The sequence below is a fragment of the Serratia sp. PL7 genome (assembly GCF_945957435.1).
Map to the genome: position 1 here is coordinate 2,892,025 of NZ_CAMFLB010000001.1, position 47,706 is coordinate 2,939,730.

A 47,706-nucleotide genomic window follows, 5' to 3' on the forward strand; every position below is an offset into this window, starting at 1 on the left:
GCGAGCAACAGAGCGCGCTGTACGGCTGGGTGTCGGACAATGGCGATCCGGACAACTTCGCCACCCTGCTCGGCTGCGCCGGCGTGCAGAGCGGCGCCAACGTGGCACGCTGGTGCGATAAGGATTATGACCGGCTGATCCAGCAGGCGATCCAGGAGAACCAGCCGCAGGCGCGCGCCAAGCTGTATCAACAGGCGCAGGTGATCTTCGCCAAACAGGCGCCGTGGCTGCCGCTGGCCACCGGCAAAGTGTTCTACGCCACCCGCAGCAACCTGAGCGGCTATGTGGTGGACGTGAACGGCAGCGATTTCGCCAAGGCCAAATTGAACTGATCTTAGGCGCCGCAGCGCGGACTGCGGCGCAACCCGCTTCATCGCTTAATAAGCTGCCAGCCTCTGAACCTATCATTATTAGCTTCATAACTTACGGCGCTCACCTATCACCAGACGCATATCCCACTAAACCAATAGCTTAATAAGCGAGCTGAACCTGGCGTTTTGCCTAAATTGCGCGCACGCGCTTTCCTCCGATGTAACATTTCGTTACCATCGACGCACAGACCCTTTAACATCAAAAGGTAACCCGGTGCAGAACACCTACATGCCGTGGCAAATTCGCCTGCACTGGCTGGTGGCGATCCTGCTGGTCATCACCTGTGTCACCATCGAGCTGCGGGGCTTGGCCGAACCGGGCAGCGCCCCTTGGTACGTGCTGGTTGTCACCCACTTCAGCTGCGGCGTAACGGTATTTGCGCTGATGATCGCCCGCCTGTTCCTGCGCTGGCGCCACCCCTCGCCCGCCATCGCGCCCAAACCACCGAAGTGGCAAACCGGCCTGGCGCACCTGACGCACACCCTGATCTACCTGCTGCTGCTGACGCTGCCGGTGCTGGGGGTCTATTCGCGCTATCTGGGGGGCAAAGAGTGGTATCTATTCGGCCTGCCGATGCCGTTCGCCGACGTGGCCGATCGGCCGCAGGCGCGGGCGATTATCGGCTGGCACAAAACGCTGGCGTCATTCGGCTACTGGCTGATCGGCCTGCATACCGCCGCCGCACTATTCCACCACTATATCGTCAAGGACAATGCGCTGGTGCGTATGCTGCCACTGATGAAAAAGCGCTGACCATCCGGCGCCAGGGATGAATTTTCGGACCACGCCTGCTGACAGGGAATGATATGCAAACCCAATTTTTTCATGTGACCGTCGAGCAATGCGCTTGCCAACAGACGGCGCCCGACAATCTGGTGAGGATCATCGCCTCCGGCCAGACGTTCTTTTTTTATCGCGATGACTTCAGCGACAGCGAAAATCTGCTGGCCAGGCTCGCTGCCGGCGATCGGGTGAAGATCGGCGCCCACCGCCTGCGGGACGGCAGCTACTGGCTGCACTGGCTGCTGCACGGCACGAAAGGCCGGCTGGAGCCTGACAGAACGCTGAAATATAAGCTGAAATACTTCGCCCTGCTGCTGCTGGGCGCGGCGCTGGCCGGCGGTTTCCCGGCGGCCTTTTTCATCATGGACCGGGAAGATTCCTGGCTGACCATCGTCCTGTTCTTTATCGCCATCATCGCCGGCCTTATCGGCATCGGCATGGTGCTGTTCGTCGGTTCGGAGCTCCTGTTGATTGCGCACCGCGGCCGCAGGCGCCTGCTCAGAGCGCTGGATCGCGTGCTGCAGGGGCAAGACGTCACGCCGCCCGGCTCGCTCAGCCTGAAAATCCCCGGCATCAGATACCGGGCCGTCCGCGCAGACGCCGCGCCAGTGCCCGCAATGCCACAAACCGAGCTCCCCCTCCCCGAGGGCGTCGAGGCCTCCAGCATAGAGACGGTCAACGCCCTGAGCTACGAACTCTGCCACTATGAGATCCCGCGGCAGGTGCAGTATTTGGACACCTATGCGTGGCGTCAGAAGGAGACGCACTTCGCGTTGACGACCCGCGCGCTCAACGTCCCCAATACCAAACTGCACCCGGTATTTCGTCGGCAACATCCGCTTTTCATCGCCAAAGGCGATCCGCTGCAGGTGCTGTATTGCGAAAACGACACCGTCCCCGAGTTGCCGACGGTGCGTGGGATCATCAATCATCGCGATCGCCAAACCTATCTCATCGGCGGCAGCCGCTACTTCACCGAAGCCGGCCTTAACCTGTGCGCGCGCGTTGTCTTCATTTTTGGGGCAATCGTGGCGTGTTTTGTGCTCGGCATGACGGTGGTGGATAACGCCGATACCCCGGCGGGCTTTTACCTGGATGCCTGGACCCTGAAGCGCCTCGGCAGTGAATTGCCGCCGATTATTCTGCTGCTGATGCTGATGGTCAGCGGCCTGGCGCTGCTGATCGAGGGTTTCGCCCAGATCTGTCGCCTGTACTCTTTTGACCAGCACCGCACGTTTAAAACGTTTAAATACCTGCGAAATCTGCGTCGCAGGTTGTGGCGGCAGGCTCAGGTGACGGAGCTGAAATGATGACGTTAGCGCTTTATAAAAGACCCCTTATTATCCTGACGCTGTTTTTAGCCAGCGCGCTGGGCGTCTATTTGCTCGCCCCTGAGCAACGCTATGCGCAGTGGCAATGGACTCGGGGCGACCAGGCGTTGCCGACGATAGCCCGTTACGATCTCATCCACAGCTACCCGGCGCCGGACGGCGCCCTGCTGCTCACCAGCAAAAGAAGTGAAGACCGCGCGTACAATAGCTTTTACGGTTGGGCGGCCAACTACCTCAGCCAGGTGCTGTTTGCCGGCCCAAAAGGGTTACAAATGCTGGGGGAACTCGACGACTTGATCCACGATGCGGTTTGCGGCGAGCAGGAGTGCGTGCTTTTTCTCTCTGAGGGCCGCAGGCTGGTTGATGTGCAACGGGGTACCATCGGGGCGCTGATCCCCTGGCCGGAGGGCGACGACAACCGGCCTTCCTTTGTCGGCGGCAAACTGGTGGCGCAACCGGGAAAACGCGCGCTGTATCTCATCAGCACCGAAGGCGTATTCTACAGCCCGGACTTCGGCGCCCATTGGCGGCAGACGCTGGATCTGCCGGCGCTGCTGGACGCGCGGCAACTGCTGGGCTTTGAGCGCGGCGAGGAGGAGTCACCGACGGCTTACGCCTCCGGTAAGCGCAAATCCGTACCCGAGATATTCACCGCCATTGATGGCGACCGCGTGCATTTCTGGATGAACCCGGTGCTCGGATCTGGCGCGTTACACATCGCCGTTAACGGTAAAACCGGCGAGGTGATTGAAATGCATTGGCTGCTGGTGCGCGTGGAGGAAAGCGCGCAAGCCCCGGACGGCGGCATCTACCTGATCGCACAAACGCTGGACAGAGGGCTGTATCAGCTTCTGCGTTATCAATCCGACGGGCAGTTGAAGGTGCTGCTGGAGACCGGCGATAAATCGCTGTATCAGCTCTGGGCGGGCAACGATAAGCTGGTCGCCCAAACGGATAACGGCGATGCGCGTCTTTCGCTGATTTTCGATCTGCGCTCATCCGACGTGCACTACCGACAGCCGTTGGAGTACCGGTACAACGGGCGCGACGACGCGCGCCAAACCGTGATCGAACCAGAAAGCCACTATGACGATGACGGGGAGATCCCGGCGCTGCCCTACTTCGTTCGCTATCGCTCCACCACGCCGTGAACATAAGGAACTTGCCATGCTGTTAGGTTATGGCGCCGGCGCCGCCGGCCTGCTGGCGCTGTTATTGGCCCTGCTGCTCGCCGGCATCCTGCTCGCCTGGTGGGGCTGGCGCTACGCCGCCGCCCGCTGCGGCCGCCCGCGCCCGCCGCTTTCCTGGGGCGGCTATCTGTTGGCCTCGGCGCTGGCGATCTACCCGGTGGCGTTCGCGCTGATGCTGATCGGCATGGCCATCCAGGACATCAAGAGCCAGCGGGCGGAAGATCGTTGGAATCAACGCAGCTACTTGACGCTCGACGAGGCAAAGCCGTTCGGTGAAACGACGCTGCCGAAAGGCAGCTGGGTAAACCGCCAGGAACCACGCCTGCCCGGCACCGAAGACAGCCCCATCACGATGAACGGCGTGACCGCCGTGCGTTTTCCTCAGCCGCAGAGCGTGGCCGGCGTGCCGATCATCGCCTTTGAGGTTTTACCGCCGGTGATGGAGCTGGCGAGCGCGCACACCTTTACCCGCCCGAGCGGCCAAAGGGTGCACTGCGAAGCCGGTTGGCTGGTCACCTTCTTGTTGCCGCCGGATCGGCCGGCCCCGCAGTGGGAGGAGTGGCAGGCCGGGCTGCCAGCGGCGGCGTTTCGGCCCAGCGACTGGATCTTTAGGGAGTGCTTCTCCAGCAGCCCGATCGCGGTGCTGACCTTGCACAACGGCGAAGTCAGGGTGCTGCCCTAAGCCTTACGCCGTGGCGTTGGGCAAACGCACGGTCACGCGGTTATTGGCCGTGGGCAGCTGCAGCGGCGTTTCCTGCCAGCTCACCGCGATAACCAATACCGGCGGGGCCGGCACGCGCGGCTCACGCCCGTCGGGCCCCACGCTGTAGGCATCCCATTCAATCACAAACACCCCGCTGTCTTGCGGCTCGACCCGCTCGACGAAAAAGGTGGTGTCCGAACCACGCCCGCCCGCCGGTTTATGCGCGTAAGAGAGCAGGCTGAACCACTCACCGGCGAAATACAGATGGTACAGACCATCGACGATATGCTCGCCGCGGAACTGGCAACCGCCGACGCTCAAGCCGCAGCCCGCTGGGGATCCCGCCACGCGTTCGAGATCGCGCACGAAGCGATCGGTCGGCCTGTTATCCAGCAACAGCTCATAAGGCGGCGCGTGCAGCAGCGCGGCAGGATCGTCCGCCAGGCGCAGATTCGCCGGCAACATCAAGCGCGCCGCCAGCACGCGGCCGTTGGGCAAGGCGATCTCCAGACGATCGGCCGGATCCTCTGTCCACGGCGGCACCCACAGACCGCGCACAAGGTGCAACGGCGTAGCCTCCGCCTGCCGACACCTCGCCCGCAGCCGCGCCAGCGCCTCGGCGGTACCGACGGCCAGCGCGTCCTGCTCGCGATCGGTCAATGCCGGCAGCGCGTACATCATCCGGGCGGCAGGCTCGTACACCGTCAGCCCCTCACCCTCACGACTGCGGGTCGGGATCAGGCGCAGCTTGCCATCGTCCACGTCCTGCGGTGCCGCACAGGCGCCATGCACAATCGCCCCGTCACGCAGCAGCAGCGTCCAAAAATTGGGGCCGCCCATGCCCAGCTCCCCCACGCCGCCAATCCGCCGATCGCTGTCGCCGGCGTGCGCCATTTCAATCGGCTGCGAATGCCAGTCGGTTTTGCGCCACTCTGCGGCCTCTTCGGGGTCTTGCACGCCTTTAGCGGCGTACTTCACCCATTGCAGCACGGCAAACAGCGCGATGCACAGCACGCCGAAAATCGGGTGATCCTGCCAAATCAACCCCCAACCGACGATCAAAAAGGCCCAGGCGGCCATGGCGATATCCTTTTCCACGAGAAAACCGCCTGATTCTAGCGCAGGAAACGCAAAGGGTTGAAGCCTATGCCATGAATAATTAGCCGTTAAATAGAAAGATAATAATTTCAGCGTTATTTCTGTGACTACAAAGATCACATAAATAACGCTTCAAAGAGTGATTTGAACGTAGAAAAGACAACTCCCTGTATCTCAATGCAATATTCGCAACCCTATTAAAAACCAAAAGATAAAAGGGAAAAAAAACTGCAGTAATTTGTGCATATTCTAAACATTGGCTATGTTTATACATACTCTTTATATGCAGGTAAATAGACTGAAAAACAAAAGAGAAAGGCTCCCAATATAATTAAACAAACCTCGCATACCGCGTGGGTGAAACGCTATTAAGTATAAAAATTCCGAGGATATTTTATCTCCGCGGAACGGATCACTTTGCATTTTATCGGGCCAATAGGCTACACACCGCAATTAATATCATTATTAGCATTCCGGAGAGCGACAATGAAAATCGTTACGGGCATTATCCTTACCTCTGTGGCCGTCTTCAGCGGCGCGGCTTACGCGGCCGATGCGCAGCCTACCACCGGCAGCGCGGCGGTGATGCTGGAACATGTGCATGCCGTGATGGAAAACGGCAGCCCGGCGCCGCAGCACGACGCCGCCTGCAAAAAAGAACTTTCCATGCCGGAATCGAAATATATGGGCATGAAGGTCAAAACCGATTACACCATCAACAGCAGCACCATGATGATGTCGGCCAAGTCGATGTTCCGATCGCCGAACTCTATGAAACCGATGGAGCTGACGGTCGATCTCTCCGCGCTGGGCCTGGCGGATGTGTATGCCTTCGGCGCCTTTAAACCGGCCGCGCTGCCGCAGGCCTATATTTATTTCACCATCGACAAGGATTTTAAAGATCCGGTCAGCACCTTTATGATCATCAACCAAGGCAAGCAATATAACTGCGTCATTTCCAGCTCGAATAAAATGATGAGTAAAGAGATGCGCGGCAAGATGATGATGAAGAAACAGTAACGGAATGAAAAACGGCGCTTCCCTTAACAGGAGGCGCCGTCAGCAAAGCCTTAAATCAGACCCGGATTGTATTTCTGGTTGAACTTCTCTTCCGATTGGAACAGATAAATAATGCCTTCGATAAAGCCGACAATTGCCGGGATCCCCGTCCAGCAGAACAGCAGGTAGAACAGCCCCCACCACTTCATCCCTAAGTAAAACTTGTGAATGCCCAGCCCACCCAGGAAGATGGCCAGCAGGGCCGCCGCGAGCTTGTCTTTTCTGCTCATAGTGCACTTCTCCTTACTTCTCACCGAACCACCGGCATGTCCAAAAAACGGATGCCGCTCCGCAGAGCGCCGCATCGCAGTGCTTGAGGAGAAAACATTCACCCATCAAGGCTCAACAGGGGTAATTATAACAGTGATTAATTAAACGGTTGTTTAACCGACGAAAAGGTAAGCAAAGGGAATCTGAAGGAGAGATGGTGCCGATAATAGGAGTCGAACCTACGACCTTCGCATTACGAATGCGCTGCTCTACCAACTGAGCTATATCGGCATCGAGCCGGGCCTGCGGGGCAAGCCGGAAGTGCGTTGAACAAGGTAGACCCGTGCACGAAATGAGTCAATAGCCGCCGGGGCGTTTGGTTGTTTTGCAAGCAGCCAGACTGCCCCACGTTGCCCCTTCCAAAAAAATCAGGGCACAGCATGCTGCGCCCTGACCTCTTTATGAATGACCGCAATGCGGCCTTAGCTGCGCACCAGATCGTCGCCGTAGCCGATCCACTTGTAGGTGGTCAGCGCATCCAGGCCCATCGGGCCGCGGGCGTGCAGTTTCTGGGTGCTCACCGCCACTTCCGCGCCCAGGCCGAACTGGCCGCCGTCGGTGAAGCGGGTGCTGGCGTTGACGTACACCGCCGAGGAGTCCACCGCGCGCACGAAGTGCTCGGCGCTGCTCAGCGAGCGGGTGAGGATCGCGTCGGAGTGGTTGGTGCCGTGGGTGCGGATGTGGTCGATAGCCTGATCGATATCGTCCACCAGCAATACGTTCAGATCCAGAGACAGCCATTCGTCGTCGTAATCCTCCGCATTCACCGGCACCACCGTCGCCGGGCCGCCCTGCAGCAGCGGCAGCGCGTTTTCCGCCGCGTGCAGCGTCACGCCCGCCGCCGCCATTTTGGCGCTCAGCGCCGGCAGGAACTCGGCGGCGATGCTGCGGTTCACCAGCAGCGTCTCCAGCGAGTTACAGGCGCTCGGGCGCTGGATCTTGGCGTTTTCAATCACCGTCAGCGCCTTGTCGAAATCGACGTCGGCGTCCACGTAGGTGTGGCACACGCCGATGCCGCCGGTGATCACCGGGATGGTCGATTGCTCGCGGCACAGCTTGTGCAGGCCGGCGCCGCCGCGCGGGATCAGCATGTCGACATAGCGATCCAGGCGCAGCAGTTCGTTCACCAGCGCGCGATCCGGGCTGTCGATCGCCTGCACCGCCGCCGCCGGCAGGCCGCACTGTTCTAGCGCCTGCTGGATCACTTTCACCGTCGCCTGGTTGGTGTTGTGCGTCTCTTTCCCGCCGCGCAGGATCACCGCGTTGCCGGTTTTCAGGCACAGGCTGGCGACGTCGATGGTGACGTTCGGCCGCGCCTCGTAAATCACGCCGATCACGCCGAGCGGCACCCGGCGGCGCTCCAGCTTCAGCCCGCTGTCCAGCAGGTTGCCGTCCAGCACGTGGCCGACCGGATCGTTCAGGCGGCATACCTGGCGCACGTCGTTGGCGATCGCCGCCAGCCGCGCCGGGGTCAACAGCAGGCGGTCGAGCAGCGCTTCGCTCATGCCGGTGGCGCGCGCCTGCGCCATGTCTTGTTCATTCGCCAGCAGGATCGCTTCACTGTTGGCTTCCAGCCTGTCGGCCATCACCGACAGCACCTGATTTTTCTTCGCCGTGCTCAGCACCGCCAGCTGCCAGGAGGCCTGCTTGGCGGCCTTCCCCATCTGCTCCAGCATGCTCACTCCTTAACTGACAATCATATCGTCGCGGTGCACTGCCACCGGACCGTATTCATAACCGAGGATCTCGCTGATTTCCTGCGAGTGGTGCCCGGCGATCATGCGCATCGCGTCGCTGTTGTAGCGGCTGACGCCGTGCGCCAGATCGCGCCCCGCCAGGTTGCGGATGCGGATCACTTCGCCGCGCGAGAAGTCGCCCTTCACTTCGCGGATGCCCTTCGGCAACAGCGAGCTGCCGCGCGCCATCATCGCTTCCACCGCGCCATCGTCGACGGTGATCTCACCGGCCGGTGGCGCGCCGAAGATCCAGCGCTTGCGGTTTTCCAGCGGGGTTTCCAACGCGTGGAAACGGGTGCCCACCGGTTTGCCTTCGATCACGTCCGCCACCACGCCCGGCTTGCTGCCCGCGGCGATCACCACGTCGATGCCGGCGCGGCAGGCCACGTCGGCCGCCTGCAGCTTGGTGCCCATGCCGCCGGTGCCCAGACCGGAGACGCTGTCGCCGGCGATGGCGCGCAGCGCGTCGTCGATGCCGTGCACTTCACGGATCAGTTCGGCCTGTGGGTTGTTGCGCGGATCGGCGGTGTAGAGGCCCTGCTGATCGGTCAGCAGCAGCAGTTTGTCAGCCCCGGCCAGAATGGCCGCCAGCGCCGACAGGTTATCGTTGTCGCCCACCTTGATTTCGGCGGTGGCGACGGCGTCGTTCTCATTGATTACCGGCACGATGCGGTTATCCAGCAGCGCCGTCATGGTGTCGCGCGCGTTGAGGAAGCGCTCGCGGTCCTCCAGATCGGCACGCGTCAGCAGCATCTGCCCGACGTGAATGCCGTAAATGGAGAACAGCTGTTCCCACAGCTGGATCAGCCGGCTCTGCCCTACCGCTGCCAGCAGCTGCTTGGAGGCGATGGTGGCGGGCAGCTCGGGGTAGCCCAGGTGTTCGCGCCCGGCGGCGATGGCGCCGGAAGTGACGATGACAATGCGGTGGCCCGCGGCGTGTTGCTGCGCACATTGGCGCACCAATTCGACAATGTGGGCGCGGTTCAGACGCAGCGATCCGCCGGTCAACACGCTGGTGCCCAATTTCACAACCAATGTCTGGCTGCCGTTCATAGTATTTCTGCCGTGTGTAATGATGAGAAGAAGAGTGCAAAGGTCTTTGTAACAGGAGAGACGCGTTATGCCAACAGGCACAACGCGAAATCAGCACAATACGTGGTCAAACGGGGTCAGGCGGAGAGTTTGATCAGTTTTTCTTTGAAATCGTCGGCGGGTTCCAGCCCCAGTTCCATGGTCGCCAGCAGCTCGCCCAGGCGGCGATGGAAGTCGCGCAGGGTGTCTTCCAGCTTGGCGTTTACTTCATCATCCTTAATGTTTTGCGCCGTCCAGTCGCCTTCCTTGTCGAACAGGCCGAATTGGTACGAATAGGTGAAGCGCGCCTCTTCCGCCTGCAGCTCCATCCACCAGCCCCAGAACTCACGCTTCTCCGGAGCGGGCTTTACATTGACGCAGACGGCCAAACAATCAAAGAAAAAACGGTCGTTTTCACATTGCCCTTCACGCAGGTACGGCCCCAAGCTGGCAAAACGTTTCATTAGTCGGCTTTTAGGGTGACCACTCGGTAACGTCATTCTCTAACCTCCTCAATGTAGACCACTCTTTTTAACAAACTGTTAAAATTTAGCAACTAATTAACGCATTTTGTCCCTCAGCCAACCGGACATCTGCAGCAACGCCCGGTGGAAGCTGTCGTACACCGGGGTGCGCGGGATGGCGACCAGCTTGCCGCTCACCGAGGAGGTGACGATCAGCTGCGACTCCTCTTTCGGACTGAGCGTATCGCGCTCCCAGTAGCCGGAGATCATCGGCGTCGGGCAACGGCGCCCCAGCAGCCCCTGCATTTTCAGCGAGTAGCTGTTCAGCTCCACCTTCAGCACGTTGTCCGAGGCGTTAGCCATGCCCATGCGGCTGGCCAGCACGTCCATATACATGTCCGGCACGTTCAACTGGGTGCTGCTGTCGCACAGCAGGCGATGCACCACCGGCCCCAGGCAGGCTACGCCGCGCAGCCGCTGCGGCTCCAGATAGGCCAGCCGCACCGCCACGTTGGCGCCGAAGCGGAAGCCGAAGGCGCTCACCCGCTGATGATCCACCCACGGCACCGAGGCCAGCTGGATCAGCACCTGTTGGTGCAGGTAGCTGGAGTCCTGCGTCAGCTTCCATTTGCACGAAGAACCGATCGACGGCATATCGAGCGTCAGCATGGCGATGCCGTGCGGCGCCAGGTAGTCGCGGAACAGGCGATGATAGTCGGTCTGCAGCGTATCGAGGCTGCCGCACATCAGCACCGTCGGGAACGGCGCCTCGCCCTTCTCCGGCATGTGCAGGAAACCGGTGACGCTGCCGCCGCCTTCGATGCGGAACTCCAGCTCTTTCAGCTGATACGGCAGCAACAGCGCCGCCTCTTCGTAAGCGCGGTTGGCGAGCATCTCCGCCTGTTCGGCCAGCTCGTCGCCCTTCAGGTGCGGGTAACCGGCGATGCTGTACAGGCTCGCGGCCTTCAGCCAGTACTCGCCGCCGAGCAGCGGATCCTGCTGTTCCGTCGCCCGCTGCTGCCACTGCATGCCCTGATGGATCCACTCGTAGATCCAGTTGCCGTTGCGGTAGCCCACCACGGTATCCAGCCGCTGCGGATTGCTGCGCTCGGCGTCCGAGGCGGCGATGCGCGCCAGCACTTCGTGGATTTCGATCGGGCTGACGCCGCGCCAGGCCCACAGCAACGGATTCAGCATGCGATACCAGCTGCCGGTGGTGTCGCCTTCCAATGCGGAATGCATGGCGGCGCTCACTTTGTTGCGCGCGCGCAGCACCAGCGTCGAGGTTTCAGGGTGTTTGAATTTGGGCTTGAAAAGAATTTCAGAAAGGTTGGCCTGTGCCATGGTAACAACAGCCTCCGTAAATCTGGCGATAGGCCGCAAAAGGCCTACTTAACTGGAGGTAGTGTACCTAACTCTGGCGGGATAAACCAAGATAACGCAAACGCCCGGCATAACCGGGCGTTGGGCTGGAACTGGCTGGACTTAGCGACCGCCGATCGGGGGAACGAAGCTGACGCCCATGTCCCACGGCTGTTCGATCCAGGTATCCTGCGGGATGTCGACTTCGTAGTCGTCCACCAGCGGACGACCCGCCGGCTTAGCGAAGATGGTGACGAAATGCGCTTTCGGGTACATGTCGCGGATCGCTTTCGCGGTGCCGCCGGTATCCACCAGATCGTCCACCACGATGAAGCCTTCACCGTCGCCTTCGGCGCGCTTGAGCACTTTCATTTCGCGTTGGTTGTCATGGTCATAGCTGGAAATGCAGACGGTATCCACATAGCGGATGCCCAGTTCGCGCGCCAGCAGGCCCGCCGGTACCAGACCGCCGCGGCTTACGGCAATGATGCCTGTCCATTTGTCGGCAGGCAGCAGGCGGTGCGCCAGCTTGCGTGCGTGCATTTGCAGCATATCCCAGGTAACAACGTATTTTTCGCTCATAGAATCGTGTCCCAGCCGGCGGTGAAGCGGCTTATTTGTAGTTCAGGGGAAAAAAGGTTGCGCGAGATTATAGAGACTGGCCGCGTTGAATTCCAGCTGTACCGAGGAAAACCTCGCGATTTCCGCCGGGCGGCTTTTCGGTGATTGATGCTGAAAAAGCGAGCGTTCCCGCAGCGAAGCCATGTGATCAAGCGCTTAAACCGCACAATACGGGGGGCGCACCGCCGGAAATAAAGTGATATTCTCTGACGATCGTGCCACGACGCACAGATACCCGCTCACCTTAACCGCGCGGCATGCCCGTCCTGTCGGAGCCTGCCGTCACAGGAGACTTATAGTGTCTGAATTGTCTCAGCTTTCGCCACAGCCGCTGTGGGATATTTTCGCCAAGATCTGTTCTATCCCGCACCCTTCTTATCATGAAGAAGCGCTGGCGCAGCACATCCTCACCTGGGCCAAAGAAAAGAACCTGCACGCCGAGCGTGATCAGGTCGGCAATATCCTGCTGCGCAAACCAGCCACCAAAGGCATGGAAAACCGCAAGCCGGTGGCGCTGCAGGCACACCTGGACATGGTGCCGCAAAAGAATAACGACACCGTACACGACTTCGCCAAGGATCCGATCCAGCCTTATATCGCCGGCGAGTGGGTGAAAGCGCGCGGCACCACGCTGGGCGCCGACAACGGCATCGGCATGGCCTCCGCCCTGGCGGTGCTGGCCGACGACAGCGTTGAGCACGGCCCGCTGGAAGTGCTGCTGACCATGACCGAAGAAGCGGGGATGGACGGCGCCTTCGGGCTGCAGCCGAACTGGCTGCAGGCGGATATCCTGATCAATACCGATTCCGAAGAAGAAGGCGAAATCTACATGGGTTGCGCCGGCGGTATCGACTTCATCACCACCCTGCCGCTGCAGCGCGAAGCGGTGCCGGCCGGTTACCAAACCCTGAAGCTGACCCTCAAGGGCCTGAAAGGCGGCCATTCCGGCGCCGAGATCCACGTCGGGCTGGGCAACGCCAACAAACTGCTGGCGCGCTTCCTGTTCGCCCATGCGGCGGCGCTGAACCTGCGCGTGCTGGACCTGAACGGCGGCACCCTGCGCAACGCCATCCCGCGTGAAGCCTCCGCGGTGGTAGCGGTGCCGGCGGACAAGGCCGACGTACTGAAAGCGCTGAGCCAGGAGTTCCTGGCCGTGCTGCAGAACGAACTCTCCGCCAAAGAGAAGAACATCACCGTGCTGTTGGAGCCGACCACCAGCGCTTCGCTGGCGCTGAGCGCCGACAGCCAGCAGCGCTTCCTGGCGCTGCTGAACGGCACGCCGAACGGCGTGATCCGCATGAGCGACGCGGTGAAAGGCGTGGTGGAAACCTCGCTGAACGTCGGCGTGGTCACCACCAGCGAAAACGAAGCGGAAATCATCTGCCTGATCCGCTCCCTGATCGACAGTGGCAAAGACTACGTGGTCGAGATGCTGACCGCGTTGGGCCAGCTGGCCGGCGCTAAAGTGGCGCCGAAGGGCGGCTACCCGGGCTGGCAGCCGGACGCCGACTCGCCGGTGATGCACCTGGTGCGCGAGCTGTATCAGGATCTGTTCGACAAGACGCCGAACATCATGGTGATCCACGCCGGTCTGGAATGCGGTCTGTTCAAAAAGCCATATCCAAACATGGACATGGTATCGATCGGGCCAACCATCACCGGCCCGCATTCGCCGGATGAGCAGGTGCATATCGAAAGCGTCGGCCTGTACTGGAAGCTGCTGACCTCGTTGCTGAAAGCAATCCCTGAGCGCGCGTAATCTGCACGCTTAACGCAAAAAGCCGGCGACCGCCGGCTTTTTTATTCCCACGACAGCGCCAGCTGCCGCTCCAGCTGCGGATCGAGCAGCGTCACATGCAACCCCACCAGCCGCACGCCGCGCCCTTCGCGCCGCTCGCGCCACGCCTGCCGCGCCACCTCCAGCAAATCCTGCCGGTTCAGCACCGGGAACACGTGCTCCTGGGTGGTTTGCTGAAAATCCTGAAACTTCAGCTTCACGCCCTGCCGGGCGATGTGCAGATCCGGCTTCACCTTGCGCAGCCGCATCTCCAGCTCGGGATAGAGTTTGTCGATAATCAGCGTTTCGCAGTCTTCCCAGTCGTGAATATCCTCCGCCAGCGTGCGCTCCACCCCCACCGATTTGCGCAGCCGCTCAGGAGAGATTTCGCGCCGATCGATGCCCTGACAGCGCTCCCACAGCACCCGGCCGAACTTGCCGAAGCGCTTGAGCAGCTGCGCCAAATCGTATTGCTGCACGTCGGCGCAGGTGATAAGCCCCACTTCCTCCAGCCGCTTGGCGGTCACCTTGCCGACGCCGGGGATCTTGCTGAGCGGCAGCTGCTGCAAAAACGCCGGCACCTGCGCCGGCGTGATCACGTATTGCCCGTTCGGCTTGTTCATCTCGGAGGCGATTTTAGCGAGAAACTTGATTGGCGCGATGCCGGCCGACGCGGTGAGGTTCAGCTCGTCGGCGATCGCCTGACGGATTTCCTGGGCGATCAGCGTCGCCGAACCGTTGCATTGCGGGCTGTCGGTCACGTCGAGGTAGGCCTCGTCGAGCGAAAGCGGCTCGATCAACGGGGTATAGCGGGCGAAGATTTCGCGGATGTGCAGCGAAGCTTCTTTGTAGGCCGCCATGCGCCCCGGCAGCAGGGTGAGATGCGGGCACAGTTTGAGCGCCATCGCCGTGGACATGGCACTGTGCACGCCGTAGCGCCGCGCCGGGTAGTTGGCGGTGCTGATCACCCCGCGGCGATCGGCGCTACCGCCAATCGCCAGCGGGATATCGCGCAGGCTGGGATCGTCGCGCATCTCCACTGCCGCGAAGAAGCAGTCCATATCGACATGAATGATTTTACGCATCGCACCCTCCAACAATACTGTATAAGTATACAGCCAGGCACCAAAAGCTCAAGGCCGCAGAGCTCGAGGAAAGCGGCGTTTCTGACAGATATTTCCGCGTTGTTAAAAAAGCTTAATTTTTCAATAGTATGATTTCCGCCATCCCGTGCGGCTCACCACAACGATAACGACAAGGTACCCTACATGATCAGATTTTCTCATTTGCTGCTGGCTTCCGCGCTGTCGCTGAGCGCGCTGGCGGCCAGCGCCGCGGCCGGTCATGCGCCGGCGATCGTCGCCCATCGCGGCGGCACCGCCGATGCGCCGGAAAACACTCGCATCGCCATCGAAACCGCGCTGAAAAACGGCGCCGACGCCATCTGGATCACCCTGCAAGAATCCAAAGACGGCATCATCGTGCTGTATCGCCCCTCGGATCTGAAAGCGCTGACCAACCGGCAGGGTCCTGTTTCTGCCTATACCGCCGCGCAGCTGGCCGAGACCGACGCCGGTTGGGCCTTCGCCAAGGGTGACGCACACCCGTTCCGCGGCCAGGGTATCGGCATTCCACGGCTCGACGACGTGCTTAAAGCGTTTCCGCACGTCACTTTTTATCTGGACATCAAATCCCCGGACGCCGATCCGGCGCAGTTTGGCCAAACGCTGCTGGCGACGTTGCAAAGCACCGACAGCCTGAACCGCATCCGCGTCTACTCTACCGACGCCAAATACCTGCAGGCGCTGCCGCCGGCCATCCCGCGCTTTGAAAGCCGCGACGAAACCCGCACGCTGCTGGCCAACGTCACCATGGCGCACCAGTGCGACGTCAAACCGGACAACCGGCAGCCGCGCTGGTACGGGCTGGAGCTGAAGCGCGAGGTGGAAGTGGTGGAGAAATATACCCTCGGCGAAGGGCGTTCGAAGGCGTTTCTGACCTGGGATAAAGAGTCGATGGACTGTTTCCGCTCGCAGGGCCCGGCGCACATTATCCTGTTCGGCGTCAACTCGCCGCAGGAATATCAGCAGGCGCTGGCGCTGGGCGCTGACGGCGTGATGGTCAACTCGCCGGCCGAGGCGAAAAGCTTCCGCAAGGCGAAATAAAAAACCCGGCCAAGGCCGGGTTTTCGCTACAGAATACGGTGCTTTTCCAACTGCTCGCGCCGCTGCGCCGCTTTGGCTTCGCGCTTTTTGCGCGCATCGCACGGCTCCGGGCAGTCGCAGACTTTCTCCATGCCCAGCGCGGTGATGCCGCCGCAGCTGCCCTGCAGGCTTTTGCGTTTGAACACATAGCCCAGCGACATGCCGCCGACGATCAGCAGAAACAACACGAAAGTAGCGGCGAATACCGTCAACATAGCAACCTCACGAACGCTTTTTCAGATAGGGCTTGAACGCGTCTGAGTAACGCTCCTCAAACCCGTCGGCGGTTTTCACGATCATGAACACCGGGATACCGAGCAGGTTGGCCAGCGCCAGGCCGCGCTCCGGCCCCATCACGTTCAGGCCGGTGGACAGCCCGTCGGCGGTCATGCAGGTCGGGCTCAGCACGGTGATCGACACCAAACGGTGGTGAATGGGTCGGCCGGTGACCGGATCGATGGTGTGCGAATAGCGCACCCCGTCCTGCTCGAAGTAGTTGCGATAGTCACCCGAGGTAGCGATCGACATCTCCCCCGGCTGGATCACCAGCTGCGCCTGCTGTTGCGTACCGGCGGTCGGGCGCTCGATGGCGATGCGCCACGGCTTTTGCTCGCCGTTATGCCCGCGCGTGCGCACCTCACCGCCGATATCCACCATGTAGTTCTTCACATGCCGGGACTGCAGATATTCCGCCACCACGTCCACGCCATACCCTTTGGCGATCGACGACAGATCGACGTACAGCTCAGGGATGCTTTTCACCAGCGCGCTGCCCTGCACCGACAGTTTGTCGGCGCCGGTCCAGGCGCGGCGGTGCGCCAGTTCCGCCTCGCTCGGCACTTTGTCCGGCCGCCCTTCCGGGCCGAAGCCCCACAGGTTGACCAGCGGCCCGACGGTCACGTCCAGCGCGCCGTCAGTGACGCGGTTGATGCGCAGCGCTTCGCGCACCACCTCAGCGGTGGCCGGCGAAACCGGGAACGGCCGGTCAATGTCGCGGTTGGCATTGAAGCGGCTCAGCTCGGAATCCGGCCGGTAGGTGGACATCTGATCGTTCACCTGCTCCAGCCGTTTGTCGATCTCTGCCTGCATCTCGCGCGCCGACGGCGTATCTTCGCCGGTCACGTAACGGATCGAATACGAGGTGCCCATGGTTTTACCCATCAGGTCCACCTGTTCCGGCCCGCAGCCGGTCAGCAGCAGGGTGGCGCTCAGCGCCACACCCGTCAGCCAGTTCTTCATCGCCAATGCGCGCAATTTAGCCACCAAAGTCATCCAGCATGATGTTTTCGTCTTCGACGCCCAGATCTTTGAGCATCTTGATCACCGCGGCGTTCATCATCGGCGGCCCGCACATGTAAAACTCGCAGTCCTCCGGTGCCGGGTGGTTCCTCAGGTAGTTCTCCAGCAGAACATTATGGATAAAGCCGGTGTAGCCGGTCCAGTTATCTTCCGGCTGCGGATCCGACAGCGCCACGTGCCAGGTGAAGTTTTCGTTCTCCGCCTGCAGCTGGTTGAAGTCGTCTTCATAGAACATCTCGCGCAGCGAACGCGCGCCGTACCAGAAGGTGATCTTGCGCTTCGAGTTCAGGCGCTTGAGCTGATCGAAGATGTGCGAACGCATCGGTGCCATGCCCGCGCCGCCGCCGATGAAGATCATTTCGGCGTCGGTGTCCTTGGCGAAGAACTCGCCGAACGGCCCGGAGATGGTCACCTTGTCACCGGCTTTCAGCGACCAGATATAGGAAGACATGATGCCCGGCGGCACGTCCGGATTATTCGGCGGCGGCGTGGCGATACGCACGTTGAGCATGATGATGCCCTTCTCTTCCGGGTAGTTGGCCATCGAGTAGGCGCGCACCGTGGTGTCGTTCACCGTCGAGCGGTAGCGGAACAGGTTGAACTTGTCCCAGTCGCCGCGATACTCCTGCGGCACGTCGAAGTCGGCGTAGCTGATGTCGTGCGCCGGTGCTTCGATCTGGATAAAGCCGCCCGCGCGGAACGGCACGTCCTCACCATCGGGGATCTTCAGCTTCAGCTCTTTGATAAAGGTGGCTTTGTTATCGTTGGAGATAACCTCGCACTCCCATTTCTTCACGCCGAAGATCTCTTCCGGCAGCTCGATCTTCAGGTTCTGCTTCACGTTCACCTGGCACGCCAGGCGGCACCCTTCTTTCGCTTCGCGCTTGTTGATGTGCGAGAGCTCGGTCGGCAGGATATCGCCGCCGCCCTCTTTGATCACCACCCGGCACTGGCCGCAGGAACCGCCGCCGCCGCAGGCCGAGGAGACGAAGATCCCCTGGCTGGAGAGCACGTTGAGCAGCTTGTCGCCCGCCGGCGCATGGAAGCTCTTATCCAGATCGCCGTTGATTTCCACCGCGATGTCACCGGTGTTCACCAGCTTCGATTTGGCGAACAGGATCAGCAACACCAGCACCATCACGATGGTGGTGAACATTGCTACGCCTAAAATAATTTCCATAAATTCTTCCCGCCTTTACAACTGAACACCGGAGAAGGACATGAAGCCCAGCGCCATCAGTCCGGTGGTGATAAAGGTAATGCCCAGGCCGCGCAGCCCTGCCGGCACGTTGGCATACTTGAGTTTTTCGCGGATCCCCGCCATGGCGACGATCGCCAGCATCCAGCCGGTGCCGGAACCAAAGCCGTACACCACCGACTCGGCGAAGTTATAGTCGCGCTGCACCATGAAGGACACGCCGCCGAAGATGGCGCAGTTCACGGTGATGAGCGGCAGGAAGATGCCGAGCGCGTTATACAGCGACGGGAAGAAGCGATCGAGGATCATCTCCAAAATCTGTACCAGCGCCGCGATCACGCCGATGAAGGTGATGAAGTTGAGGAAGCTCAGATCGACGCCTTCCACCAGCGCGCCGTCGCGCAGGATCAGGTTGTAGACCAGGTTGTTCACCGGCACCGAAATGCCGAGCACGATGGTCACCGCGATGCCCAGGCCAAAGGCGGTCGAGACCTTCTTCGACACCGCCAGGAAGGTACACATCCCGAGGAAGAACGCCAGCGCCATGTTCTCGACGAACACCGCGCGCACAAACAGGCTGATATAGTGTTCCATCGGCCTTTACTCCTTTTCGATCTGCGCCGGCTTCAGGGTGCGCAGCACCCAGATCAGCAGGCCGATGATGAAGAACGCGCTCGGCGCCAGCAGGAACAGGCCGTTCGGCTGGTACCAGCCGCCGTTCTGCACCGTTTCCAGCACCGGGACGCCGAACAGCTTGCCGGAGCCAATCAGCTCGCGCAGGAAACCGACCAGCACCAGGATCACCCCGTAACCCAGCCCGTTGCCGATGCCGTCCATAAAGCTCTCGATCGGCGGCGACTTCATGGCATAAGCCTCGGCGCGCCCCATCACGATGCAGTTGGTGATGATAAGGCCGACGAACACCGACAGCTGCTTGGAGATCTCGAACGCATAAGCGCGCAGCAGCTGATCGACCACGATCACCAGCGAGGCGATGATCGCCATCTGCACGATGATGCGCACGCTGTTGGGAATATGGTGACGGATCAGCGAGATGAAGAAGCTGGAGAACGCGGTCACCAGCGTCACCGCAATGGTCATCACCACCGCCGTCTCCAGCTTGGTGGTCACCGCCAACGCAGAACAGACGCCCAACACCTGCAGGGCGATCGGGTTATTGTCGAACAGCGGCCCCAGCAGGACCCGCTTTATCTCTTTGGAATCAGCCATTTTTCAGCGCTCCTTCACGAACTTTTTTCAGGAACGGGCCGAAGCCGTGCTCGCCCAACCAGAAATCAAACGTATGCTGCACACCGTTGGAGGTCAGCGTGGCGCCGGATAGGCCGTCCACTCCGTGCACATCCCCCTGACGTGCGCCGCCTTTCACCACGCGGATCGCCGGCTGGCCGTTGTCGTCGAACAGCTGTTTACCGACCCACTGCTGGCGCCAGGACGGATTCTCGACCTCACCGCCCAGCCCTGGGGTTTCCCCCTGGTCGTAGTAGGTGATGCCCTTGACCGTATTGCCGTCGTTATCCAGCGCCACGAAGGCGTACATCATCGACCACAGGCCGGTGCCGTATACCGGCAGCACAAGCTTGTTCACCTGGCCGCTTTCGTCGCGCACCAGGTAGATTTCCGCCTGGTTGCTACGGCGTTTGATACCGGCCGGATCGTCGCCCGCGGGCAACGCCACGCTTTTGGCGTCGTCGCGCAGCGCGGCGCCCAGATCGAACGCCGCCGCCTTGCCAGCGACAAACTCGCCGCTGTTCAGATCCACCAGGCGCGGTTCGATGCGCTCGCTGTACAGACGCTTGACCTGCTCGCTCTCCATTTTCGGCTGCAACAGGCCGGCTACGTCGAGAATATTGCGCTGCTTATCGAGCAGCTTTTGCTCCTGCTGTTTGGACTTCAGGCCGACGGCGGAGCCCGCCACCACCACTGAACACACCAGACACAGCAGCAGCACTACCAGCAGCGTTTTACCGATGCCGTCGTTTTTCGCTTCATTCGCCACGGGCTTTTCTCCGCTTGATGTTGGCCTGCACCACCAGGTAATCGAACAGCGGTGCGAACAGGTTGGCGAACAGGATCGCCAGCATCATGCCTTCCGGATAGGCGGGGTTGACCACCCGGATCAGCACGCACATCACGCCGATCAGAATGCCGTACCACCATTTCCCCTTATTGGTGAAGGAGGCGGAAACCGGGTCGGTCGCCATAAAGATCATGCCGAAGGCGAAGCCGCCCAGCACCAGATGCCAGTACCACGGCATGGCGAACATCGGGTTGGTGTCCGAACCGATGGCGTTGAACAACAGTGCAGAAGCCACCATGCCGAGCATCACGCCGGCGACGATGCGCCAGGAGGCCACGCGGCCGAACAGGATAATCGCCCCGCCGATCAGGATCATCAGCGTGGAGACTTCACCGATGGAGCCGGGAATGTTGCCGAGGAAGGCGTCCAGCCAGCTGATGGACTGGCCGGTGGCCACGTTGCTCAGGCTGTGCGCCCCGCCTGCACTCCACTGCGCCAGCGGCGTCGCGCCGGAGAAACCGTCCGCGGAGGTCCACACCAAATCGCCGGAGATCTGCGCCGGATAGGCGAAGAACAGGAAGGCGCGGCCGGCCAGCGCCGGGTTGAGGAAGTTGCGCCCGGTGCCGCCGAAGATCTCTTTGGCCACCACCACGCCGAAGGTGATGCCAAGCGCGGCCTGCCACAGCGGCAGGGTCGGCGGCACGATCAGCGCAAACAGGATTGAAGTGACGAAGAAGCCTTCGTTAACCTCATGCTTACGGATAATGGCGAACAGCACCTCCCAGAAGCCGCCGACGACAAACACCACGGCGTATATCGGCAGGAAGTAACAGGCGCCCAGCACCATCTTGCTGACCCAGCCGGCGTCGGCCGCCAGCGAGGCGCCTAGCCACTGCGCCAGACGATAATGCCAGTCGCCCGCCAGCACCTGTTGCAGCGCGTCGCCGCTGTACAGATGGTGCAGCGCCGGGATCGCCTGCTGGCCAACGTTGTACATGCCCCAGAACATCGCCGGGAACACCGCCAGCCACACCAGGATCATCATGCGTTTCAAATCGATGGCGTCGCGCACGTGCGAAGCGCCGCGCGTCACCGTGCCGGGGGTATAAAACACCGTGGTGGTCGCTTCATATAGCGGGTACCACTTTTCCAGTTTGCCGCCCGGCGTGAAGTGATGCTCTATCTTCTCAAAATAATTCTTCAGGCCCATCGGTTATCCTTCCTGCTCAATCTTGGTCAGCACCTCGCGCAGCACCGGCGCGTACTCATACTTGCCGGGGCAAACGAAGGTGCACAACGCCAGATCTTCCTCGTCCAGCTCCAGGCAGCCCAGCGCCTGCGCACTGTCGCTGTCGCCCGCCAGCAAATCGCGCAGCAGCAGCGTCGGCAAAATATCCAGCGGCATCACCCGCTCGTAGTTGCCGATCGGCACCATGGCGCGTTCGCCGCCGTTAGTGGTGGTCGAGAAGGCGAACAGTTTGTTTTTCAGGAAGTGGCCCAGCGTGGTGCGGGTAATAGAGAACTTGTTCGGCGACGGCACGATCCAGCCGAACAGCTCTTTGTCGCGCCCTTCTTCCAGCACCGACACCTGCGAGTGGAAACGGCCGAGCCAGGCGTTCGGCCCGGCGGCGTGCATGCCGTTCAGCACCGAACCGGAGATCACCCGGTTCTCGCCGTCTTTCAGGCGGCCGGCGGTCAGCTCCTCGAGGCTGGCCCCCAGGCGGGTGCGCAGCAGCGCCGGCTGCGCCACCTGCGGCCCGGCCAGCGCCACGACCCGGCGGGTATCGAGCTTACCGGTGGTGAACAGCGTGCCGATGGCGATGACGTCCTGGTAGCCGATGTGCCAAACGATTTTCTTCAGGCTAACCGGTTCAAGGAAGTGAATGTGGGTGCCCACCAGCCCGGCGGGATGCGGGCCGGCAAATTCGCTGTAGGCGATCTGCGGGCCGCTCTGCTGGCCAACGGAGGCGCCGGCGGCGTGACATACGTGCACCTTGCCCGCCGTCAGGCGTGCCAAGACCACCAGCCCGGCGTTGAACGCCGCCTGCTGCTCGGCGATGATCACCTGCGGATCGGCGGCCAACGGTTGGGTATCCATCGCGGTGACGAAAATGGCGCGCGGTTCGCTGCCGGGGCTTGGCGTTTTACTGAACGGGCGGGTGCGCAGTGCGGTCCACAGGCCACTGGCGATCAGTTCGCTCTCGACCTGTTCGCGTGGCAACTGGGCCAATTCCCCCTGCGGGTAGTGCGCAAACTCGAGCTGATCGTCGCCGCCGTTTTCCAGCGCAATCACCACCGATTGCAATACGCGCCGCTCGCCGCGGTTAATCGCGACGATGCGGCCGCTGGCGGGAGCCGTGAAGAAAACCCCGGGGTTTTTCTTATCTTCGAACAACGCCTGGCCTTTCTTAACGGTATCGCCTTCCTGCACCAGCATGGAGGGGCGCATTCCGACATACTCTTCCCCAAGCAGGGCGACATGCTGAATGTTCGGGCCATCTTGGATCGCCTGAACCGGGGCTCCGGCTATCGGCAGATCTAACCCTTTTCTGATCTTAATCATAGGATTTATACGATGTAGTTGGGTTTACACGTCTGCCCGGCCCCAGAGGCGGGTGCTGACGATGCCAGGATTGCCGGGCAGTGCGCACAACGGCACGCCCAACATGAACTTTCTCGCAGTGAAAAACTGGGGTAACGCGCATTCCCTTGAGTCCCCCTTTCCGTTGTTTGCGCGACAGTCGATGTGTTAACGGCATGTAGCCAAATAACCATCAAAACGGCCGGGTTATATGCAATAACTCTTGCCGCTTCAATCGCCACAGCGCGTTAAATTGAAGAGAGAATATTAACATTGTTCGCAACATTGTTCTGCGTTACGTCGTGACTTGGGTCAAGCAAACGCAATTAAATTTCGCCTGTTTTTCACTACTTATCGTTAAAATCTGCCGGTCATTTCACTTTTATCGAGCTTTGTCGTTTTTTTATACATATCACGTATTGCTAAAAATAAACGCGCTGGTAATCTGGCGGTGTTTTGCAGCAGTAAAAACAATAATCAGTGGCATGCTGGCCAACCTCAATTGCGCCGGCGGATAAATATAAGCAGGAATAATAATGAGCAAAATCGCGCTGTTGTTTGCGATGCTTGTTTCTATGCCGATGATCACGGCCTGCAGCGCCAGCGAGCAGGTACCCGAAGCGCCGGTAGTTAAACAGCAATTATTGGGTTCGCCGGTCTATATTCAGATCTTCAAAGAGGAACGCAAGCTGGAATTGTATGCCCGAATGGGCAATGAATTCCGCCTGGTCAACACGTTCCCGATCTGTAATTTCTCCGGTGGGCTGGGTCCTAAACGTCGTGAAGGCGACTTAAAAGTCCGGAAGGCTTTTATAGCGTTGACGCGCGCCATCTGAAACCCGACAGCAAGTATTACCGGGCGATCAATATCGGTTTCCCTAATGATTACGATAAATCGCAGGGCTATTCCGGCGCTTATCTGATGATCCACGGCGAATGTAAATCGATTGGCTGTTATGCGATGACCAACACCTATATGGATGAGATCTATCGCTACGTCGAAGCCGCCTTCGCCTATGGCCAAAGCCGCGTCGACATCAGCATCTACCCGTTCCGCATGACCGAGCAAAACCTTAAGCGCCATGCGTCATCCAGCTATATCGCCTTCTGGCGCCAGCTGAAGCCGGGTTACGATTACTTCGCGAAGAACCACCAGCCGCCGATGATGACCGTAGACAACGGCCAGTATGTGCTGGGTCAACCGTTGATGAGCAGCGGCCAGATGACGCAGTACGCGTCAGCCAGCCCGACGCCCAACACCAATCCCTTCGCTCAGAACAAGCCGCTCACCGAAGTGAAATAACGCGAACTCGCCTGGCTCAATCTTGTGCCAGGTTTCGTTGGCGGTCAGCGGTTGGGTGGCGATCACCGTGACCACATCGTTCGGTGTGGTCTGCTGCTGAAAATCGATTTCCACATCCTGATCGAGCAGCGTCGCCTTGCCGAACGGCGCGCGGCGCGTGATCCAATACAGGTTGGTGGAGCAATAGGCCATCACGAAGCGCCCGTCCGACAACAGCATATTGAAGACCCCTTTCTTGCGCAGCTGGCTCGCCAACAGGCCGATATAGCGGAAAACCGCCGGCCACTGGCTCGGGGTGCGCGGGTATTTCAGCGCCAGCTGATGCAGCAGCCAGCAGAACGCGTATTCGCTGTCGGTCTGGCCGACCGGGCGGAACGTGCCGGTATCCAACTGACGATAGCCTTTCAATTGGCCATTGTGCGCGTAGGTCCAGTTGCGGCCCCACAGTTCGCGGGTGAACGGGTGGGTGTTTTCCAACGCCACTTCGCCGCGATTGGCCTGGCGAATATGGGACACCACCGCACAGGACTTGATCGGGTAGTCCTGTACCAGGCGGGCGATCGGCGAGTTGAAGCTCGGCTGCGGATCCTTGAATGTGCGGCAGCCGTTCCCTTCATAGAAGGTAATGCCCCAGCCATCCTTATGCGGCCCGGTGCGGCCGCCGCGCTGTACCAGGCCGGTAAAGCTGAAGCAGATATCGGTCGGTACGTTTGCGCTCATCCCGAGCAGTTCACACATCGCCAGCACTCCTTAACCACACTGACACAGGCTGTGCGGACGCACCATGCGGCGTCCGCCGTCTTATCCATGGGGAGCCGCAGCTCCCCGAAGGCTATCAAGCCTTAACCATCTCTTTTTCGATCAGCTGAATCAAGATGTGAATCGCTTTGATGTGGATTTCCTGAATGCGGTCGGCGTAGCCGAAGTGCGGCACGCGAATTTCCACATCGGCGGAACCCGCCATTTTGCCGCCGTCCTTGCCGGTCAGGGTGATCACTTTCATCCCCTTGGCACGCGCCGCGTCGATGGCCTTGATGATGTTGCCGGAGTTGCCGGAGGTGGAAATGCCCAGCAGCACGTCGCCTTCGCGGCCCACCGCTTCCACATAGCGGGAGAACACATACTCATAGCCGAAATCGTTGCTGACGCAGGACAGATGGCTCACGTCCGAGATGGCAATCGCCGGGTAGCCCGGGCGGTTTTCACGGTAGCGGCCGGTCAGCTCTTCGGCGAAGTGCATCGCGTCGCAATGGGAACCGCCGTTGCCGCAGGAAATCACTTTACCGCCGGCTTTGAAGGAATCCGCCAGCAGCACCGCCGCACGTTGGATGGCGTCGATGTTGGCGTCGTCATTGATAAATTTCGCCAGGGTATCAGCTGCTTCGTTCAGTTCACTGCGAATAAGGTCGTGGTACATGAGGAACCTCTTGTTATCGTCAAATCTTCCGCTTCGCAGTGTACCGGATCGCGGAAACAGCGAGAAGCATTCTCAGCCAAACAGCGCGCCAGTTAAGGAAGCGGAGAGGTTTTTGATGATTGGTGCTGTCAGTTTGTGACCTGAGTTGTAATTAAACTGTAAACGCATTGATAAAAATTCTGCCTTGTACTAAAACCTATTACATACACACAACAGGTCAGACCTCTTACTACTTCGGAGCTTCTTATGATGGTTCTTAGTATCGTCGTTTTCCTGGCTCTCCTCGGCGTGGTGTTCTACCACCGAGTGAACCTTACCCTCAGCAGCCTGATCCTGGTGGCGTACACTGCCGCCATGGGTGCTATCGGCCTGTGGAGCTTCTGGCTGTTGCTGCCGCTGGCGATCGTGCTGCTGCCGCTGAACCTTTCCTCTGTACGCCGTTCCCTGCTCTCCGCGCCGACGCTGCGAGCCTTCCGCAAGGTGATGCCGCCGATGTCCACCACCGAGAAGGAAGCGATCGACGCCGGTACCACCTGGTGGGAAGGCGATCTGTTCCGCGGCGCGCCGGACTGGAACAAGCTGCACAGCTACCCGAAACCGCGCCTAACGGAAGAAGAGCAGGCGTTTATCGACGGCCCGGTGGAAGAAGCCTGCCGCATGGCCAACGACTTCCAGATCACCCACGAACTGGCCGATCTGCCGCCTGAACTCTGGGCGTACCTGAAAGAACACCGTTTCTTCGCGATGATCATCAAGAAAGAGTACGGCGGTCTGGAATTCTCACCTTACGCTCAGGCGATGGTGCTGCAAAAACTGGCCGGCGTTTCCGGCATCCTGGCGATCACCGTCGGCGTGCCAAACTCCCTCGGCCCGGGCGAACTGCTGCAGCACTACGGTACCGAAGAACAGAAAAACCACTATCTGCCGGGCCTGGCGCGCGGCGACGAAATTCCTTGCTTCGCGCTGACCAGCCCGGAAGCGGGTTCCGATGCCGGCGCGATCCCGGACGTGGGCACCGTGTGCATGGGCGAATGGCAAGGCAAGCAGGTACTGGGCATGCGCCTGACCTGGAACAAGCGCTACATCACGCTGGCGCCGGTCGCTACCGTACTGGGCCTAGCGTTCAAACTGCATGACCCGAATCGCCTGCTGAGCGACAACGAATCCCCGGGCATCACCTGTGCGCTGATCCCAACCAGCACGCCGGGCGTGGAAATCGGCAACCGTCACTTCCCGCTGAACGTGCCGTTCCAGAACGGCCCAACCCGCGGCACCGACGTGTTCGTGCCGATCGATTACATCATCGGCGGGCCGAAAATGGCCGGCCAGGGCTGGCGCATGCTGGTTGAATGCCTGTCGGTCGGCCGCGGCATCACCCTGCCGTCCAACTCTACCGGCAGCCTGAAATCCATCGCCCTGGCGACCGGCGCCTACGCGCACATTCGCCGTCAGTTCAAGATCTCCATCGGCAAGATGGAGGGGATCGAAGAGCCGTTGGCACGCATCGCCGGCAACACCTATGTGATGGACGCCGCCGCTTCGCTGATCACCTACGCGCTGGTGCAGGGCGAGAAACCGGCCGTGCTGTCGGCCATCGTCAAATACCACTGTACACACCGCGGCCAGCAGTCGATCGTTGACGCCATGGACATCGCCGGCGGTAAAGGCATCATGCTGGGCGAATCCAACTTCCTGGCTCGAGCCTATCAGGGCGCACCGATCGCCATCACGGTGGAAGGCGCGAACATCCTGACCCGCACCATGATGATCTTCGGCCAGGGCGCAATCCGCTGCCATCCTTATGTGCTGGATGAAATGGCAGCGGCGCAGAACAACGATCTGAACGCCTTCGATAAATCGCTGTTCGGCCACCTGGGCCACGTCGGCAGCAACAAGGTACGCAGCTTCTGGCTGGGCCTGACCAACGGCCGCACCAGCGCCACGCCGACCAAGGATGCGACCCGTCGTTACTATCAGCAGTTGAACCGCCTGAGCGCCAACCTGGCGCTGCTGTCGGACGTTTCCATGGGCGTGCTGGGCGGCAGCCTGAAGCGCCGTGAGCGTATCTCCGCTCGCCTGGGGGATATCCTCAGCCAGATGTATTTGGCTTCCGCCGTGCTGAAACGCTTTGACGACGAAGGCCGTCAGAAAGAAGATCTGCCGCTGGTGCATTGGGGCGTGCAAGACAGCCTGCATAAAGCCGAACAGGCGCTGGATGACCTGCTGCGCAACTTCCCGAACCGCTTTATCGCTGGCGCGATGCGCTTCGTGGTCTTCCCGTTCGGCCGCGTGCATACCGCACCGTCCGATCGCCTGGATCACCAGTTGGCCAAGATCCTGCAGGTGCCTTCCGCCACCCGCAGCCGCCTGGGGCGCGGTCAGTACCTGACGCCGAGCGAACATAACCCAATCGGCCTGCTGGAAGCGGCGCTGGCCGACGTGATGGCCGCCGAGCCGATTCACGAACGTCTGTGCAAGGCAGCCGGCAAAAACCTGCCGTTCACCCGTCTGGATCGTTTGGCGGAACGCGCGCTGGAAGAAGGCAAGATCAGCGCCGACGAAGCGAAGATCCTGGTGAAAGCCGAAGAGAGTCGTCTGCGCTCCATCAACGTGGACGACTTTGCACCGGATGCGCTGGCGGCCGCCAAGCCGGAAAAGCCGGCGGCGCAGTCTAAGCGCCAACAGCAGACCGAAGCGGCTTAACGCCAATTCCCACTCCACGCATCCAAGGGGCGATCATCATCGCCCCTTTTTCTTTTCTTGCACCACAAACTGCGCACCGCGCCGCAGGTTGGCGCAACGGCGGATTTCACGGGAAGGAAGTTCGAGTAGACAGCGCGGCGGGTGCTCTGGATCTTTCTGTCCGGAGCCTTGGCAAAGGAGAGAAAGAGAAAGGCCCCGAGTCGATATTATCAACCCGAGGCCACTCTGATGCCAAGCAACATCAGGCTAGCCTCTTACCCGCCGCAAGGCAAGGATAGGGAGGTCAAAAATGCAGCAAAAACGGGTCGTACTTAAACTGGTGATCGTCTGTATGACGCTGATCGCGTTCATCTGGCTAACCCGCGGTTCGCTGTGCGAACTGCGCATCAGGTTGGGAGACTCGGAGGTTGCGGCCACTTTGGCTTACGAATCCGAACGGTAAGGCAACCCAACGGCGGGGTTCGCCCCGCCCGTTGGCTGATGATGTCAGGCAGGATCCACGAGCACCCGCCTTTTCAGCCCTGCTGGCGAGTGCGCGCCAACAGCGCATCGATATGCTCGATCTGCGGCGCATTGACGATCAGCGTGCGCCCCAATCCCAGGGCGTGACGCTGACAGTCGAGGCGCATGTCGGCGTCGGCGATGCTGTCCAGATCGGCGACGTGCGCCAGGCCGATGGTGCGCCGGATCAGTTCGGTGCCACAGTACCCTACTGCGTCAGCCCAGACCTGCTGCAGGAACTGCTCGGCGTAACCCGGCGTCGCCAGCGCCGCATCGCGGCTTTGCTGATGGCACAGCGCCAGGAAGCGATCGGCGAAAATCAGCCACAGCTCGCGCACATCCTGCAGGCGCTGCTCGCGTCCGGCGGCGGCGTCGCGCGGCCCGAACAGCCCCGGCTGGCCACAATAGTTGAGCAGCAGGTTGCCTAACGCAGTGCCGACATCGAAACCGATCGGGCCGTAGAAACCGAATTCAGCGTCGATCGCTTTCAACCGCCCTTCCGCCACGAAAATTGAACCACTGTGAATATCGCCGTGCAGCAGCGCCTCCGCTTTGCTGAGGAAACGATGTTTCAGGCCGGCGACCGCCAGCTTCAGCGGCGCATCCTCACGCAGCGCCTGCACCTGCGGCAACAGCGCCGCCTCGAACTGATTGCGCTCATGGTCGGTATAGGGGTCGGTAAAGAACAGATCTTCGGTGATCTGGCACAGCTCGGGGTTGGTGAAACGGCTGACTTCCGCCTTCTTCTGCTGCGCCGACTGATAAAAATCGGAGGTGTGAAACAGCGTCTGCGCCAGGTATTCCGCCAGTTGCCCGGCCGCCAGCGGGTGATAGTTCCCCTGCACCAGTTCACTGCGCCAGATGCGATGATCGGAGAGATCTTCCTGCACCATCACCGCCAATTCGGGATCGTGATGCAAGACTTTTACCGTATGCCTTGGGCAGAAACTGCCGTGGACCAGCAGCGTTTCCGCTTCGATGCGCGCCCGATCCAACGTCAGCGGCCAGGATTCGCCCACGCAGCGCACGTAGGGCAGCGCCTGTTTGACGATCACCCGACTCACGCCTTCGCGATCGCGGATCTTGAACACCAGGTTCAGGTTGCCGTCACCGATCTCGTCGGCGCTCACCAGCGCCTGCGGTTCGGCCACCTGCCCATATTGGCGGGCATATTCAACGGCATCGGCGGCCGTAAACGTACGATAAAGCGACATTCCCCAACCCCTCTGTTCTCTCTCACTGACCCAGCGACTCTGATTATTTAGACGTAAAAGCATTTGGACGTCTATACATCTGGAAGTCATGTTGGCAGAATAGCGTTTCAGATGCAATAACCACGCAACAAGGAATTAACCGCCGATGCAAGCGCTTAACACCACCAGTTTGACCCTGCGAGATAACCGCCTTTGGATCCTCGATCAGCAAGCTCTGCCGCAGGAAAAGCGGTGGCGGGCCTGCGACAGCGTGGAAGAGTTGGTCGGGCACATTCACAGCCTGCGGGTGCGCGGCGCACCGCTGATCGGGCTGTCCGCCAGCCTGCTGTTGGCGCTGCTGGCGGAACGCGGTCTGCCGCGCGCCGAGCTGGAACAGGCGCTGCACACGCTGCGCGCCGCGCGCCCGACGGCGGTTAACCTGATGAACAATCTGGATCGCATGAAGCTGGCGCTGGCGGAGCCTGACTGGGCGCCGGCGATGGTGAACGAAGCGCTGCGGCTGGTGGAGGAAGATCGCCGGCTGTGCGATCGCATCGCCGATCACGGCGCTGGGCTGGTCAAGCCCGGCAGCCGCCTGCTGACCCACTGCAATACCGGCGGGTTGGCCACCGCCGGCGTCGGCACCGCCATCGGGGTGCTGCTGCGCGCCCACCAGCAGGGCAAAGTGCAACAGGTGTGGGTCGATGAAACCCGGCCGCTGCTGCAGGGCGGTCGTCTGACCGCCTGGGAACTGGGCGAGCTGGGCATTCCCTATCGTCTGATCTGCGATTCGATGGCCGCCAGCCTGATGGCGCAGGGCCAGGTCGATGCGGTGTGGGTCGGCGCGGATCGCATCGCCGCCAACGGCGACGTCGCCAACAAGATTGGCACCTACAGCCTGGCGGTGCTGGCGCACTATCACGGCATCCCGTTCTACGTGGCCGCCCCGCACACCACCCACGATCCGCACTGTCCGGACGGCGCCGCCATCCCGATCGAGCAACGCGCGGCGGCCGAAGTCACCGGCGTTTCAGGCAGCTTCGGCGCCTGCCAGTGGGCGCCGAACGAGGCACCGGTGTACAATCCGGCGTTCGATGTCACGCCGGCGAAGCTTATCAGCGGGTGGGTGTTCGACAGCGGCGTGATCACGCCGCAACAGGTTGAAGCGGGGATTTTCCAGCGGGCGCTGGGGTAACGCCCGCCGGTTGACGATCAGTCCAAACGCGGATAGGCATCGGCGATCGTGTCGCCGGTGAAATGCGCCACCCAGCCTTCCGGGTTGTCAAATACCCGGATCGCGGTAAAGTGCGGCGCCGAGCCCATATCGAACCAGTGACGGGTGTTGGCCGGCACCGAGATCAGATCGTTCTTTTCGCACAGGATCTGGAAGATCTTGCCGTCCAGATGCAGGCAAAACAGCCCCGCCCCTTCAACGAAAAAGCGCACTTCATCCTCGCCGTGCGTGTGTTCGGACAGGAATTTTTCGCGCAGCGCCTGACGCTGCTCGTGGTCCGGCCGCATGCTGATCACGTCCCAACTCTGGTAGCCCTTTTCCGCCACCAGCCGGTCGATCTCATGCTGGTAGGCGGCGATCACTGCCTCCGGCTGCGGGTTGTCGCCCAGCTCGCGATCCGCCTGCCAGCGCTCAAAGCGCACGCCGATTTGCGCCAGCTGGCGCTGGATCTCCTGCGCGTCGCGGCTCTGCCACAGCGGCTGCTGCGGCGCTTTATCGCTGAAAATGGTCAATCCACTCATGAGACGAACTCCCCTAAATCGATACGATCAAAACGGTTAACCTGCGGATGCCGGCTTTGCTCGTCCGCCTCATCGCGGATCAGCTGGCAGGTATGCCAGCCGGCGGCCTGCGCGGCGTCCAGCTCCTGGTGAATATCGGACAGGAACAGCAGCTCGTCGGGCGCGATGCCGATAGCCTGCGCGATGTTGCGGTACGACGCGGTTTCGCGCTTGGCGCCGACGTGCGTATCGAAATAGCCGCTGAACAGCGGCTGCAGATCGCCCGCGTCGCTGTGGCCGAACAGCAGCTTCTGCGCTTCCACCGAACCGGAGGAATAGACGTAAAGCTTCACTCCCTGCCGCTGCCAGGCGGCCAACTGCCCGGCGACTTCCGGGTACAGATGCCCGCGAAAATCCCCTTCGCGGTAACCGCTGCGCCAGATGATGCCCTGCAACGCCTTGAGCGCGGTGGATTTGCGATCTTCATCCATAAAGCGGTACAGGGCGGCGATCAGCGCATCGAGATCTGCCTGCGGCTGGTCAATTTCAGCGCGCAGCGCCGCCAGCGGCGCGGCGACTTCGCTCTCAGCGGCATGGCGGCGCACAAAATCCGCCAGCCGTTCGCGGGCATAAGGAAACAGTACCTGATGCACAAAGCGAATATCGCTGGTGGTGCCTTCAATATCGGTCACGATGGCGCGGATCATTTCGCCTCCAGTAAGCGGCGTTGCAGTTCACACTGGAATAGGAATTCCAGCCCTTCGAGATGGCGGCGGGCTTCCGCCACCTGGCTTCCCCAGCAATACAGACCGTGGCCGCGCACCAGAAAGCCGTATTGCAGCGGCGTGGCCTCGGCATAGGCCGCCACACGCGCCGCCAACCGGGGGATATCCTGATCGTTATCAAAAATGGGGATCGCCACACTGTCCAGGTGGCTGCGCTGGCCGGCCAGCGACTTCTGCATTTCGTATCCCTGCAGCACCAGCGCATCGCCGCGTTCCACCCGCGACAGTACGGTAGCGTTGACGGAATGGGTATGCAGCACCGCGCCGATGTGCGCAGACAGGCGGTAGAGCAGCGTATGCAGCCCGGTCTCCGCCGACGGCGTGCGGCCGCTCGGCACATGATTGTCGGCGATATCCACCCGCAGAAAATCGGCGGCGCTCAGGCTGCCCTTGTCTTTGCCGGACTCGGTGACCAGGCACTGACGTTCGTCGAGGCGCAGCGACATGTTGCCGCCGGTCGCCGGGCACCAGCCTTTGTCGCCAATCCAGTGGCAGGCCGCCAGCAATGCGGTAAATTGCGGATTATCCGTCATTATTATCATTTCCCGTTCGGTAAGGCGGCCGGCAGATGAAACTTTGCCTGCCGCGTGGCGGGCTAAGCACTTTTTCGCATTTAGCCATCTAAGCGTCTTGATTGCCAAATACTAGCATCGTGTTATATTGACGGCAATATAAGCGCCTGGAGTATTCACCTGCTATGAGCACTTCCGCATTGATTCCCGAAAGTAAACTGCCTGCCCTGGGCACCACCATCTTTACCCAAATGAGCGCGCTGGCGCAGCAGCATCAGGCGATCAACCTGTCTCAGGGCTTCCCTGATTTCGACGGGCCGGACTACCTGAAAGAACGCTTGGCCTGGCACGTTGCCCAGGGCGCCAACCAATATGCGCCGATGACCGGGGTGGCGCCGCTGCGCGAAGCCATCGCCGACAAAACCGCCGAGCTGTATGGCTGGCAGCCGGACGCCGCTGCTGAAGTGACCGTCACCGCCGGCGCCACCGAAGCGCTGTTCGCCGCCATCAGCGCGCTGGTGCGCCCCGGCGATGAGGTGGTCTGCTTCGATCCCAGCTACGATAGCTATGCGCCGGCGGTGACGCTGGCCGGCGGCGTACTCAAACGCCTCGCCCTGCAGCCGCCCGCGTTTGCCGTGGATTGGCAACGGTTCGCCGCCGCGCTGTCGCCGCGCACCCGCCTGGTGATCGTCAACACGCCGCACAACCCGTCCGCCACCGCCTGGCAGGCGGAAGATATGCAGCAGCTGTGGCACGCCATTGCAGAACGCGAAATCTACGTGCTCAGCGACGAAGTCTACGAACACATCTGCTTCGCCAAAGGCGGCCACGCCAGCGTGTTGGCCCACCCGCAGCTGCGCCAACGGGCGATCGCGGTGTCCTCCTTCGGTAAAACCTTCCACATGACCGGCTGGAAAGTGGGTTACTGCGTGGCGCCCGCCGCGCTGAGCGCCGAGGTGCGCAAGGTGCATCAATACCTGACCTTTTCGGTCAACACCCCGGCGCAGCTGGCGCTAGCGGATAGCCTGCGTGCCGAGCCGGAGCACTGGCGGCAGTTGCCGGCGTTCTATCGCGCCAAGCGCGATCGCTTTGTGCAGGCGCTGGCGCGCAGCCGACTGGAAATTTTACCCTGCGCGGGTACATACTTTTTGCTGGCGGACTACAGCGCCATCTCCGATCTGGACGATGTGGCATTCTGCCATTGGTTAACCGAGCACGTGGGCGTGGCGGCCATTCCGCTGTCGGTCTTCTGTGCCGATCCTTTCCCCCATAAATTGATCCGGCTGTGCTTCGCTAAACAGGACGCCACGCTGGATGCAGCTGCGGAGCGGTTATGTCGACTTTAAAAATTACCCTGTTGCAGCAACCTCTGGTCTGGCGCGACGGCCTCGCTAACCTGGCCGCCTTCGACGCGTTGCTGGCGCCGATCGCCGGGCGCGATCTCATCGTTTTGCCGGAAATGTTCACCACCGGTTTTGCCATGGATGCCGGCGAGAGCGCCCTGCCCGAACAGCAGGTGATCGACTGGCTGCGCGGTTGGGCGGTGAAAAGCCACGCGTTAATCGGCGGCAGCGTGGCGCTGAAAACGCCCGAAGGCGCGGTCAACCGCTTCCTGCTGGTAGAGCCGGGCGGCCAGGTGCATGCCTATGATAAACGCCACCTGTTCCGCATGGCCGGCGAACACCTGCATTACCAGGCCGGCAACCGGCGTGAAATCTTCGAGTGGCGCGGCTGGCGCATCCTGCCGCAGATCTGCTACGACCTGCGTTTCCCGGTCTGGGCGCGCTATCAGCAGGATTACGATCTGGCGCTGTACGTCGCCAACTGGCCGGCGCCGCGCAGCCGCCATTGGCAAACGCTGCTGGCGGCGCGGGCGATTGAGAATCAGGTGTATGTGGCGGGCTGCAACCGGGTGGGCGAAGATCCTAACGGACTGAGCTACAGCGGAGACAGCTTAATCATCAGCCCTCAGGGCGAGATCCTGGCGGATGCGGAACCCGGCGCGGCCACGCGCCTGGACGCCGAGCTGTCGCTGGAAACCCTGCAGAGCTACCGCAGCGCCTTCCCGGCCTGGCGCGATGCCGACAGCTTTCTGCGTCTCGACTGATTAAACGCGATCCCAGCCGGCGATTAGCGCGTCGATCTTCGGCAGAGAGATAAAGACTCCGCGCCGATGCCGGAAAAGGACGGCTCGTTCAGCACCAATAGGCCATGAAGTTGACGGTGGAGCGATCCAGATCGCGTTCGCCAATCAGGTAACGCCGCAGCGTTTTCACCGCAGAAGATTCGGCCGCCACCCAGGCATAAAAAGCGTTGCTGCCGGCCGCCCGCTCCCACAGCACCTCATCGCTCAGGCTGCTTTCCGCCAGTGACTGCGCCTGTGCGCACGCCGATGCGGGGATATCCACCCGCTGGCGCACCGCTTCCACCAGCAGCGTACCGTGTGCCAGCTGGCGGCCGACGTCACGCGGCAGCCAGTAGACCTCGGCGAACGGGAAATGCGCCAAATCCAGGCAATCCCCCGCCACCGGCACCTCAAAAAACGCCTGCACCCGCGGCGGATTGGCCTGCTGCGCCAGCTGTTCCAGAATCGCCATCGCCGCCGGCACCGCCGTCTCATCGGCGATCAGCAACGCCTGTTGCAACTGCGCCGGCGGCGCCCATTCGTAACCGCCGCTGTCGCCGTCGAAGTCACCGTTGGGGGCGACCGTTTGAATCGTGTCTCCGGGTTCGGCATGGGTCGCCCAGGCGGAAGCCGGGCCGTTCACGCCATGCAACACGAACTCGACGTCCATCTGATTCTGCTCGCGGCGCAGCGCACGCAACGTATAGGTGCGCATCACCGGACGCTGTTCTTTGGGGATCGCCATGTAATCGCCGTACCAGTCCGGGCTGTTGACCAACTGCGGGATCTTGCCGTCCGCCGCCGGGAACAACAGTTTGATGCGCTGGTCCGGCGCTTCGAGCTTCATCCGATGAATATCCGCACCTTCAAACACGCAGCGCACCAGCGAAGATGAAATCAGCGTTTTGCTTTTCAAGGTGATATCAAAAATTCTGTAGCTGGCGGACATGTTCTCGATTCTCCGGCAACGGCTGTCGCTTGTGCGTATGGCCGATCGGCTGCCGTGTTGACGGCGTGGGGTGCTCGATCGCACAGCGGGCAAAATGTTAATAAAACTAATTAATTACGTTAATGTATCGCAAAAAATCATATCACGATTTTATTGATAACAAGAAACGTTATTGATAAAAGAAGCATTCTCAAAAAAACACAATAACAATATCACCAGGAAATAACGATGAAACGCAAACACCTTTGGGTATTGAACCCTTGTCTGCTGGCAATGCTTGCGCCGGCGGCTTGGGCTGAAGATCAGAAAGCCGGCACCGAAGAGCAGATGGTGGTCTCCGCCAGCCGTTCGCACCGCAGCACGGCGGAAATGGCACAGACCACTTGGATCATTGAAAGCCAGGAGATCGAACAGCAGGTTCAGGGCGGTAAAGAGATCAAGGACATGTTGGCGCAGTTGATCCCCGGCATGGACGTCAGCGGTCAGGGCCGTACCAACTATGGCATGAATATGCGCGGCCGCTCGATGATGGTGATGATTGACGGCGTACGCCTGAATTCATCGCGCAGCGACAGCCGCCAGTTGGATTCGATCGATCCATTCAATATCGATCATATCGAGGTGATTTCCGGCGCGACCTCGCTGTACGGCGGCGGCAGCACCGGCGGCCTGATCAATATCGTCACCAAAAAAGGGCAACAGGAACAGCAGGTCGAGTTGCAGGTCGGCGGTAAAACCGGCTTTGGCGGCCATCACGATCACGACGAGAACGTGGCGGCGGCGGTCAGCGGCGGCAACGACAACGCCTCTGGGCGCCTGTCCGTTTCTTACCAGCGCTATGGCGGCTGGTATGACGGCAAAGGCAATGAGGTACTGATCGACAATACCCAAACCGGCCTGCAGTATTCCGATCGCCTCGACGTCATGGGCACCGGCACCCTCAACATCGACGATCATCAACAGCTGCAGCTGACCACCCAATACTACAAAAGCCAATCCGACGGCGATCACGGCCTGTTCCTGGGAGAGAACTTTGCGGCGGTGACGGGCAACGCCAAGGCATATAACAGCGGTAACTTAAATTCCGACCGCATCCCCGGTACCGAACGCCACCTGATCAACCTGCAGTATTCCAACACTGATTTCCTCGGCCAGGATTTGGTGGCGCAGGTCTACTACCGCGACGAAACGTTGACCTTCTACCCGTTCCCGACGCTGGCGGGCAAAGCGCCGAACTATTACGTCAACAGCATTGGTGCTTCACAGCAAAAAACCGATTTCTACGGCGGCAAGCTGACGTTAAACAGCAAACCTGTCGACGCACTGACGCTGACTTACGGCATTGACGCCGAGCATGAAAGCTTCAACGCCAATCAGCAGTTCTTTAACCTGGCGAAGGCTCAGCAGTCCGGCGGCATGATGCTGGAGAACGCTTACAGCACCGGCCGCTACCCGAGCTATACCACCAGCAACCTGGCGTCGTTCCTGCAGGCCAGTTACGACATTAATCCCATTTTCACCCTGAGCGGCGGCGTGCGTTACCAGTACACCGAAAACAAGATCGACGACTTCGTCGGTTATAACCAGCAGCAGGCGATCGCCACCGGCGCCGCGACATCCGCCGACGCTATACCGGGCGGGAAAACCGACTACAACAACGCGCTGTTCAACGCCGGCCTGTTGGCACATCTGACCGAGCGCCAGCAAACCTGGTTCAACTTCTCTCAGGGCTTCGAGATCCCGGATCCGGGCAAATATTACGGTAACGGCACCTACGCGTTGAACGGCGGCCATTACCAGTTGTTGAAGAGCGTCAACGTCGGCGATTCCAAGCTGGAAGGCATCAAGGTCAATGCCTACGAGCTGGGCTGGCGCTATACCGGCGATAACCTGCGCACGCAAATCGCCGCCTACTACTCGCTGTCCGACAAGAGCATCGCTATCAACAAAACCGACATGACCATTAACGTCAATGCGGATAAGCGGCGCATCTATGGGGTGGAAGGCGCGGTGGACTACTTCTTTGAAGACAGCGACTGGAGCGCCGGCACCAACTTCAACGTTATCCGTTCCGAAACCAAGGTCAACGGCGAATGGAAGAAGCTGGTGGTCGATACCGCCAGCCCATCGAAAGTCACCGCTTATGTCGGCTGGGCGCCGGGCGACTGGAATCTGCGCTTACAGTCGCAGCAAACCTTCGACGTGTCGGACGACGGCGATTACACCAAGGCCAACTCCACCCAAGGCCGCAAAATCGATGGCTACAACACCCTCGATTTTCTCGGCAGCTATACCCTGCCGGTAGGGAAAATCAGCTTCAGCGTGGAAAACCTGCTGGACAAGGAATACACCACCGTTTGGGGCCAACGCGCGCCGATCCTGTACAGCCCGACCTACGGCTCGCCTGAGCTGTACAGCTATAAGGGCCGCGGACGCACCTTCGGTTTGAACTACTCGGTGTTGTTCTGAGGAATAAGGGGCCGGTCTGCCGGCCCCGTTCATTGGGCCGTACCGTTTTGCCGAGAGCAGAAACGACGAAGCCCTGAGTTATCGCTAACTCAGGGCTTCTGAATAGTGGCGGAACGGACGGGGCTCGAACCCGCGACCCCCTGCGTGACAGGCAGGTATTCTAACCAACTGAACTACCGCTCCGCGCCATTCCCTCTTGCGGGGGAACGAGGCGCATATTACGGACGCCTCTCGGTTCCGTCAATGCCTTTTTCTCACCAAATGAACCGTTTGCACAGTTTTTCAACGAAGGTTCATCCGGTGCGTTTTTTTCGTGCAAAAATGCCGTTACTCGGCCGGCGCACCGCGCCACAGGCAGCTGCCGCCCTTTTTCGCCACCAGATCCAGACGCGCCTCGTGCGCCTTCACTTCTTCGTCGCTGGCGTAGACCACTTTCATCGCCGTCGCCGGGCGGACGATGCGCTGAATTTCTTGCGTGGCGTCGTTTTGCTGGGTATCGCCTTCCATTTGGAACGCTATCGAGGTCTGACCGCCGGTCATCGCCAGATAGACTTCCGCCAGGATCTCGGCATCGAGCAATGCGCCGTGCAGCGTACGCTTGCTGTTGTCTATCTCATAACGGCTGCACAAGGCATCGAGGTTGTTGCGCTTGCCCGGGAACAGGCGGCGCGCCATCAGCAGGCTGTCGGTGATGGTGCAGAAGGTCTCGGTCTTCGGGATGCCCTGCTGCAACATGCGGAATTCGTGATCCATAAAGCCGATGTCGAACGCCGCGTTATGGATCACCAGCTCGCCGCCGCGGATAAAGTCGAGGAATTCGTCGGCAACCTGATCGAAGGTCGGCTTGTCGGCCAGGAAGTCGTCGCTGATGCCGTGTACGCCGTACGCTTCCGGATCCACCAGCCGATCCGGCTTGATGTAAACGTGGAAGTTGCGCCCGGTCAGGCGGCGGTTAATCACCTCCACCGCACCGATTTCAATGATGCGGTGCCCTTCGTAGTGCACCCCAAGCTTGTTCATACCGGTGGTTTCGGTATCGAGGACAATCTGTCTGGTGGTTGTAGAGATCATATTGCAGTGCTCACAGCGCTCGTTTATGTCAGACTTGGCTTTTATAAAACTGATAGGAAGAGTCTACCAGAGATGCTCAAACAGGTAGAAATTTTCACCGACGGCTCCTGCCTTGGCAACCCCGGCCCCGGTGGCTACGGCGCGATATTACGCTATAAGCAAACGGAAAAAACCTTCAGCGAGGGTTTTCGTCTGACCACCAATAACCGCATGGAAATGATGGCGGCGATCGTGGCGCTGGAAGCGCTGACCGTGCCCTGCGCCGTGACGCTCAGCACCGACAGCCAGTATGTGCGCCAGGGCATCACCAGTTGGATCCATAACTGGAAGAAGCGCGGCTGGAAAACCGCCGACAAAAAGCCGGTCAAGAATGTCGATCTGTGGCAGCGGTTGGATCTGGCCATTCAGCGCCACGAGGTGAAATGGGAATGGGTCAAAGGCCACGCCGGCCATCCGGAGAACGAACGTTGTGACGTGCTGGCGCGCGAAGCGGCCGGTAAGCCGACGCAAGAAGACGTCGGTTACCAACCGGAAGCCTAAGGCAGCTTGCGATAGCTCTTGGTCGCGCCCACCGCTCGGCTAAGAGACGGCTTTCTCGCCCCCAGTTTCATCGGCGTAGGCGTTAGCGGCAAGGTGCGTTTGCGCGCCACAATCACGCTCATGCAGCCCAGCGCTGGCAAATGGGTACATAAAAACTTGCCGCCCTTGCGGTGCCACGGCAGCACGTGAAAACGCGACTGATGCAGCACCTCATAATTCAGCAGGCTGAGCCAATCCAACAGCCGCATCTGGGTAAACATGCGGCTGACATAGGGCTGGCGATGACGCAACCCGGGCACCAGCTTGCCCAATCCCAGCAGGCTGAACGGATTGAAGCTGCTGATAACCAACCAGCCGTCGTCGATCAATATCCTGTCCACCTCACGCAGCATGCGGTGCGGATCGTCCGCATAGGACAGCGTATGCGCCAACAGGCAGGCATCCACCGACTTGGCGGCGAACGGCAGTTGATAGGCATCGGCGATCACCTGCAGCCCGTCCCCCTCCAGCCCTACGTTGACCTGATGGGAAATCGCACATTTGTCCGTGGCCAGCTCGGCGCTGAGCATGCCCATCTTCAGCAGATGGAAACCGAACAGCTTGGGCCACCAGGGTTGCAACTGCCGCTCGAGCGCTTCACGATAGTACTCCCCCCACGGCAGCTCAGCCCAGGACTGCGGGCCGGTGAGCTTTTGTAGAGTATGGGCTGGTTTCATGATTTATTATCTTCTTTCAAGCCGTTGCCAACGAGAGGTACACCATGAATCTTATCAGCATTCCCGCCTTCCAGGACAATTACATTTGGTTATTGGATGACCGACAGGGGCGCTGCATTATCGTCGATCCGGGTGAAGCGCAGCCGGTACTCGAAGCGTTGCAGCGCCTGCAGCTGGCGCCGGCGGCGATCCTGCTGACCCACCATCATCACGATCACGTCGGCGGCGTGGCGCAAATCGTAGCGAAGTATCCCGGGCTGGCCGTCTATGGGCCGCAAGAAACCGCGGACAAAGGCGCCAACCACATCGTCCGCGACGGCGACACCTTTGACATCGATGGCCGCCAATACAGGACTATCGCCGTTCCCGGCCATACGTTGGGCCATGTGGCATTCTATAGTGCCCCTTATCTGTTCTGCGGCGACACCATTTTCTCCGCCGGCTGCGGCAGGCTGTTTGAAGGCACCGCCAAACAAATGTACGACTCATTTCAACAACTCGCGCAACTTCCCGATAACACCTTAATTTGCTGCGCGCATGAATATACTCTTTCTAATCTTAAGTTTGCGCGGGCTATTTTGCCGGAAGATCGAGAGATTGAAACATATCAACAACATGTTGAAGCGTTAAGGGCAAAAGGCCAAGCCAGTGTGCCGACCACGTTGCAATTAGAGCGCAAAATTAACCTGTTTTTACGTTGCCATGACGCTGATTTACAAAAGAAATTAGGCTTTAATTCACCACCGGAAAGCCTTCATTCAGTTTTTTCCGAATTACGCCTGCGGAAAGATAACTTCTAAGCTTTTAGTTGTGTTATTTGGCGAAGCAAAGTATTATTGCTCGTCTTTTAAGCAACTACATTGACACACACATGAAGGCTAAAGCGATATTTCTCGCCTCAGTCTTGCTAGTGGGTTGCCAGTCGTCCAGGCAGGACGCACCGGCGCCAGAACAGCATGCACAGAGTTTGTCTTCGGCTGGTCAAGATGGTGAAGCAGGAGAGTACACAGCAAATGGCCGAGCGAGCTCGGCGCGGTGGTTGGATAACAACAGTCCCGCCGCGCAACAGGACCTGTGGAACTTCATTAGCGACGAGCTGAAGATGGAGGTTCCGGAAAATTCCCGGATCCGTGATCAGAAAAGAAAGTACTTAAAAAGTAAGAGCTATCTCCACGATGTAACATTACGGGCAGAGCCGTACATGTACTGGATAGTCGGGCAGATTAAGAAACGTAATATGCCGATGGAACTGGTACTGCTACCCATAGTGGAGAGCGCTTTTGACCCACACGCCACGTCAAGTGCCAACGCCGCAGGGCTATGGCAAATCGTGCCGCAAACGGGTCGCAATTATGGTTTGAAAAACAATCAGTGGTATGACGGTCGACGCGATGTCGTCGCCTCGACAACCGCTGCGCTTAACATGATGCAGCGCTTGAACCGCATGTTTAACGGCGACTGGTTACTGACCGTAGCCGCCTATAACAGTGGTGAAGGCCGCGTGATGCAAGCGGTGAAGGCAAACAAACGCCAGGGTAAGCCAACCAATTTCTGGGCATTGTCGCTTCCGCGTGAAACGTCAATCTATGTCCCGAAAATGCTGGCACTGAGCGACATCATCAAGAACAGCAAGAAATACGGCGTGAAACTCCCGAAAACGGATGAAACCCGTGCGCTGGCTCGTATCGATGTCGGGCAGCAGATCCAGCTAACTCAGGCGGCTGAGATGGCAGGGCTTTCAGTCACCAAGATGAAAGCGTATAACCCAGGCTACAAAAAAGGCGTTACGGCACCCAACGGGCCCCATTACATCATGGTTCCCAAAGGGCATGCCGATCAGCTGAAAGACTCGCTGGCCGATGGCCAGATCGCCGTGACTCAACCAACGACGCAGTTGGCGAAGAACAGCGGTTTGTCCGGTGGCAGTTCGTATAAAGTGCGCTCCGGCGACACCTTATCGGGCATTGCCAAGCGGCTGAACGTTAAGACCAGCGATTTGCAGAGTTGGAACAACTTACGCGCCAAGAGCGCCATAAAAGTTGGGCAAACCCTGCAAGTGGCCAGCAATACTGGCAGTAACAGCAGTATCACCTACCAGGTTCGTAAAGGTGATTCGCTCGCCAGTATCGCACGTCGTCACGGCGTCGATATTAACGACGTGATGCGTTGGAATTCAACGCTCGCCAAAGGCAACCTACAGCCAGGTCTGAAGCTGACCCTGTTTGTCGGCAACAAGATGACGCCGGATACTTAAATGTTCGGCACAAAAAAAGCACCCCTCGGGGTGCTTTTTTATTACCTGCGGTTCACCATACCGGCGAGTCTTTCTCCGGATGAAACTCCACCAACAACGGATTGTGATCCGACGCGCTGGTCACCAGCACCGACGCCTCTATGACCCCAAGATTGCGGTAAAACACGAAGTCCAGCGGACGGCCAAAAGCCTTGCGGCGGTGATCGTCGGTGAAGCTCACTTCGCGCAGCGCCATTTCGCCGGCGAAGTCATACAGCGCATTGATGCGCTTGCGGCTCCAGGCGTTGAAATCCCCCGCCATAATCACCGGCCCCCGGTGACTGGCGATCTGTTCGCCTATCGGCCCCAACTGCTTGCTGTAGACGTCGACGCCCAGGCTAAAGTTCACCGCATGGATGTTCACCACCATCAACAGTTCACCGTTGTACAGCGGATAAACGGTGATCAGGGCCGACTTAGAAAGCCGCAGCAGGGGCTCTCGCTCGCGCAGCGGGCAGCAGTAAACAGGATGAGCGGCCGCCAGCGTCATCACGCCGGAAGGATGCTGCGGCAGCACAAAGGCCGGTACCTGATCGGCCGCCAGGTAGTTGGCAGTAGCGTAGCTCACCAGTTCCGGCGTGGTTTGCGCCTCTTGCAACAACACCAGCTGCGCGTCTTTGCCATGGTTTTTCAGCACCGAAAGCCAGTCGGCTCGCTGCTGTTTGAAAATATTCCACACCATAACGCGCAAGGCGCCGGTCGTCGGCAGCGCCGCCCCTGGCGGCAACGGCTGGTTAACGGCGCCAGGAAAGATTCGCTCAACTGGCTGACCTGCAACATACCTCATTGCATAAGTTCGTTTCGGCACGCGATTCGCCTATTACCCATTAACATGAAAACTGGCGATGAACACTCGCCAACGATGAATTGATTATACGCCTACCCCGCATAGAGGGCATGGCTTTTGCGGGCATCACCTTTTCAGTTATAGGGGCCACCTGCAGCGATTTCAATCTTCTGACGGTATAGCTGTGTAAAGACAGGGAGTAATAGGTGAAAAATGCGAAAAGGCCCGCAAAATGCGGGCCAGACAACAATGATTTTGTGCATCAAGCCGTTTGCAGCTGAGACTTTTTATCCAGGCGGCCGCTGAGGCTAACCAGCAACAGTGCAACTACCACGATCAGCGCGCCAATCCAGGGGGTCTGCGCCAGCCCCAGTGAGGCGACGGTCTGACCGCCAATCACCGAACCGAGCGCAATACCGATGTTGAACGCCGCGATATTGAGACCGGACGCCACATCCACCGCATTTGGCGTGTATTGCGCGGCTTTCTGCACCACATAGACCTGCAGCCCCGGCACGTTACCGAAAGCGAACACGCCCATCGCAATCACCGTCAGCAAAGCGGCAATACTGTGGCTGGCGGTAAACTGAAACACCAGTAACAAAACAGCCAGCGCGGCAAAGATAAAGCTCAACGCACGCACCGCCCCATGGCGATCGGCCAGCTTGCCCCCCCAGATGTTACCCACCGCCACCGCGACACCATAAGCCAACAGTATCCAGCTCACGGTCGGAGCAGAGAAGCCCGCCAGTTCCTGCATCATTGGCGCAAGGAAGGTAAAGGTCGTGAAGACCCCGCCGTATCCCAATGCGGTAATTGCGTAAATCAGCAGCAGACGAGGATGGGTCAGTACTTTCATCTGTTCCCGCACGCCGGCGCTGCCCTGGTTCTTGATATTGTTCGGCACCAGAATAATGCTGGCCACCGTAGCGACCGCGCCAATCAGAGAAACGGCCAGGAAGGTTTCACGCCAGCCAAACTGCTGGCCGATGAACGTCCCTAACGGTACGCCGGTCACCAGCGCCACCGTCAGGCCGCCAAACATGATGGCGATGGCGGAAGCCGCCTTCTCTTTCGCCACCAGGCTCGTCGCGATAGTGGAGCCGATAGAGAAGAACACGCCGTGCGCCAGGCCGGTCAACAACCGGGCAATCACCAGCGATTCATAGCTGGGTGATTGCCAGGCCAGCAGGTTACCGAGAGTGAACAGCACCATCAGGCCAACCAGCAGCAGCTTGCGCGGTATACGGCTGGTCAGGGCCGTCAGCACCGGCGCGCCAATGGCCACGCCGAGGGCATAGATAGTCACCAGCAATCCAGCGGACGGTACGGTCACCCCAATCTGCTCCGCGATAGTCGGGATCAACCCAACAATCACGAACTCGGTCGTGCCGATAGCAAAAGCGCTGATGGTTAAGGCAAGTAATGCGAGTGGCATTTTTTACTCCGAAATAGCATTCAAGTTGATGACGGCTATTATCTGCCTATGCTTAAATGATAAAAATGCTCAAAATTTCAAATTAAATTTGCTATCGGAGCAAAAATGAAAGCAAACTCAGACGAGCTGATCACCTTTGTCACCGTAGTGGAAAGCGGCAGTTTCAGCCGGGCGGCCGAACGCCTGGAACAAGCGAACTCCGTAGTCAGCCGAACGGTAAAAAAACTGGAAAGCAAACTGGGCGTGACGTTGCTTAACCGCACCACGCGCCAAATCAGCCTGACTCAGGAAGGAGAGAATTACTTTCGCCAGGTGCAGAAGGTACTGAACGACATGGCCGCGGCGGAAAATGCGCTGATGGAAAGCCGCCAGCGTCCGCAAGGTCTGCTGCGCGTCGACGCGGCAACGCCGGTGGTGCTGCACATGCTGACGCCTTTAGTGGCGGAGTTCCGCGAACGTTATCCTGAAATGTCGTTATCGTTGGTGTCTTCGGAAAACTTTATCAACTTGATCGAGCGAAAAGTGGATATCGCAATCCGCGTAGGCGAACTGACCGATTCCACACTGAAAGCGCGCAAACTGATGACCAGCTACCGGCATGTGCTCGCCTCTCCCGCCTATCTGGCTCAACACGGCACGCCGCTAACGGTAGAAGATCTTGAACATCACTGCTGCATCGGCTTCAACGACCTTCCCAGCTTGAACCGCTGGCCACTGGCTTGCTCAGATGGCAGCCAGTTGGAAATCACCCCAGGCTTGACGACCAATAGCGGAGAAACCCAGCGCCATCTCTGTCTGCATGGCAACGGTATCGCCTGCCTGTCGGACTTTATGAGCGACGAAGATATCAAACGTGGAGATTTGGTCCCGATTCTGGTGGAAGCGACACTGCCGGTCGCCATGCCGATCAACGCGGTTTATTACAGCGACAGCGCCGTCAGCAACCGTCTGCGCAGCTTTATTGATTTTGTGAGTGAATACCTGAAACGATAAAAAAGGCGCCCCGATGGACGCCTTATGCTGACTACTGCGAGGAATGATTAATCCCAGTTTGGCGCCAGACCTTCTGGGCTAACCAGACGGCCGTTGCACTCCAGTGCGGCAATCTGCGCCATATCTTCGTCGGTCAGCGTCAGTTGCTGCGCCAACAGGTTGCTCGCCAGGTTTTCACGCTTGGTCGAAGAAGGAATAACCGCATAACCCAGCTTCAATGCCCAAGCCAGGACAACCTGTGCTGGGGTCGCATTGTGACGAGCAGCAATGCTTTTGATCGTTTCGTCCTGCAGCGCTTTGCCGTAGGCCAACGTCATGTAAGAGGTGATGGCGATGCCGTGCTGCTGCGCAAATTCTACCACTTTGCGGTTCTGCAAGAACGGTGACAGCTCGATTTGGTTGGTGGCGATTTCATCGGCGCCAATCGCGTCAATCGCTTGCTGCATCAAGTCGATGGTGAAGTTAGATACGCCGATTTGGCGGGTCAGCCCCAGCTTTTTCGCTTCCAGCAGCTCAGCCATAAATTCGGCAACCGGCACTTCGTCGTTGGGTGACGGCCAGTGGATCAGCGTCAGATCAACGTAGGACGTTTGCAGTTTTTTCAGGCTTTCTTGCAGGCTTGGGATCAGCGCGCCTTTCGCCAGGTTCGCGATCCAAATCTTGGTGGTGATGAACAGGTCTTCACGTTTCACGCCGCTGGCAGCGATAGCCTGGCCAACAGCCGCTTCGTTTTCATAGATCTGTGCAGTATCAATAGTGCGATAGCCCAGCTCAAGTGCAGTGCTGACAGAATCGATAACAACCTGATCCTGAAGGCGGAAAGTACCTAAACCAAATGCAGGGATGCTCATAATGTTTTCTCTCATTAATGGGTAGATGTGGTATGAGGAAGATTATGGCAACTTTTTTATTGATCAAAAACGCCTGGTTCGGCATAAGACTTTTGATCTAAAGGCAACAATATGGGGAGTAAGGCGGTAAGGAAGGACAATTCCGGCCTGAAAATCGCAAAATATAGAT

At 59.6% G+C, this 47,706-nt stretch carries 46 protein-coding genes, 2 tRNA genes and 1 pseudogene (1 of these 49 only partly in view); 19 read left to right on the forward strand and 30 right to left on the reverse strand.

Annotation, left to right across the window (positions count from 1 at the left end; translation table 11 throughout):
• The 5 genes from N6G83_RS14100 to N6G83_RS14120 form a co-directional block, all read left to right on the forward strand.
• Positions 1 to 332 carry the end of an ABC transporter substrate-binding protein gene (locus N6G83_RS14100; protein WP_025301682.1) on the forward strand. 1,270 nt of this gene lie to the left of the window's left edge, so 332 of the gene's 1,602 nt are visible here — the last part of the coding sequence; its start codon lies off the left edge, out of view; its stop codon occupies positions 330 to 332.
• A gap of 268 nt (positions 333 to 600) precedes the next feature.
• Complete coding sequence (gene cybB, locus N6G83_RS14105) at positions 601 to 1,125, forward strand: cytochrome b561 (RefSeq protein WP_089181662.1); 525 nt, start codon at positions 601 to 603, stop codon at positions 1,123 to 1,125.
• A gap of 53 nt (positions 1,126 to 1,178) precedes the next feature.
• On the forward strand, positions 1,179 to 2,465 hold the full coding sequence (locus N6G83_RS14110) for a hypothetical protein (protein ID WP_142590785.1): 1,287 nt from the start codon (positions 1,179 to 1,181) through the stop codon (positions 2,463 to 2,465).
• Complete coding sequence (locus N6G83_RS14115) at positions 2,462 to 3,637, forward strand: hypothetical protein (RefSeq protein ID WP_043135547.1); 1,176 nt, start codon at positions 2,462 to 2,464, stop codon at positions 3,635 to 3,637. Before N6G83_RS14110 ends, N6G83_RS14115 begins: the two co-directional genes overlap by 4 nt.
• 16 nt (positions 3,638 to 3,653) lie before the next feature.
• Complete coding sequence (locus N6G83_RS14120; protein WP_142590787.1) at positions 3,654 to 4,358, forward strand: hypothetical protein; 705 nt, start codon at positions 3,654 to 3,656, stop codon at positions 4,356 to 4,358.
• Positions 4,359 to 4,361: 3 nt separating this feature from the next.
• Here the strand turns inward: N6G83_RS14120 and N6G83_RS14125 are convergent, their stop codons facing one another.
• Entirely contained in the window at positions 4,362 to 5,477 is a 1,116-nt protein-coding gene (locus N6G83_RS14125) for a hypothetical protein (RefSeq protein ID WP_260515531.1), read from the reverse strand.
• Positions 5,478 to 5,963: 486 nt separating this feature from the next.
• On the opposite strand from N6G83_RS14125, the gene N6G83_RS14130 reads away from it, so the two are divergent.
• Positions 5,964 to 6,497, forward strand: coding sequence for a hypothetical protein (locus N6G83_RS14130; RefSeq protein WP_260515533.1), 534 nt, complete (start codon positions 5,964 to 5,966; stop codon positions 6,495 to 6,497).
• 50 nt (positions 6,498 to 6,547) lie between these two features.
• Here the strand turns inward: N6G83_RS14130 and N6G83_RS14135 are convergent, their stop codons facing one another.
• The 7 genes from N6G83_RS14135 to gpt all read right to left on the reverse strand — a co-directional run bounded on the left by N6G83_RS14135 (position 6,548) and on the right by gpt (position 12,021).
• Positions 6,548 to 6,766, reverse strand: a complete 219-nt coding sequence (locus N6G83_RS14135) for a TM2 domain-containing protein (RefSeq protein ID WP_015376761.1) — start codon at positions 6,764 to 6,766, stop codon at positions 6,548 to 6,550.
• A 195-nt stretch (positions 6,767 to 6,961) separates the two neighbouring features.
• Positions 6,962 to 7,037 (reverse strand) — tRNA-Thr (locus tag N6G83_RS14140).
• A gap of 191 nt (positions 7,038 to 7,228) precedes the next feature.
• Entirely contained in the window at positions 7,229 to 8,482 is a 1,254-nt protein-coding gene (proA, locus tag N6G83_RS14145) for a glutamate-5-semialdehyde dehydrogenase (RefSeq protein ID WP_015376739.1), read from the reverse strand.
• Positions 8,483 to 8,491: 9 nt separating this feature from the next.
• Positions 8,492 to 9,595, reverse strand: a complete 1,104-nt coding sequence (gene proB, locus N6G83_RS14150) for a glutamate 5-kinase (protein WP_015376738.1) — start codon at positions 9,593 to 9,595, stop codon at positions 8,492 to 8,494.
• 116 nt (positions 9,596 to 9,711) lie between these two features.
• The gene (crl, locus tag N6G83_RS14155; protein WP_004930258.1) at positions 9,712 to 10,113 is read right to left on the reverse strand and encodes a sigma factor-binding protein Crl; all 402 of its coding nucleotides are present in this window, start codon (positions 10,111 to 10,113) and stop codon (positions 9,712 to 9,714) included.
• Positions 10,114 to 10,173: 60 nt separating this feature from the next.
• A complete protein-coding gene (frsA, locus tag N6G83_RS14160) occupies positions 10,174 to 11,421 on the reverse strand; it encodes an esterase FrsA (protein WP_021504999.1) in 1,248 nt (415 codons plus the stop codon).
• A gap of 141 nt (positions 11,422 to 11,562) precedes the next feature.
• Positions 11,563 to 12,021 carry a xanthine phosphoribosyltransferase gene (gene gpt, locus N6G83_RS14165; RefSeq protein WP_025301674.1) on the reverse strand — a complete coding sequence of 153 codons (459 nt, stop codon included), beginning with the start codon at positions 12,019 to 12,021 and terminating at the stop codon, positions 11,563 to 11,565.
• Between the two features lie 337 nt (positions 12,022 to 12,358).
• Between gpt and pepD the strand changes: the two genes are divergently transcribed.
• Positions 12,359 to 13,819 (forward strand): beta-Ala-His dipeptidase, encoded by a 1,461-nt coding sequence (gene pepD / locus N6G83_RS14170; protein WP_025301673.1) that lies wholly within the window; start codon positions 12,359 to 12,361, stop codon positions 13,817 to 13,819.
• A 41-nt stretch (positions 13,820 to 13,860) separates the two neighbouring features.
• On the opposite strand, the gene dinB is transcribed toward pepD, so the two are convergent.
• Entirely contained in the window at positions 13,861 to 14,922 is a 1,062-nt protein-coding gene (dinB, locus tag N6G83_RS14175) for a DNA polymerase IV (RefSeq protein WP_025301672.1), read from the reverse strand.
• A gap of 183 nt (positions 14,923 to 15,105) precedes the next feature.
• Here dinB and N6G83_RS14180 point away from each other — a divergent pair, with 183 nt between their 5' ends.
• On the forward strand, positions 15,106 to 16,002 hold the full coding sequence (locus tag N6G83_RS14180; protein WP_038628925.1) for a glycerophosphodiester phosphodiesterase family protein: 897 nt from the start codon (positions 15,106 to 15,108) through the stop codon (positions 16,000 to 16,002).
• A 26-nt stretch (positions 16,003 to 16,028) separates the two neighbouring features.
• Here N6G83_RS14180 and nqrM read toward each other — a convergent pair whose 3' ends face one another.
• Genes nqrM through N6G83_RS14220 form a run of 8 tightly spaced genes read right to left on the reverse strand, consistent with a single transcriptional unit; the run spans position 16,029 to position 23,139 of the window.
• Complete coding sequence (nqrM, locus tag N6G83_RS14185; protein ID WP_016928987.1) at positions 16,029 to 16,256, reverse strand: (Na+)-NQR maturation NqrM; 228 nt, start codon at positions 16,254 to 16,256, stop codon at positions 16,029 to 16,031.
• Positions 16,257 to 16,263: 7 nt separating this feature from the next.
• The gene (locus N6G83_RS14190; protein ID WP_043135534.1) at positions 16,264 to 17,313 is read right to left on the reverse strand and encodes an FAD:protein FMN transferase; all 1,050 of its coding nucleotides are present in this window, start codon (positions 17,311 to 17,313) and stop codon (positions 16,264 to 16,266) included.
• Positions 17,297 to 18,520 carry an NADH:ubiquinone reductase (Na(+)-transporting) subunit F gene (gene nqrF / locus N6G83_RS14195; protein ID WP_043135532.1) on the reverse strand — a complete coding sequence of 408 codons (1,224 nt, stop codon included), beginning with the start codon at positions 18,518 to 18,520 and terminating at the stop codon, positions 17,297 to 17,299. The genes N6G83_RS14190 and nqrF overlap by 17 nt, the downstream gene beginning before the upstream one ends.
• Positions 18,521 to 18,535: 15 nt before the next feature.
• A complete protein-coding gene (nqrE, locus tag N6G83_RS14200; protein WP_004930235.1) occupies positions 18,536 to 19,132 on the reverse strand; it encodes an NADH:ubiquinone reductase (Na(+)-transporting) subunit E in 597 nt (198 codons plus the stop codon).
• Between the two features lie 6 nt (positions 19,133 to 19,138).
• Entirely contained in the window at positions 19,139 to 19,768 is a 630-nt protein-coding gene (locus N6G83_RS14205) for an NADH:ubiquinone reductase (Na(+)-transporting) subunit D (protein ID WP_004930232.1), read from the reverse strand.
• Complete coding sequence (locus N6G83_RS14210; protein WP_025301668.1) at positions 19,761 to 20,555, reverse strand: Na(+)-translocating NADH-quinone reductase subunit C; 795 nt, start codon at positions 20,553 to 20,555, stop codon at positions 19,761 to 19,763. The genes N6G83_RS14205 and N6G83_RS14210 overlap by 8 nt, the downstream gene beginning before the upstream one ends.
• Positions 20,545 to 21,786, reverse strand: coding sequence for an NADH:ubiquinone reductase (Na(+)-transporting) subunit B (locus N6G83_RS14215; protein ID WP_016928991.1), 1,242 nt, complete (start codon positions 21,784 to 21,786; stop codon positions 20,545 to 20,547). The genes N6G83_RS14210 and N6G83_RS14215 overlap by 11 nt, the downstream gene beginning before the upstream one ends.
• A 3-nt stretch (positions 21,787 to 21,789) precedes the next feature.
• The gene (locus N6G83_RS14220) at positions 21,790 to 23,139 is read right to left on the reverse strand and encodes a Na(+)-translocating NADH-quinone reductase subunit A (protein ID WP_049208695.1); all 1,350 of its coding nucleotides are present in this window, start codon (positions 23,137 to 23,139) and stop codon (positions 21,790 to 21,792) included.
• Positions 23,140 to 23,693: 554 nt separating this feature from the next.
• Here N6G83_RS14220 and dpaA point away from each other — a divergent pair.
• Positions 23,694 to 24,460: pseudogene (gene dpaA, locus N6G83_RS14225) on the forward strand (peptidoglycan meso-diaminopimelic acid protein amidase).
• Here dpaA and N6G83_RS14230 read toward each other — a convergent pair.
• Together N6G83_RS14230 and lpcA are read right to left on the reverse strand one after the other, a co-directional pair.
• On the reverse strand, positions 24,395 to 25,198 hold the full coding sequence (locus tag N6G83_RS14230; RefSeq protein WP_019454310.1) for a class II glutamine amidotransferase: 804 nt from the start codon (positions 25,196 to 25,198) through the stop codon (positions 24,395 to 24,397). The pseudogene dpaA and the gene N6G83_RS14230 sit on opposite strands and share 66 nt — an antisense overlap.
• 97 nt (positions 25,199 to 25,295) lie before the next feature.
• Positions 25,296 to 25,877, reverse strand: a complete 582-nt coding sequence (gene lpcA / locus N6G83_RS14235; RefSeq protein ID WP_004930220.1) for a D-sedoheptulose 7-phosphate isomerase — start codon at positions 25,875 to 25,877, stop codon at positions 25,296 to 25,298.
• A gap of 246 nt (positions 25,878 to 26,123) precedes the next feature.
• Between lpcA and fadE the strand changes: the two genes are divergently transcribed.
• Both fadE and N6G83_RS14245 read left to right on the forward strand, forming a co-directional pair.
• The gene (gene fadE / locus N6G83_RS14240; RefSeq protein ID WP_260515539.1) at positions 26,124 to 28,580 is read left to right on the forward strand and encodes an acyl-CoA dehydrogenase FadE; all 2,457 of its coding nucleotides are present in this window, start codon (positions 26,124 to 26,126) and stop codon (positions 28,578 to 28,580) included.
• 289 nt (positions 28,581 to 28,869) lie between these two features.
• Complete coding sequence (locus N6G83_RS14245; protein WP_004930217.1) at positions 28,870 to 29,022, forward strand: Hok/Gef family protein; 153 nt, start codon at positions 28,870 to 28,872, stop codon at positions 29,020 to 29,022.
• Positions 29,023 to 29,095: 73 nt separating this feature from the next.
• Here N6G83_RS14245 and mtnK read toward each other — a convergent pair whose 3' ends face one another.
• Positions 29,096 to 30,295 carry an S-methyl-5-thioribose kinase gene (mtnK, locus tag N6G83_RS14250; protein ID WP_260515541.1) on the reverse strand — a complete coding sequence of 400 codons (1,200 nt, stop codon included), beginning with the start codon at positions 30,293 to 30,295 and terminating at the stop codon, positions 29,096 to 29,098.
• Positions 30,296 to 30,440: 145 nt separating this feature from the next.
• On the opposite strand from mtnK, the gene mtnA reads away from it, so the two are divergent.
• Complete coding sequence (gene mtnA, locus N6G83_RS14255) at positions 30,441 to 31,469, forward strand: S-methyl-5-thioribose-1-phosphate isomerase (RefSeq protein WP_025301662.1); 1,029 nt, start codon at positions 30,441 to 30,443, stop codon at positions 31,467 to 31,469.
• 17 nt (positions 31,470 to 31,486) lie between these two features.
• Here mtnA and N6G83_RS14260 read toward each other — a convergent pair whose 3' ends face one another.
• Genes N6G83_RS14260 through N6G83_RS14270 form a run of 3 tightly spaced genes read right to left on the reverse strand, consistent with a single transcriptional unit; the run spans position 31,487 to position 33,326 of the window.
• Positions 31,487 to 32,029, reverse strand: coding sequence for a 1,2-dihydroxy-3-keto-5-methylthiopentene dioxygenase (locus N6G83_RS14260; RefSeq protein ID WP_043135518.1), 543 nt, complete (start codon positions 32,027 to 32,029; stop codon positions 31,487 to 31,489).
• Entirely contained in the window at positions 32,026 to 32,715 is a 690-nt protein-coding gene (mtnC, locus tag N6G83_RS14265) for an acireductone synthase (protein ID WP_043135516.1), read from the reverse strand. Before mtnC ends, N6G83_RS14260 begins: the two co-directional genes overlap by 4 nt.
• The gene (locus tag N6G83_RS14270) at positions 32,712 to 33,326 is read right to left on the reverse strand and encodes a methylthioribulose 1-phosphate dehydratase (protein WP_025301659.1); all 615 of its coding nucleotides are present in this window, start codon (positions 33,324 to 33,326) and stop codon (positions 32,712 to 32,714) included. The genes mtnC and N6G83_RS14270 overlap by 4 nt, the downstream gene beginning before the upstream one ends.
• Before the next feature lie 164 nt (positions 33,327 to 33,490).
• On the opposite strand from N6G83_RS14270, the gene N6G83_RS14275 reads away from it, so the two are divergent.
• Entirely contained in the window at positions 33,491 to 34,651 is a 1,161-nt protein-coding gene (locus N6G83_RS14275; protein ID WP_049208700.1) for a pyridoxal phosphate-dependent aminotransferase, read from the forward strand.
• Positions 34,639 to 35,412, forward strand: coding sequence for an amidohydrolase (locus N6G83_RS14280; protein ID WP_164068119.1), 774 nt, complete (start codon positions 34,639 to 34,641; stop codon positions 35,410 to 35,412). The genes N6G83_RS14275 and N6G83_RS14280 overlap by 13 nt, the downstream gene beginning before the upstream one ends.
• Before the next feature lie 88 nt (positions 35,413 to 35,500).
• Here the strand turns inward: N6G83_RS14280 and N6G83_RS14285 are convergent, their stop codons facing one another.
• A complete protein-coding gene (locus N6G83_RS14285) occupies positions 35,501 to 36,379 on the reverse strand; it encodes a siderophore-interacting protein (RefSeq protein ID WP_025301656.1) in 879 nt (292 codons plus the stop codon).
• Between the two features lie 228 nt (positions 36,380 to 36,607).
• Here N6G83_RS14285 and N6G83_RS14290 point away from each other — a divergent pair, with 228 nt between their 5' ends.
• Positions 36,608 to 38,848 carry a TonB-dependent siderophore receptor gene (locus N6G83_RS14290; protein ID WP_043135504.1) on the forward strand — a complete coding sequence of 747 codons (2,241 nt, stop codon included), beginning with the start codon at positions 36,608 to 36,610 and terminating at the stop codon, positions 38,846 to 38,848.
• 106 nt (positions 38,849 to 38,954) lie between these two features.
• Here the strand turns inward: N6G83_RS14290 and N6G83_RS14295 are convergent.
• Together N6G83_RS14295 and dnaQ are read right to left on the reverse strand one after the other, a co-directional pair.
• Positions 38,955 to 39,031, reverse strand: a tRNA-Asp gene (locus tag N6G83_RS14295).
• 144 nt (positions 39,032 to 39,175) lie between these two features.
• Positions 39,176 to 39,919, reverse strand: coding sequence for a DNA polymerase III subunit epsilon (gene dnaQ, locus N6G83_RS14300; protein ID WP_025301654.1), 744 nt, complete (start codon positions 39,917 to 39,919; stop codon positions 39,176 to 39,178).
• Between the two features lie 72 nt (positions 39,920 to 39,991).
• Here dnaQ and rnhA point away from each other — a divergent pair, with 72 nt between their 5' ends.
• On the forward strand, positions 39,992 to 40,459 hold the full coding sequence (gene rnhA, locus N6G83_RS14305) for a ribonuclease HI (protein ID WP_033649910.1): 468 nt from the start codon (positions 39,992 to 39,994) through the stop codon (positions 40,457 to 40,459).
• Here the strand turns inward: rnhA and N6G83_RS14310 are convergent.
• Positions 40,456 to 41,175, reverse strand: coding sequence for a class I SAM-dependent methyltransferase (locus N6G83_RS14310; RefSeq protein WP_025301652.1), 720 nt, complete (start codon positions 41,173 to 41,175; stop codon positions 40,456 to 40,458). The genes rnhA and N6G83_RS14310 overlap by 4 nt on opposite strands.
• Positions 41,176 to 41,219: 44 nt before the next feature.
• Here N6G83_RS14310 and gloB point away from each other — a divergent pair, with 44 nt between their 5' ends.
• Together gloB and mltD are read left to right on the forward strand one after the other, a co-directional pair.
• On the forward strand, positions 41,220 to 41,975 hold the full coding sequence (gene gloB / locus N6G83_RS14315; protein WP_049295099.1) for a hydroxyacylglutathione hydrolase: 756 nt from the start codon (positions 41,220 to 41,222) through the stop codon (positions 41,973 to 41,975).
• A 71-nt stretch (positions 41,976 to 42,046) separates the two neighbouring features.
• Entirely contained in the window at positions 42,047 to 43,429 is a 1,383-nt protein-coding gene (gene mltD, locus N6G83_RS14320; protein WP_060447684.1) for a murein transglycosylase D, read from the forward strand.
• 52 nt (positions 43,430 to 43,481) lie between these two features.
• On the opposite strand, the gene N6G83_RS14325 is transcribed toward mltD, so the two are convergent.
• Together N6G83_RS14325 and N6G83_RS14330 are read right to left on the reverse strand one after the other, a co-directional pair.
• Entirely contained in the window at positions 43,482 to 44,276 is a 795-nt protein-coding gene (locus N6G83_RS14325; protein WP_072070311.1) for an endonuclease/exonuclease/phosphatase family protein, read from the reverse strand.
• A 241-nt stretch (positions 44,277 to 44,517) separates the two neighbouring features.
• A complete protein-coding gene (locus N6G83_RS14330; RefSeq protein WP_025301649.1) occupies positions 44,518 to 45,693 on the reverse strand; it encodes an MFS transporter in 1,176 nt (391 codons plus the stop codon).
• A 105-nt stretch (positions 45,694 to 45,798) separates the two neighbouring features.
• On the opposite strand from N6G83_RS14330, the gene yafC reads away from it, so the two are divergent.
• Positions 45,799 to 46,686, forward strand: coding sequence for a DNA-binding transcriptional regulator YafC (gene yafC, locus N6G83_RS14335; RefSeq protein ID WP_025301648.1), 888 nt, complete (start codon positions 45,799 to 45,801; stop codon positions 46,684 to 46,686).
• Between the two features lie 47 nt (positions 46,687 to 46,733).
• On the opposite strand, the gene dkgB is transcribed toward yafC, so the two are convergent.
• A complete protein-coding gene (dkgB, locus tag N6G83_RS14340) occupies positions 46,734 to 47,537 on the reverse strand; it encodes a 2,5-didehydrogluconate reductase DkgB (RefSeq protein ID WP_016929009.1) in 804 nt (267 codons plus the stop codon).
• Positions 47,538 to 47,706 lie beyond the last annotated feature (169 nt).

Bases quoted from the DNA above. Each gene is read 5' to 3' on its own strand.
- cybB (WP_089181662.1), top strand. From the start codon at position 601: ATGCCGTGGCAAATTCGCCTGCACTGGCTGGTGGCGATCCTGCTGGTC.
- N6G83_RS14110 (WP_142590785.1), top strand. From the start codon at position 1,179: ATGCAAACCCAATTTTTTCATGTGACCGTCGAGCAATGCGCTTGCCAA.
- N6G83_RS14115 (WP_043135547.1), top strand. From the start codon at position 2,462: ATGATGACGTTAGCGCTTTATAAAAGACCCCTTATTATCCTGACGCTG.
- N6G83_RS14120 (WP_142590787.1), top strand. From the start codon at position 3,654: ATGCTGTTAGGTTATGGCGCCGGCGCCGCCGGCCTGCTGGCGCTGTTA.
- N6G83_RS14130 (WP_260515533.1), top strand. From the start codon at position 5,964: ATGAAAATCGTTACGGGCATTATCCTTACCTCTGTGGCCGTCTTCAGC.
- N6G83_RS14135 (WP_015376761.1), bottom strand. From the start codon at position 6,766: ATGAGCAGAAAAGACAAGCTCGCGGCGGCCCTGCTGGCCATCTTCCTG.
- proA (WP_015376739.1), bottom strand. From the start codon at position 8,482: ATGCTGGAGCAGATGGGGAAGGCCGCCAAGCAGGCCTCCTGGCAGCTG.
- proB (WP_015376738.1), bottom strand. From the start codon at position 9,595: ATGAACGGCAGCCAGACATTGGTTGTGAAATTGGGCACCAGCGTGTTG.
- crl (WP_004930258.1), bottom strand. From the start codon at position 10,113: ATGACGTTACCGAGTGGTCACCCTAAAAGCCGACTAATGAAACGTTTT.
- frsA (WP_021504999.1), bottom strand. From the start codon at position 11,421: ATGGCACAGGCCAACCTTTCTGAAATTCTTTTCAAGCCCAAATTCAAA.
- gpt (WP_025301674.1), bottom strand. From the start codon at position 12,021: ATGAGCGAAAAATACGTTGTTACCTGGGATATGCTGCAAATGCACGCA.
- dinB (WP_025301672.1), bottom strand. From the start codon at position 14,922: ATGCGTAAAATCATTCATGTCGATATGGACTGCTTCTTCGCGGCAGTG.
- N6G83_RS14180 (WP_038628925.1), top strand. From the start codon at position 15,106: ATGATCAGATTTTCTCATTTGCTGCTGGCTTCCGCGCTGTCGCTGAGC.
- nqrM (WP_016928987.1), bottom strand. From the start codon at position 16,256: ATGTTGACGGTATTCGCCGCTACTTTCGTGTTGTTTCTGCTGATCGTC.
- N6G83_RS14190 (WP_043135534.1), bottom strand. From the start codon at position 17,313: ATGACTTTGGTGGCTAAATTGCGCGCATTGGCGATGAAGAACTGGCTG.
- nqrF (WP_043135532.1), bottom strand. From the start codon at position 18,520: ATGGAAATTATTTTAGGCGTAGCAATGTTCACCACCATCGTGATGGTG.
- nqrE (WP_004930235.1), bottom strand. From the start codon at position 19,132: ATGGAACACTATATCAGCCTGTTTGTGCGCGCGGTGTTCGTCGAGAAC.
- N6G83_RS14205 (WP_004930232.1), bottom strand. From the start codon at position 19,768: ATGGCTGATTCCAAAGAGATAAAGCGGGTCCTGCTGGGGCCGCTGTTC.
- N6G83_RS14215 (WP_016928991.1), bottom strand. From the start codon at position 21,786: ATGGGCCTGAAGAATTATTTTGAGAAGATAGAGCATCACTTCACGCCG.
- N6G83_RS14220 (WP_049208695.1), bottom strand. From the start codon at position 23,139: ATGATTAAGATCAGAAAAGGGTTAGATCTGCCGATAGCCGGAGCCCCG.
- N6G83_RS14230 (WP_019454310.1), bottom strand. From the start codon at position 25,198: ATGTGTGAACTGCTCGGGATGAGCGCAAACGTACCGACCGATATCTGC.
- lpcA (WP_004930220.1), bottom strand. From the start codon at position 25,877: ATGTACCACGACCTTATTCGCAGTGAACTGAACGAAGCAGCTGATACC.
- fadE (WP_260515539.1), top strand. From the start codon at position 26,124: ATGATGGTTCTTAGTATCGTCGTTTTCCTGGCTCTCCTCGGCGTGGTG.
- N6G83_RS14245 (WP_004930217.1), top strand. From the start codon at position 28,870: ATGCAGCAAAAACGGGTCGTACTTAAACTGGTGATCGTCTGTATGACG.
- mtnK (WP_260515541.1), bottom strand. From the start codon at position 30,295: ATGTCGCTTTATCGTACGTTTACGGCCGCCGATGCCGTTGAATATGCC.
- mtnA (WP_025301662.1), top strand. From the start codon at position 30,441: ATGCAAGCGCTTAACACCACCAGTTTGACCCTGCGAGATAACCGCCTT.
- N6G83_RS14260 (WP_043135518.1), bottom strand. From the start codon at position 32,029: ATGAGTGGATTGACCATTTTCAGCGATAAAGCGCCGCAGCAGCCGCTG.
- mtnC (WP_043135516.1), bottom strand. From the start codon at position 32,715: ATGATCCGCGCCATCGTGACCGATATTGAAGGCACCACCAGCGATATT.
- N6G83_RS14270 (WP_025301659.1), bottom strand. From the start codon at position 33,326: ATGACGGATAATCCGCAATTTACCGCATTGCTGGCGGCCTGCCACTGG.
- N6G83_RS14275 (WP_049208700.1), top strand. From the start codon at position 33,491: ATGAGCACTTCCGCATTGATTCCCGAAAGTAAACTGCCTGCCCTGGGC.
- N6G83_RS14280 (WP_164068119.1), top strand. From the start codon at position 34,639: ATGTCGACTTTAAAAATTACCCTGTTGCAGCAACCTCTGGTCTGGCGC.
- N6G83_RS14285 (WP_025301656.1), bottom strand. From the start codon at position 36,379: ATGTCCGCCAGCTACAGAATTTTTGATATCACCTTGAAAAGCAAAACG.
- N6G83_RS14290 (WP_043135504.1), top strand. From the start codon at position 36,608: ATGAAACGCAAACACCTTTGGGTATTGAACCCTTGTCTGCTGGCAATG.
- dnaQ (WP_025301654.1), bottom strand. From the start codon at position 39,919: ATGATCTCTACAACCACCAGACAGATTGTCCTCGATACCGAAACCACC.
- rnhA (WP_033649910.1), top strand. From the start codon at position 39,992: ATGCTCAAACAGGTAGAAATTTTCACCGACGGCTCCTGCCTTGGCAAC.
- N6G83_RS14310 (WP_025301652.1), bottom strand. From the start codon at position 41,175: ATGAAACCAGCCCATACTCTACAAAAGCTCACCGGCCCGCAGTCCTGG.
- gloB (WP_049295099.1), top strand. From the start codon at position 41,220: ATGAATCTTATCAGCATTCCCGCCTTCCAGGACAATTACATTTGGTTA.
- mltD (WP_060447684.1), top strand. From the start codon at position 42,047: ATGAAGGCTAAAGCGATATTTCTCGCCTCAGTCTTGCTAGTGGGTTGC.
- N6G83_RS14330 (WP_025301649.1), bottom strand. From the start codon at position 45,693: ATGCCACTCGCATTACTTGCCTTAACCATCAGCGCTTTTGCTATCGGC.
- yafC (WP_025301648.1), top strand. From the start codon at position 45,799: ATGAAAGCAAACTCAGACGAGCTGATCACCTTTGTCACCGTAGTGGAA.
- dkgB (WP_016929009.1), bottom strand. From the start codon at position 47,537: ATGAGCATCCCTGCATTTGGTTTAGGTACTTTCCGCCTTCAGGATCAG.